The organism is Comamonas flocculans (assembly GCF_007954405.1).
GTDB classification, from domain to species: domain Bacteria; phylum Pseudomonadota; class Gammaproteobacteria; order Burkholderiales; family Burkholderiaceae_C; genus Comamonas_C; species Comamonas_C flocculans.
In genome coordinates this window covers 494120-549658 of sequence record NZ_CP042344.1, presented here as the reverse complement: position 1 = coordinate 549658, position 55539 = coordinate 494120, and the positions used below count along the sequence as shown (strand labels likewise).

The 55539-nt window shown below is 69.6% G+C and carries 50 protein-coding genes (2 of these 50 only partly in view); 26 read left to right on the top strand and 24 right to left on the bottom strand.

The genetic code is table 11. The features are described 5' to 3' along the window. From FOZ74_RS02790 to rpmB, 5 genes are all read right to left on the bottom strand, one after another. Positions 1 to 316, bottom strand: partial view of a prepilin peptidase gene (locus tag FOZ74_RS02790; RefSeq protein WP_146911644.1) — the 5' portion only. It extends 578 nt beyond the left edge of the window; 316 of the gene's 894 nt are visible here — the first part of the coding sequence; its start codon is at positions 314 to 316; the stop codon falls past the left edge of the window. 3 nt (positions 317 to 319) lie between these two features. After that, on the bottom strand, positions 320 to 1537 hold the full coding sequence (locus FOZ74_RS02785) for a type II secretion system F family protein (RefSeq protein ID WP_146911643.1): 1218 nt from the start codon (positions 1535 to 1537) through the stop codon (positions 320 to 322). A 26-nt stretch (positions 1538 to 1563) separates the two neighbouring features. After that, complete coding sequence (gene pilB, locus FOZ74_RS02780) at positions 1564 to 3297, bottom strand: type IV-A pilus assembly ATPase PilB (protein WP_146911642.1); 1734 nt, start codon at positions 3295 to 3297, stop codon at positions 1564 to 1566. Positions 3298 to 3485: 188 nt separating this feature from the next. Then, complete coding sequence (gene rpmG, locus FOZ74_RS02775; RefSeq protein ID WP_146911641.1) at positions 3486 to 3656, bottom strand: 50S ribosomal protein L33; 171 nt, start codon at positions 3654 to 3656, stop codon at positions 3486 to 3488. Positions 3657 to 3675: 19 nt separating this feature from the next. Further along, positions 3676 to 3909 (bottom strand): 50S ribosomal protein L28, encoded by a 234-nt coding sequence (rpmB, locus tag FOZ74_RS02770; RefSeq protein ID WP_146911640.1) that lies wholly within the window; start codon positions 3907 to 3909, stop codon positions 3676 to 3678. Between the two features lie 271 nt (positions 3910 to 4180). Between rpmB and FOZ74_RS02765 the strand changes: the two genes are divergently transcribed. Beyond that, a complete protein-coding gene (locus tag FOZ74_RS02765; RefSeq protein ID WP_146911639.1) occupies positions 4181 to 5944 on the top strand; it encodes a methyl-accepting chemotaxis protein in 1764 nt (587 codons plus the stop codon). A 90-nt stretch (positions 5945 to 6034) separates the two neighbouring features. Further along, positions 6035 to 6397 (top strand): DsrE/DsrF/TusD sulfur relay family protein, encoded by a 363-nt coding sequence (locus FOZ74_RS02760; protein ID WP_146911638.1) that lies wholly within the window; start codon positions 6035 to 6037, stop codon positions 6395 to 6397. Positions 6398 to 6421: 24 nt separating this feature from the next. Here FOZ74_RS02760 and FOZ74_RS02755 read toward each other — a convergent pair whose 3' ends face one another. Beyond that, the gene (locus FOZ74_RS02755) at positions 6422 to 6880 is read right to left on the bottom strand and encodes a RidA family protein (RefSeq protein ID WP_146911637.1); all 459 of its coding nucleotides are present in this window, start codon (positions 6878 to 6880) and stop codon (positions 6422 to 6424) included. Between the two features lie 54 nt (positions 6881 to 6934). On the opposite strand from FOZ74_RS02755, the gene FOZ74_RS02750 reads away from it, so the two are divergent. Then, the gene (locus tag FOZ74_RS02750; protein WP_146911636.1) at positions 6935 to 9433 is read left to right on the top strand and encodes a DNA internalization-related competence protein ComEC/Rec2; all 2499 of its coding nucleotides are present in this window, start codon (positions 6935 to 6937) and stop codon (positions 9431 to 9433) included. A gap of 4 nt (positions 9434 to 9437) precedes the next feature. Here FOZ74_RS02750 and FOZ74_RS02745 read toward each other — a convergent pair whose 3' ends face one another. From FOZ74_RS02745 to FOZ74_RS02735, 3 genes are read right to left on the bottom strand one after another with little or no spacing between them, the layout of a single operon-like run. Continuing rightward, positions 9438 to 10295 (bottom strand): sulfurtransferase, encoded by an 858-nt coding sequence (locus FOZ74_RS02745; protein WP_146911635.1) that lies wholly within the window; start codon positions 10293 to 10295, stop codon positions 9438 to 9440. Then, the gene (locus tag FOZ74_RS02740) at positions 10292 to 11197 is read right to left on the bottom strand and encodes a DMT family transporter (protein WP_146911634.1); all 906 of its coding nucleotides are present in this window, start codon (positions 11195 to 11197) and stop codon (positions 10292 to 10294) included. Before FOZ74_RS02740 ends, FOZ74_RS02745 begins: the two co-directional genes overlap by 4 nt. Positions 11198 to 11256: 59 nt before the next feature. Then, positions 11257 to 12396, bottom strand: a complete 1140-nt coding sequence (locus FOZ74_RS02735; RefSeq protein WP_146911633.1) for an aromatic ring-hydroxylating oxygenase subunit alpha — start codon at positions 12394 to 12396, stop codon at positions 11257 to 11259. Between the two features lie 231 nt (positions 12397 to 12627). Between FOZ74_RS02735 and FOZ74_RS02730 the strand changes: the two genes are divergently transcribed. From FOZ74_RS02730 to FOZ74_RS02715, 4 genes are all read left to right on the top strand, one after another. After that, positions 12628 to 12867: an exodeoxyribonuclease VII small subunit gene (locus FOZ74_RS02730; RefSeq protein WP_146911632.1), complete on the top strand. Its 240-nt coding sequence runs from the start codon at positions 12628 to 12630 to the stop codon at positions 12865 to 12867. Beyond that, complete coding sequence (locus FOZ74_RS02725) at positions 12852 to 13766, top strand: polyprenyl synthetase family protein (RefSeq protein WP_146911631.1); 915 nt, start codon at positions 12852 to 12854, stop codon at positions 13764 to 13766. Before FOZ74_RS02730 ends, FOZ74_RS02725 begins: the two co-directional genes overlap by 16 nt. 79 nt (positions 13767 to 13845) lie before the next feature. Then, entirely contained in the window at positions 13846 to 15747 is a 1902-nt protein-coding gene (gene dxs / locus FOZ74_RS02720; RefSeq protein ID WP_146911630.1) for a 1-deoxy-D-xylulose-5-phosphate synthase, read from the top strand. 149 nt (positions 15748 to 15896) lie between these two features. Beyond that, positions 15897 to 16979, top strand: a complete 1083-nt coding sequence (locus tag FOZ74_RS02715) for a TRAP transporter substrate-binding protein (RefSeq protein WP_146911629.1) — start codon at positions 15897 to 15899, stop codon at positions 16977 to 16979. A gap of 129 nt (positions 16980 to 17108) precedes the next feature. On the opposite strand, the gene FOZ74_RS02710 is transcribed toward FOZ74_RS02715, so the two are convergent. The 5 genes from FOZ74_RS02710 to modA form a co-directional block, all read right to left on the bottom strand. Next, on the bottom strand, positions 17109 to 18959 hold the full coding sequence (locus FOZ74_RS02710; RefSeq protein ID WP_146911628.1) for a TRAP transporter large permease: 1851 nt from the start codon (positions 18957 to 18959) through the stop codon (positions 17109 to 17111). 19 nt (positions 18960 to 18978) lie between these two features. Further along, positions 18979 to 19602, bottom strand: coding sequence for a TRAP transporter small permease subunit (locus tag FOZ74_RS02705; RefSeq protein WP_146911627.1), 624 nt, complete (start codon positions 19600 to 19602; stop codon positions 18979 to 18981). A gap of 146 nt (positions 19603 to 19748) precedes the next feature. After that, entirely contained in the window at positions 19749 to 20834 is a 1086-nt protein-coding gene (modC, locus tag FOZ74_RS02700; RefSeq protein ID WP_146911626.1) for a molybdenum ABC transporter ATP-binding protein, read from the bottom strand. Further along, on the bottom strand, positions 20824 to 21513 hold the full coding sequence (modB, locus tag FOZ74_RS02695) for a molybdate ABC transporter permease subunit (protein ID WP_146911625.1): 690 nt from the start codon (positions 21511 to 21513) through the stop codon (positions 20824 to 20826). Before modB ends, modC begins: the two co-directional genes overlap by 11 nt. 88 nt (positions 21514 to 21601) lie before the next feature. After that, a complete protein-coding gene (gene modA / locus FOZ74_RS02690) occupies positions 21602 to 22378 on the bottom strand; it encodes a molybdate ABC transporter substrate-binding protein (RefSeq protein WP_146911624.1) in 777 nt (258 codons plus the stop codon). Positions 22379 to 22492: 114 nt separating this feature from the next. Between modA and FOZ74_RS02685 the strand changes: the two genes are divergently transcribed. Then, entirely contained in the window at positions 22493 to 23269 is a 777-nt protein-coding gene (locus FOZ74_RS02685; protein ID WP_432417478.1) for a TOBE domain-containing protein, read from the top strand. Here the strand turns inward: FOZ74_RS02685 and FOZ74_RS02680 are convergent. Further along, entirely contained in the window at positions 23266 to 24534 is a 1269-nt protein-coding gene (locus tag FOZ74_RS02680) for a M20 aminoacylase family protein (RefSeq protein ID WP_146911623.1), read from the bottom strand. The two genes, FOZ74_RS02685 and FOZ74_RS02680, sit on opposite strands and share 4 nt — an antisense overlap. 106 nt (positions 24535 to 24640) lie before the next feature. Between FOZ74_RS02680 and FOZ74_RS02675 the strand changes: the two genes are divergently transcribed. The 6 genes from FOZ74_RS02675 to FOZ74_RS02650 all read left to right on the top strand — a co-directional run bounded on the left by FOZ74_RS02675 (position 24641) and on the right by FOZ74_RS02650 (position 31138). After that, the gene (locus FOZ74_RS02675) at positions 24641 to 26158 is read left to right on the top strand and encodes a sigma-54 interaction domain-containing protein (protein WP_146911622.1); all 1518 of its coding nucleotides are present in this window, start codon (positions 24641 to 24643) and stop codon (positions 26156 to 26158) included. A 315-nt stretch (positions 26159 to 26473) separates the two neighbouring features. After that, a complete protein-coding gene (locus FOZ74_RS02670) occupies positions 26474 to 27247 on the top strand; it encodes an ABC transporter ATP-binding protein (protein WP_146911621.1) in 774 nt (257 codons plus the stop codon). Positions 27248 to 27260: 13 nt separating this feature from the next. After that, positions 27261 to 27974 carry an ABC transporter ATP-binding protein gene (locus FOZ74_RS02665; RefSeq protein ID WP_146911620.1) on the top strand — a complete coding sequence of 238 codons (714 nt, stop codon included), beginning with the start codon at positions 27261 to 27263 and terminating at the stop codon, positions 27972 to 27974. Between the two features lie 36 nt (positions 27975 to 28010). After that, positions 28011 to 29228 carry an ABC transporter substrate-binding protein gene (locus FOZ74_RS02660; protein ID WP_146911619.1) on the top strand — a complete coding sequence of 406 codons (1218 nt, stop codon included), beginning with the start codon at positions 28011 to 28013 and terminating at the stop codon, positions 29226 to 29228. 37 nt (positions 29229 to 29265) lie between these two features. Continuing rightward, positions 29266 to 30150: a branched-chain amino acid ABC transporter permease gene (locus tag FOZ74_RS02655; RefSeq protein ID WP_146911618.1), complete on the top strand. Its 885-nt coding sequence runs from the start codon at positions 29266 to 29268 to the stop codon at positions 30148 to 30150. A gap of 94 nt (positions 30151 to 30244) precedes the next feature. Further along, complete coding sequence (locus tag FOZ74_RS02650) at positions 30245 to 31138, top strand: branched-chain amino acid ABC transporter permease (RefSeq protein ID WP_255437829.1); 894 nt, start codon at positions 30245 to 30247, stop codon at positions 31136 to 31138. 30 nt (positions 31139 to 31168) lie between these two features. Here FOZ74_RS02650 and FOZ74_RS02645 read toward each other — a convergent pair whose 3' ends face one another. Genes FOZ74_RS02645 through FOZ74_RS02635 form a run of 3 tightly spaced genes read right to left on the bottom strand, consistent with a single transcriptional unit; the run spans position 31169 to position 35930 of the window. Further along, the gene (locus tag FOZ74_RS02645; protein ID WP_146911616.1) at positions 31169 to 32269 is read right to left on the bottom strand and encodes a lipocalin-like domain-containing protein; all 1101 of its coding nucleotides are present in this window, start codon (positions 32267 to 32269) and stop codon (positions 31169 to 31171) included. Continuing rightward, positions 32269 to 33336 (bottom strand): PLP-dependent cysteine synthase family protein, encoded by a 1068-nt coding sequence (locus FOZ74_RS02640; protein WP_146911615.1) that lies wholly within the window; start codon positions 33334 to 33336, stop codon positions 32269 to 32271. The genes FOZ74_RS02645 and FOZ74_RS02640 overlap by 1 nt, the downstream gene beginning before the upstream one ends. Positions 33337 to 33356: 20 nt before the next feature. Continuing rightward, positions 33357 to 35930 carry an FtsX-like permease family protein gene (locus FOZ74_RS02635; RefSeq protein ID WP_146911614.1) on the bottom strand — a complete coding sequence of 858 codons (2574 nt, stop codon included), beginning with the start codon at positions 35928 to 35930 and terminating at the stop codon, positions 33357 to 33359. Between the two features lie 110 nt (positions 35931 to 36040). On the opposite strand from FOZ74_RS02635, the gene FOZ74_RS02630 reads away from it, so the two are divergent. Further along, positions 36041 to 36469, top strand: coding sequence for an Hsp20/alpha crystallin family protein (locus FOZ74_RS02630; protein WP_146911613.1), 429 nt, complete (start codon positions 36041 to 36043; stop codon positions 36467 to 36469). A gap of 87 nt (positions 36470 to 36556) precedes the next feature. Here FOZ74_RS02630 and FOZ74_RS02625 read toward each other — a convergent pair whose 3' ends face one another. Genes FOZ74_RS02625 through FOZ74_RS02615 form a run of 3 tightly spaced genes read right to left on the bottom strand, consistent with a single transcriptional unit; the run spans position 36557 to position 38674 of the window. After that, a complete protein-coding gene (locus tag FOZ74_RS02625) occupies positions 36557 to 37237 on the bottom strand; it encodes an ABC transporter ATP-binding protein (protein ID WP_146911612.1) in 681 nt (226 codons plus the stop codon). Beyond that, positions 37234 to 38193: a tRNA (adenosine(37)-N6)-dimethylallyltransferase MiaA gene (miaA, locus tag FOZ74_RS02620; RefSeq protein WP_146911611.1), complete on the bottom strand. Its 960-nt coding sequence runs from the start codon at positions 38191 to 38193 to the stop codon at positions 37234 to 37236. Before miaA ends, FOZ74_RS02625 begins: the two co-directional genes overlap by 4 nt. Before the next feature lie 16 nt (positions 38194 to 38209). Continuing rightward, complete coding sequence (locus tag FOZ74_RS02615; RefSeq protein ID WP_146911610.1) at positions 38210 to 38674, bottom strand: HIT family protein; 465 nt, start codon at positions 38672 to 38674, stop codon at positions 38210 to 38212. Positions 38675 to 39066: 392 nt separating this feature from the next. Here FOZ74_RS02615 and FOZ74_RS02610 point away from each other — a divergent pair, with 392 nt between their 5' ends. From FOZ74_RS02610 to FOZ74_RS02590, 5 genes are all read left to right on the top strand, one after another. Then, the gene (locus FOZ74_RS02610; protein WP_146911609.1) at positions 39067 to 41154 is read left to right on the top strand and encodes a sensor domain-containing diguanylate cyclase; all 2088 of its coding nucleotides are present in this window, start codon (positions 39067 to 39069) and stop codon (positions 41152 to 41154) included. A gap of 185 nt (positions 41155 to 41339) precedes the next feature. After that, a complete protein-coding gene (locus FOZ74_RS02605) occupies positions 41340 to 42917 on the top strand; it encodes an ABC transporter ATP-binding protein (protein ID WP_146911608.1) in 1578 nt (525 codons plus the stop codon). Beyond that, positions 42904 to 43977: an ABC transporter permease gene (locus FOZ74_RS02600; protein ID WP_146911607.1), complete on the top strand. Its 1074-nt coding sequence runs from the start codon at positions 42904 to 42906 to the stop codon at positions 43975 to 43977. The genes FOZ74_RS02605 and FOZ74_RS02600 overlap by 14 nt, the downstream gene beginning before the upstream one ends. After that, entirely contained in the window at positions 43977 to 44897 is a 921-nt protein-coding gene (locus FOZ74_RS02595) for an ABC transporter permease (protein WP_146911606.1), read from the top strand. Before FOZ74_RS02600 ends, FOZ74_RS02595 begins: the two co-directional genes overlap by 1 nt. Positions 44898 to 44938: 41 nt before the next feature. Next, positions 44939 to 46114, top strand: a complete 1176-nt coding sequence (locus tag FOZ74_RS02590; protein ID WP_146911605.1) for a BMP family ABC transporter substrate-binding protein — start codon at positions 44939 to 44941, stop codon at positions 46112 to 46114. Between the two features lie 45 nt (positions 46115 to 46159). On the opposite strand, the gene FOZ74_RS02585 is transcribed toward FOZ74_RS02590, so the two are convergent. Next, positions 46160 to 46843: a phage tail tape measure protein gene (locus tag FOZ74_RS02585; RefSeq protein WP_146911604.1), complete on the bottom strand. Its 684-nt coding sequence runs from the start codon at positions 46841 to 46843 to the stop codon at positions 46160 to 46162. A gap of 389 nt (positions 46844 to 47232) precedes the next feature. Here FOZ74_RS02585 and FOZ74_RS02580 point away from each other — a divergent pair, with 389 nt between their 5' ends. The 4 genes from FOZ74_RS02580 to FOZ74_RS02565 all read left to right on the top strand — a co-directional run bounded on the left by FOZ74_RS02580 (position 47233) and on the right by FOZ74_RS02565 (position 52134). Next, positions 47233 to 48231 carry a helix-turn-helix domain-containing protein gene (locus tag FOZ74_RS02580; protein ID WP_146911603.1) on the top strand — a complete coding sequence of 333 codons (999 nt, stop codon included), beginning with the start codon at positions 47233 to 47235 and terminating at the stop codon, positions 48229 to 48231. A 126-nt stretch (positions 48232 to 48357) separates the two neighbouring features. Further along, complete coding sequence (locus FOZ74_RS02575; protein WP_146911602.1) at positions 48358 to 49341, top strand: helix-turn-helix transcriptional regulator; 984 nt, start codon at positions 48358 to 48360, stop codon at positions 49339 to 49341. An 11-nt stretch (positions 49342 to 49352) separates the two neighbouring features. Next, complete coding sequence (locus FOZ74_RS02570; RefSeq protein ID WP_255437745.1) at positions 49353 to 50699, top strand: alpha/beta hydrolase family protein; 1347 nt, start codon at positions 49353 to 49355, stop codon at positions 50697 to 50699. A gap of 187 nt (positions 50700 to 50886) precedes the next feature. Then, a complete protein-coding gene (locus tag FOZ74_RS02565) occupies positions 50887 to 52134 on the top strand; it encodes a glycoside hydrolase 5 family protein (RefSeq protein WP_146911601.1) in 1248 nt (415 codons plus the stop codon). A 35-nt stretch (positions 52135 to 52169) separates the two neighbouring features. On the opposite strand, the gene FOZ74_RS02560 is transcribed toward FOZ74_RS02565, so the two are convergent. Then, positions 52170 to 53555 (bottom strand): MFS transporter, encoded by a 1386-nt coding sequence (locus tag FOZ74_RS02560; protein WP_146911600.1) that lies wholly within the window; start codon positions 53553 to 53555, stop codon positions 52170 to 52172. Then, on the bottom strand, positions 53552 to 54754 hold the full coding sequence (locus FOZ74_RS02555; RefSeq protein ID WP_146914046.1) for a multidrug effflux MFS transporter: 1203 nt from the start codon (positions 54752 to 54754) through the stop codon (positions 53552 to 53554). The genes FOZ74_RS02560 and FOZ74_RS02555 overlap by 4 nt, the downstream gene beginning before the upstream one ends. Positions 54755 to 54870: 116 nt before the next feature. Between FOZ74_RS02555 and FOZ74_RS02550 the strand changes: the two genes are divergently transcribed. Together FOZ74_RS02550 and FOZ74_RS02545 are read left to right on the top strand one after the other, a co-directional pair. After that, complete coding sequence (locus FOZ74_RS02550; RefSeq protein WP_146911599.1) at positions 54871 to 55467, top strand: Lcl C-terminal domain-containing protein; 597 nt, start codon at positions 54871 to 54873, stop codon at positions 55465 to 55467. 40 nt (positions 55468 to 55507) lie between these two features. Then, on the top strand, positions 55508 to 55539 hold the start of the coding sequence (locus tag FOZ74_RS02545; RefSeq protein WP_146914045.1) for a DNA-deoxyinosine glycosylase. 484 nt of this gene lie beyond the right edge of the window; only the first 32 of its 516 coding nucleotides appear in the window; it begins with the start codon at positions 55508 to 55510; the stop codon falls past the right edge of the window.

Sequence of the window (55539 nt, the reverse complement as noted above, 5' to 3'; positions counted from 1 at the left end):
TGCCGCAGCCCGCGCAGCGCCCGCGCAGCGCCAGATAGCTGAAGACGGGAATATTCTCGAACCAGCGTATCGGGTGCGCGCAATGCGGACACTGCGAGCGCGGCACCAGCAGGTTGTAGGGAGCGGGTTCGCCCGTTGGTGCGGACTCCGGGCCGGAGCCGCCGCCGTTCTGCTCCGCGGCCCAGGCCGCGCACTCCTGCGCCCACTGGTGGTGCATCATGCGCGGCAGGCGGTGGATCACCACGTTCAGAAAGCTGCCGATCAGCAGCCCCAGGACGCCGAGCAGCGCGGCGTCCGTCCAGACCGACGCCGTCATGCCTCAGACCACCTGGCCGAGCTTGAAGATGGGCAGGTACATGGACACCACGATGCCGCCGATGATGGTGCCCAGGAAGACGATGATGATGGGCTCGAGCAGGCTGGACAGGCCCTTGACCATTTCGTCGACCTCGTCCTCGTAGAAATCCGCCGCCTTGCCCAGCATGTGGTCGATCGAGCCCGATTCCTCACCGATGGCGCACATCTGCAGCACCATGGAAGGGAAGACGTTGGCATTGGTCATGGCGGCGGTGAGGCTGGTGCCGGTGGAGACTTCCTGCTGGATCTTGTCGGTGGCCACCGCATAGACCGCGTTGCCTGCGGCGCCGCCGACCGAATCGAGCGCTTCCACCAGCGGCACGCCGGCGGCGAACATGGTCGAGAGCGTGCGCGTCCAGCGCGCCACCGCCGACTTGTTGATCAGGTCGCCGAAGATCGGGATCTTGAGCAGGAAGCGGTCCATCGCCATCTGCATCTTCTCGCTGCGCCGCCAGGCCTGCATGAAGAAGTAGAAGCCCCCGCCCAGCACGCCGAAGATCAGCCACCAGTACTGCACGAAGAATTCGCTCATGCCCATCACGATGAGCGTGGGCGCGGGCAGGTCGGCGCCGAAGGAGGTGAACACCTCCTTGAAGGCAGGGATGACGAAGATCATGATCACCGTGACCACGACGAAGGCGACGATGATCACCGAGATCGGGTACATCAGCGCCGACTTGATCTTGCTCTTGATGGCCTCGGTCTTTTCCATGTAGGTGGCCAGCCGGTCGAGCAGCGCCTCCAGGATGCCGGCAGCCTCGCCGGCCTCCACCAGGTTGCAGTACAGGCTGTCGAAATACATCGGGTACTTGCGAAAAGCCGCGTTCAGCGAGGTGCCGGTTTCGACGTCGTTGCGGATGTCGTTGAGCAGCTTGGTCACGCTCGGATTGGTGTTGCCGCGCCCGACGATGTCGAAGGCCTGCAGCAGCGGCACGCCGGCCTTCATCATGGTGGCCATCTGGCGCGTGAACAGGGCGATGTCCTTGGGCTTGATCTTCTTGCCCGAGCGCATGCGCCGCTTCTTGATCTTGGTGGGCATGACCCCCTGGCGGCGCAGGCTGGCCTGGACCTGGTTCTCGCCACCGGCACGCAGCTCGCCGCGCACGATCTTTCCGTTGCGGTCCTTGCCCTCCCATTCGAATACGAAGTCCTTGATGCCTTTGGCCGCAGCGGTTGCCATGGTTCGCGCTCTCCCGATACTGGTATTTATTCGTTGGTGACTGCCAGCACCTCTTCGAGCGAGGTGAAGCCCATCCTGGCCTTGTGCAGGCCCGATTGGCGCAGCGAGCGCACGCCTTCGGCGCGTGCCTGGGCGGCAATCTCCAGCGCGCTGCCGTCGGCCAGGATGATGCGCTGCAGCTCCTCGGAGATCGGCATCACTTCATAGATGCCGACCCGCCCCTTGTAGCCGTTGTTGCAGGCGGCGCAGCCCACGGGCTTGTAGGTGACCCAGCTGCCGTCGATGTCTTCTTCCCGGTAGCCTGCCTCGACCAGGCTTTCATGCGGGATGTCGGCCGGCTGCTTGCACTGCGGGCACAGGCGCCGCGCCAGGCGCTGGGCGGTGATCAGGATCACGCTGGAGGCGATGTTGAACGGCGCGATGCCCATGTTGCGCATGCGCGTGAGCGTGGTCGGCGCGTCGTTGGTGTGCAGCGTCGAGAGCACCAGGTGGCCGGTCTGCGCGGCCTTGATGGCGATGTCGGCGGTTTCCAGGTCGCGGATTTCGCCCACCATGATGATGTCCGGGTCCTGGCGCAGGAAGGCCTTGAGTGCCACCGCGAAGGTCAGCCCCGCCTTTTCGTTGACGTTGACCTGGTTGACGCCCGGCATGTTGATTTCCGAGGGGTCTTCGGCGGTGGAGATGTTCACGCCCGGCTTGTTCAGCAGATTCAGGCAGGTGTAGAGCGAGACCGTCTTGCCCGAGCCCGTGGGGCCGGTCACCAGGATCATGCCGTAGGGGCGGTTGATCGCGGCCAGCAGCCGCTCCTTCTCCTCGGGCTCGTAGCCCAGCGCGTCGATGCCCATGCGCGCGCTGCTCGGGTCCAGGATGCGGATGACGATCTTTTCGCCGAACAGCGTCGGCAGCGTGCTGACGCGAAAGTCGATGACGCGGTCCGGCCCGACCTTGAGCTTCATGCGCCCGTCCTGGGGCACGCGCTTTTCCGAGATATCGAGGCGCGAGATCACCTTGATGCGCGACGCGAGCTTGTCCTTGATGGCCACCGGCGGGGAGGTGATCTCCTGCAACTCGCCGTCGACGCGAAAACGCACCCGGTAGTTGTGCTCGTAGGGCTCGAAGTGCAGGTCGGAGGCGCGCATGTTGAACGCGTCCAGCAGCATCTTGTGCAGGAAGCGCACGACCGGCGCGTCCTCGACGTCGGCGCCCGCGGTGTCCGGGCCTTCGGTTTCTTCCTCGACCGGGGCGTCGTCGAACTCGAAGTCGCCGCCGGTGATGCTGTCCAGGCTCTCGGAGACGCTCTTGGTCGTCGCCTCGACCAGCCGCAGCAGCTTGTCGTATTCGCCCACCACCCAGTCCACGCCGAGCTGGGTGGTGAACTTGATCTTCTCTGCCGCCTCCTGGTTGGTCGGGTCGGCGGTGAGCGCGATCAGCCGGTTGCTGCGCTTGGCCAGGGCCACGACCTTGTAGGCCTGGCACAGCTTGGTGTCGAGCAGGTCCCGGGGCAGGTGGGCGGCGTCCAGCGCATCCACGTCCAGCAGGGGCGCACCAAAGGTGTTGGACAGCGTCTGCGCCAGCTCGCCGGCGCTCAGGGACTTGGCTGCGAGCAGCTCCGCAATGAAGCTGTTGCGGCTTGCCTGTGCCTTGCGCGAGATGTCTTCGGCGCTGTTCTGCGCCAGCTTGCCTGCCGACATGAGCGCGCGCGCCAGGCTGGGCAATGCCACGGCTGCTGCTTCCTTTGGTGCGGTACCGGCGGTGGCCATTTCTGTCTTTGCTGCGATGGGGAGATGCCGAAAGTCATCCTATCATCGTTGAACGTTTCCCCGATGTACAGGAAAGCGGCCTGCGCCACGCTCCAAGTGCCGCTGCAGTGTTTGGAATTTGCCGCAGACAAGAAAAAACCGCCAGGCCCGCAAGGGCGGTGGCGGTGGGTGCCGAGGGAAAACCAGGCTTACTTGAGCTTGGTTTCCTTGTATTCGACGTGCTTGCGCGCCTTGGGGTCGAACTTCATGATCGACATCTTCTCGGGCATCGTCTTCTTGTTCTTGGTGGTGGTGTAGAAGTGGCCGGTGCCGGCCGTGGATTCCAGCTTGATCTTTTCGCGTCCGCCTTTGGCAGCCATGGTCTTTCCTTTCAGTGAATCAGGCCTGGCCGCGTGCGCGCATGTCCGCGAGCACGGCGTCGATGCCGTTCTTGTCGATCAGGCGCAGCGCGGCGCTGGACACGCGCAGGCGCACCCAGCGGTTTTCGCTTTCCACCCAGAAGCGCTTGTACTGCAGATTGGGCAGAAAACGGCGCTTGGTCTTGATGTTGGAGTGGGAGACCTTGTGTCCCACCTGGGGCTTCTTGCCCGTGACTTCACATACGCGTGCCATGCGGACACTCCGTTCTTTTCAACGATGGCGGGCGGCGGATCCTTGCACTGAAGGCGCGCCTGCCATCTCACCTCGCCAGACAATTCCGGGTGGCGGTGGCCCGGTGCCGCGCCATGGCTCCCCCGATCAAGAAGAGCGCCCTTCGCGGCAAAGCCGGGCATTATAGTCCGGGAGTCCTCCGTTGCCCAGCCGCATTCGGCTCGATATGGACAAGGGCGGCGCGAGCGCGCTGTAATGGCGCGAACGAAAAATGGCGACAAGGGGGTATGCAATGAAGGGATTGAGTCTGGCTGCCAAGCTCTGGCTGGCGGTGGCCGTGATCGTGCTGGGCTTCAGCGCCGTGGTCGTGGGGGCCGGCTGGCGTTCGGGCCAGGCTTCGGCGGCCTCCAGCGCCCTCAATGGGGAGATGATGCAGCGCGTGAGCACCGCCACGCGCTGGATGGGGCTGACCGAAACCAATGCCGCGCGTACGCTGGCGCTGGCCCTGAGCAGCGAGCCGGCCGTGGCCAGCGCCTTCAAGGAGGCCATGGCCGCCACTTCGGCCGAGATATCCGAGATGCAAAAGCGCCTTCTGGCGCTGAACCTCTCGACCGCCGACCGCGCGGCGATGGAGCGCGTGGCCGAAGCCCGCAAGGCGATGCTGGCTGCGCGCGAGCGGGTCAACCAGCTCAAGGCGGCAGGGGATGCGGACGTCGCCACCCAGGTGCTGCAAAACTACGTGCCGGCATCGGATGCCTACCTCAAGACGCTGGCCGAATTCGTCCAGCTGCAGCAGGTGGCGGTGCAGCAAGCCCGTGACCAGGCCGCCCGGACCAGCATGGATACCGTCAGGATGGCGGCCGTGGTGGTGGCCGTCTTGCTGCTGGCGATCGTGGTGGGCGCCTATTTTCTCATCCGCAACATTCGCGCGCCCCTGGCCCAGGCCAACGGCATGGCGGCGCGCATCGCCACGGGCGACCTGAGCGCACGCGATGGTGCCAACCTGCGCAGCGACGAATTCGGCCAGCTGCTGCAGTCGCTGGAGAGCATGCGCGCCTCCCTGGCGCGCATGGTGCATGACGTGCGCCAGAGCGCGGACAGCATCGCGGTGGCCAGCTCGCAGATCGCCAGCGGCAACCAGGACCTGTCGGCGCGCACCGAGGCCGCCTCCAGCAGCCTGGAGCAGACTGCGGCGGCGATGGAGGAGTTCACCAGCACCATCGCGCAAAGCGACGCCACCGCGCGTCAGGCCAGCCAGATGGCGGGCAGCGCCAGCTCGGTGGCAGAGCGTGGCGGCTCGGTCGTCTCCGAGGTGATTTCCACCATGGGTGAAATCCAGAGCAGCAGTCGCAAGATTGCCGACATCATCGGCGTGATCGACTCCATCGCCTTCCAGACCAACATCCTCGCGCTCAACGCCGCGGTGGAGGCGGCACGTGCGGGCGAGCAGGGGCGCGGCTTTGCCGTGGTGGCCAGCGAGGTGCGCGCGCTGGCCGGGCGTTCGGCCCAGGCGGCCAAGGAAATCAAGGAGCTGATCGGCTCGTCGGTGGAGCGCGTGGAGGATGGCTCGCGCCGGGTGCAAGGTGCGGGCGAAACCATGCAGGAAGTGGTGCAGGCGGTGCAGCGCGTGACCGAGATGATGGGCGAGATCACCGCCGCCTCGGCGCAGCAGAGCGCCGGCGTCTCCGAGGTCAACCAGGCGGTGGGCCAGCTCGACCAGATGACGCAGCAGAACGCCGCGCTGGTGGAGGAGAGCGCGGCAGCGGCGCAAAGCCTCAACGAGCAGGCCCAGCATCTGATGCAGGTGGTGGCGGTGTTCAGGGTGAACGACGGGCCAGCGCGCCCCGCGCCTGCGGCGCCGCCGCAATCCGGGGCGGCGAAAACGATTGCGGCGCCCGTGCGCGCCGCCGCTCCCGCCGCGCGCAAACTAGCCGCGGCGCCAGCCCAGGGCCGCCCGCTGCCGGCGCAGCGCAAGATCGCCGCGCCCGCGCCCGTGCCGGCGCCCGCGCCCGCCAAGGCGCCCGATCACGAAGAGGGCGAGTGGGAGAGTTTCTGAGCCGCGGCCCGCGGCAAAGCCCCGTTCAGGACAGGAAGGCGGCCCGCGTCCTACCATGTGCGCCCCTGCATCCCATGAAGGAAACGGACCGTGAGCGAACAGAAGATCGTCGTCATCATCAACTCCGCGCCCCACGGCAATGAAGCCTGCCTCTCGGGCCTGCGCGTGGCCGGGGCCCTGGCCGCGCGCGCCGAGGTGGTGGATCTGCGCCTGCTGTTGATGTCCGATGCCACGGTGGCCGCCCTGCCGCACCAGCAGGACAACGCCGGCAACATGATAGAGGCGCTGGTGAGCGAGCTGGCCGGCGCCGCCAACGCCAGCGTGCACCTGTGCCGCACCTGCGCCCAGGCGCGCGGTCTGGTCGATCTGGCGCACATCGAAGGTGTGCGCATCGCCACCCTGTCCGACCTGTCCGAATGGGTGGTGCAGGCCGACAAGGTGCTCACCTTCTAGGCGCGGGCGCGCCCGGCGGGGCGCTCAGGCGAGCTCGGCGATCAGCTCGATTTCCACGCAGGCGCCCAGCGGTATCTGGGCCACGCCAAAGGCGCTGCGCGCGTGCTTGCCGGCGTCGCCAAAGACTTCGCCCAGCAGTTCGCTCGCGCCGTTGGTCACCAGGTGCTGCTCGGTGAAGTCGCTGCTGGAGTTGACCAGGCTCATCACCTTGACGATGCGCTTGACGCGGCCCAGGTCGCCGCCGCAGGCGGCCTGCAAGGTGGCCATCAGTTCGATGGCGATGCCGCGTGCGGCCGCCTTGCCTTCCTCGGTGCCCATGTCCTTGCCGAGCTGGCCGACCCAGGGTTTGCCGTCCTTGCGCGCGAGATGTCCGCTCAGGAAGACCAGCTTGCCGCTCTGCACGAAGGGCACATAGGCGGCTGCGGGCACGGCCACGGCCGGCAGGGTGATGTTCAGGGCCTTGAGTTTGTCGTAGACGCTCATCCTTGTTTTCCTCGGAGCAAAAGGGCAAGTGTTGCACAGTAGCATGGCGCCTCCATGCCCGACGCCCACGCCAGTCCCGACCGTCCAGCCACCGCCGGGCCTGCGGCGCGGCGGTCCTGGCATCTGCCGGCGCTGCTCGGCGGGGGGCTGCTTGGCACGGCGCTGCAGCTGCAGCAGCCTGCGCTCTGGCCGATGGCCTGGTATGCGGGTCTGTGGACGCTTGCCCTGGCGGGCTGGCTCTGGAGCCTGCGCGCCGGCCGGATGGGGCCGCGCTGGACGGCGCTGGCCTGGCTGGTCGGGGCGCTGCTGGCCTTTGGTGTCTGCGGGGCGCGCTCGGTGGCGTTTTCCGCGCAGGCACTGGCCGATGAGCTGGAGGGCGTGGATCTGCGCCTGACCGGCGTGGTTGCCGCGATGCCGCAGCGCACGGACAGCGGCGACGTGCGCTTTCGTCTGGCGCTGGAATCGGGCGAGCGCGAGGGGCAGCCCGTGGCCCTGCCGGCGCTGATCGAGCTCACCTGGTATGCCAGCAACCATGGGCGCGACGCGCGCCCCGTGCCCGCGCTGCACGCGGGTGAGCGCTGGCGGCTCTTTGCGCGCCTGAAGGCGCCGCACGGCACGCTCAACCCGCACGGCTTCGACGTCGAGCTGTGGATGTGGCAGCAGGGCGTGCAGGCCAGCGGCTACGTACGCACGAGCGAGCGGCTGGACGCCCGCCTGGGCGCGCCCGAGCGCCTGGCCGCTACCTGGCAGTTCCCCGTCGAGCAACTGCGCCAGCGCGTGCGCGATCGCATCACCGGGTATCTGACGCAGGGCGTGCAAGACCCGGCGCGGCTGCGCGCGGCCGGCGTGGTGGCGGCGCTGGTGACGGGTGACCAGCGCGCGATCGAGCGCAGCGACTGGGACCTGTTTCGCGTCACCGGCGTGGCGCACCTCATGAGCATCTCGGGTTTGCACATCACGATGTTCGCCTGGCTGGCGGGACTGCTGGTGGGCATGCTGTGGCGCCGTTCGGCTTGGCTGTGCCTGCGCTATCCCGCGCCTTCGGCGGCGCTGCTGGGCGGCGTGGGGCTGGCTGGGGCCTACGCGCTCTTCAGCGGCTGGGGCGTGCCGGCCGAGCGCACGCTCCTGATGCTTGCCAGCGTCGCGCTGCTGCGCCTGTCGGGGCGCGAATGGCCCTGGCCGCAGGTCTGGCTGCTGGCGTGCGCGGTGGTGCTGGCCTTTGACCCGTGGGCAATGTTGCAGCCCGGGTTCTGGTTGAGCTTCGTCGCGGTGGGGGTGCTGTTTGCTACCGACATGAGAGCGGTGGACGCATGCAGGACAAGCGCCAGAGCACGATTTTCCTTGATGTTGCGGGAGCAGGCGGTGGTGACGGTGGCGCTGGCGCCTCTCACGCTGGCGCTGTTTGGCCAGGTCTCCGTGGTGGCGCTGGTGGCCAATCTGCTGGCGATCCCGTGGGTCACGGTGGTGGTCACGCCGCTGGCCATGCTGGGCGTGGTTCTCGCGCCTGCGTGGCAGCTGGCTGCATGGTGCGTGCAACTGCTCTCGCTGTGGCTGACCTGGCTGGCCGGCTGGCCGCTGGCGCAGCTCACGCTGGCGCAGGCACCTTTGTGGGCAGGCGCGGCGGCGGTGCTTGGCGCCATCGTGCTGGTGCTGCGCCTGCCCTGGCCGCTGCGCCTGCTCGGGCTGCCGCTGATGTTGCCGGCCTTCTGGTGGCAGCCCTTGCGGCCCGCGCCGGGGCAGTTCGAGGTGCTGGCGGTGGACGTGGGCCAGGGCCAGGCGGTGCTGGTGCGCACCGCCGGCCACAGCCTGCTGTACGACGCCGGTCCGCGTTATGGCGCGCTCAGCGACGCGGGCCAGCGCGTGCTGGTGCCGCTGCTGCAGGCGCTTGGTGAGCGGCCGGACCGCGTGCTGCTGAGCCATTCGGACAGCGACCACGTGGGCGGCGCGGCGCCGGTGCTGGCCCATCTGCCGCGCGCTCAGGTGCTGGGCTCGATTCCCGCGGACCATCCGCTGCAGGCCTTGCGCGCGATAGCGCCCTGCGCCGCCGGGCAGCAATGGCGCCGGGATGGCGTGCGCTTTGTCATGCTGCATCCGCCGGCCGGTGATGAAACTCCGGCGCGGGGCAAATCAAGCACCAACGCGCGCAGCTGCGTGCTGCGCATCGAGGCCCAGGGCGGCGCCAGCGCTGTGCTTGCGGGCGACATCGAGCGCGCGCAGGAGCTCGCTCTGGTGCATGCCGCAGCGCCGCTCGCCGCCGACCTGCTGCTGGTGCCACACCACGGCAGCAAGACCTCGTCGAGCGCGGCCTTTCTCGACGCGGTGCAGCCCGCTCTCGCACTGGTGCAGGCGGGCTACCGCAACCGCTTCGGCCATCCGGCGGCGCAGGTGGTGCAGCGCTACCGCGAGCGCGGCATCACGCTGGTGGCCAGCCCGCGCTGCGGCGCGGCGCGCTGGTCGTCCGCGGACGGCGAGCTGCACTGCGAGCGCGAACGCGCTCGGCGCTACTGGCACCACCGGCTGCCGGACGATGCGCCGGAAGAAGAAGGCGAGTGATCTTTCAGCCCTTGGCCACGGGCCGCGTGCGGTCGGCGCACCACTCGCTCCAGCTGCCCGCGTAGAGCGCGGCAGGAGCGTATCCGGCCAGCTCCATCGCCAGCAGGTTGTGGATGGCGCTCACGCCGCTGCCGCACTGGTGCACGACGCTGGCGGCGTCGCGCCCCTGCAGTACGGCGTCGAATTCGGCGCGCAGCTCGGCCGCGCTCTTGAAGCGGCCATCGGCTGCGAGGTTGTCCATCCATGGGCGGTTGAGCGCACCGGGGATGTGCCCCGCCACCGGGTCCAGCGGCTCCACCTCGCCGCGGTAGCGCTCGCCCGCGCGCGCATCGATGAGGGTTTGCCCCGGCTGCCCCAGCTGCGCGAGCACGCGGGCGGTATCGACGAGCGGGCGCAGCGGCGCCCGCGCGCTGAAGTCCCCCGGCGTGCGCGGCGTCTCCTCTTGCGCGGCCGTGGCGCCGCCCGCCGCAAGCCAGGCGGCGAGGCCGCCGTCGAGCACCGCTGCCGCATCGTGCCCCAGCCACTTGAACAGCCACCACAGGCGCATGCCGGGCATGGCGCCGTTGCGGTCGTAGACGACGGCCTGCATGCCGTGGGAAAAGCCGACGCTGGCCAGCCACGCGGCAAAGCGCTCGCGGGTGGGCAGCGGGTGGCGCCCGCCGCTCGCGCCCGGGCCGCCGGCGGCGCTCAGGTCGCGGTCCAGGTGGGCATAGATGGCGCCCGGAATGTGCGCCGCGTGGTAGTCGGCGATGCCGCGTTCGGGGTCGGCCAGGTCGAAGCTGCAGTCGAAGACCATCAGCGGGGCGCCCGCTTGCATCAGGCGCTGCAGTTCGGGGGCGGAAATTAGATGGGTATGGCTCATGTTTGTCTCGAGGTGGCGGCGGCGCGCGAGCGCAGCAGGCCTGCGGCGATCGCGCTCAGCACGATCAGCGCCATGCCCAGCCAGGCGATGAGCGGCAGGTATTCACCGAACACCAGCATGCTGTAGAGGCTGGCGAAGATCAGGCCCGAGTATTGCAGGTTGGCCACCAGCAGCGTGCCGCGCGAGCTGGATGCGCGCGAGAACGCCATGGTCATGCACAACTGCCCGCCGGCCGCGAACAGGCCCAGCGGCACGAGCCACAGCGCGGGCCAGCCGGGGAAGGGCGAAACGCCGGTGAACGCCATCGCGCCCAGGCCGGCGACGCTGCAGCCCAGCGCGAAGTAGAAGACGGTGCGCGTCTCCGGCTCGCCCAGGCGCGACAGCGCCACCACCTGCATGTAGGCGAGCGCCGCGCACATGCCGCCCAGCAGCCCGACGACGGCGGCAAAGCCCTGGTTGCCGTCCACCGTGGGCCTGAGCATCATCACCACGCCGACGAAGCCCAGCAGCACGCAGGCCACGAGCGACAGCGGCACCGGCGGTCGCGGCTGCGCGCCGGACGGGCGCCACACCAGCATCCCTGCCCCGACGATGAAGGCGGCAATCCAGACGCTGCTCATGTAGCCGAAGGTCATCGCGGTGGGCAGAGGCAGCCAGATGATGGCGTAGAACGACGCGGCCAGCGCGGTCACGCCGATGAAGCTGCGCCAGGCGTGCATGCCGGGGTAGCGTGTCTTGAGTGAAATGCCCTGGCGCCGCGCCAGCCACCAGAGCATGGCCATGCTGATCAGGCCGCGCCAGAACACCATCTCGAAGGCCGTGAACGAGGGTGCGGCGAACTTCACGCACACCCCCATGCTGGCGAAGAAGAAGGCCGCCAGAACCATCCACAGCGCTTGCATGGGGTTTTGAATGAAATGTGGCTCAAACGCTTGTCTGGCAAGCGCTGACAGCTATGGTTTCAGGGGTTTTGCAACGCCTCGCCCATCCTGGCGCGGTACCACTCGTGAAAGTGCTGCATGCCGTCTTCCAGCGGACTCTGGTAGGGGCCGACCTCGTTCACGCCGCGCTCCAGCAGCGCGCGCCGGCCCTGGTCCTCGCGCTCGCCGATCTCGTCGTCCTCGATGGCGGTTTCCATGTAGGCCGCCTGCTGCGCCTCGATGAACTCGCGCTCGAAGGCGGCAATTTCCTCGGGGTAGTAGAACTCCACCAAGTTCAGCGTCTTCTGCGGCCCCATCGGGTGCACGGTGGAGACGGTGAGCACGTGCGGATACCACTCCACCATGATGTGCGGGTAGTAGGTGAGCCAGATCGCGCCGCGATCGGGCCGCTCGCCGCCGCGGTAGCGCAGCAGCACCTCGTGCCAGAGCTTGTAGGCGTCGGTGCCGGGCTTGCCGAAGGTAGGCGCCACGCCCACCGTCTGCACCGAGTATTCGCGCTCGAACTGCCAGTGCAGGTCATCGACGGTGACGAAGTTTCCCAGGCCCGGGTGGAAGGGGCCGACGTGGTAGTCCTCCAGGTAGATCTCGATGAAGGTCTTCCAGTTGTAGTTGCACTCGTGCACCTCGGCGCGATCGAACACGTAGCCCTCGAAGGACAGGTCGCGGGCCACGCCCATGCTGGCCAGGTCGGCGGCGATGTCGCGCCCGTTGTCCTCGAACAGCAGGCCGTTCCATTCGCGCAGCGGCCAGCGCTGCAGGTTCAGCCCGGGGTTGCTGGCGAAGTGCGGCGCGCCCAGCAGCTTGCCGCCGCCGTCATAGGTCCAGCGGTGGATGGGGCAGACGATGTTGCCGCCCGCGTGGCCCTTGCCTTCGGTGTTCAGGTTGCCCTGGCCGCTGAGCATCAGCGCCTGGCGGTGGCGGCAGCAGTTGGAGATGAGCTGGATCTGCCCCTCGCGGCTGCGCACCAGCGCCCGTCCGCCCTTTTCCTGCGCCAGCACGTAGTAGTCGCCCGGTTCGGGCACGTTCAGGCTGTGGCCGACGTAGCGCGGTCCGGGGGCGAAGAGCAGCGCGCGCTCGCGCCGGCACAGGGCCTCGTCGAAATAGCTGGAAACCGGGAGTTGGCTTGCGGCCTGCTGCAGTTGAAGACTTAAATCAGACATGGATGTCGTGACCTGAAGCCCCCCCACAGGGAGGTGGCGCGTGCATGCACGGGCCCGAGAAAACGAAACCGGCAAGGGCACGGCATGCCGAAGCCGGTCTGGGCGAAAGCGTTGATTATAAAGGTGGGGCCCGGTGCGCCGGGGCGGCGCGCGCCATCGCGGGGGCTTGTCCAGCGTCGCCCTAAAATGTCCCGTTCGCCAGCCGATGGCGCGTTTGCGTTGGATCTGCCCATGCCCAAGGCCCTTGCCAAGACCCCCCCCGCCGAACCCGAAAGCTACGAGGCAGCGCTGCAGGAGCTCGAGGCTCTGGTCGCGCGGATCGAAGCGGGGCAGTTGCCACTCGAACAGATGCTGGCGGGCTACCAGCGCGGCGCGCAGTTGCTGCAGTTCTGCCGCGACCGGCTGGATGCGGTGCAGGAGCAGATCAAGCTGCTCGACGGCGGGGCGCTCAAGCCATGGACTCCCGAGTGACGCCGGGCAGCGCCAACGCCTTCGTGGCCGCCGACTGGGTGCGCGAGGCGCAGCAGCGCGTGGAGCAGGCACTCTCGGACTGGGTGCCCGCCGTCACCCCGGCCGACCTGGGCGAGGCCATGCGCTATGCGGTCGTGGGCGGCGGCAAGCGATTGCGCCCGCTGCTGGTGCTTGCCGCCTGCATGGCGGTGCGCGGCAACCACGACGCGGCGCTGCGCGCGGCCTGCGCGGTGGAGCTGATCCATGCCTATTCGCTGGTGCACGACGACCTGCCCTGCATGGACAACGACGTGCTGCGCCGCGGCAAGCCCACGGCGCACGTGCAGTTCGGCGAGGCGCGCGCGCTGCTGGCGGGCGATGCCCTGCAGGCCCTGGCCTTCGAGTTGCTGACCCCGCCCGAGGGCGTGCCGCCGGCCATGCAGGCCGAGCTGTGCCGCCTGCTGGCGCGCGCCGCCGGCGCCCATGGCATGGCTGGCGGCCAGGCGATAGACCTGGCCAGCGTCGGCCTGGCGCTCGGTCAGGGGCAGCTCAGCGAGATGCACCGGCTCAAGACCGGGGCGCTGCTGCAGGCCAGCGTGCTCATGGGCGCGGCCTGCGGTGCGGTGGACGCGCGTGCACGCCAGGCGCTGGCGCAGTATGGTGCGGCTCTGGGGCTGGCCTTCCAGGTGGTGGACGACGTGCTCGACTGCACCCAGGATTCGGCCACGCTGGGCAAGACGGCGGGCAAGGACGCGGCCTGCGGCAAACCCACCTTCGTCTCGCTCATGGGGCTGGCCGGCGCGCGCGCGCATGCACGGCAGCTGCTGGACGAAGCGCGCCAGGTGCTGCGCACCAGCGGCCTGGCCGAAACCCAGGCCCTGGTGGCGCTGGCGGAGATGGTGGTGGAGCGCCAGCACTGAGCGGGCCCTCCGCAGAATTTTTAGCGAAATCGGGATTTAACGCTTGCCAGTCAAGCGCTGACAGCTATCAAATCAGGATATGGCGACTACCGAATACCCCTTGCTCGAACACGTGAATGACCCGGCCGACCTGCGCAGCTTGACGCGCGCGCAGCTCAAGCAACTGGCCGACGAGCTGCGCGCCTTCGTGCTCGAAAGCGTGGCGAAGACCGGCGGGCATCTGTCGTCCAACCTCGGCGTGGTCGAGCTCACGATCGCGCTGCATGCGGTGTTCAACACGCCCGAAGACCGGCTGGTCTGGGACGTGGGCCACCAGTCCTATCCGCACAAGGTCCTCACCGGCCGGCGCGCTCGCATGGGCACGCTGCGCCAGCTCGGCGGCCTGTCGGGCTTTCCGATGCGCTCGGAGAGTCCCTACGACACCTTCGGCACGGCGCATTCGTCCACCAGCATCTCCGCGGCCCTGGGCATGGCGGTGGCCGCGCGGCAAAAGGGCGAGGAGCGCCATGCGATTGCGGTCATCGGCGACGGCGCGATGACCGCCGGCATGGCCTTCGAGGCGCTGAACAACGCCGGCGTGGCCGACGCCAATCTGCTCGTCATCCTGAACGACAACGACATGAGCATCAGCCCGCCGGTGGGCGCGCTCAACCGCTACCTGGCGCAGCTCATGAGCGGGCGCTTCTACGCCAGGGCGCGCGACGTGGGCAAGAGCGTGCTGCGCGGCGTGCCGCCGCTGCTGGAGCTGGCCAAGCGCCTGGAGCAGCAGGCCAAGGGCATGGTGGTGCCGGCGACGCTGTTCGAGAACTTCGGCTTCAACTACATCGGCCCGATCGACGGACACGACCTCGATTCGCTGATCCCGACGCTGGAAAACCTCAAGGGGCTGAAGGGCCCGCAGTTCCTGCACGTGGTCACGAAGAAGGGCCAGGGCTACAAACTGGCCGAGCAGGACCCCGTGGCCTACCACGGCCCGGGCAAGTTCGACCCGCAGATTGGCCTGGTCAAGCCCGAGGCGCCCGCGCGCCAGACCTTCACCCAGGTCTTCGGCCAGTGGCTGTGCGACATGGCGGGCAAGGACGAGCGCCTCGTCGCCATCACGCCGGCGATGCGCGAGGGCTCGGGGCTCGTCGAGTTCGAGCGGCGCTTTCCCGAGCGCTACCACGACGTGGGCATCGCCGAGCAGCATGCGGTGACCTTCGCCGCCGGCCTGGCCTGCGAAGGGCTCAAACCCGTGCTTGCGATCTATTCCACCTTTTTGCAGCGCGGCTACGACCAGCTGATCCATGACGTGGCGCTGCAAAAGCTCCCGGTGGTCTTCGCGCTCGACCGCGCCGGCATCGTCGGCGCCGACGGCGCCACGCACTGCGGGGCCTTTGACATCGCCTATGCGCGCTGCATCCCGAACATGGCCGTGGCCTGCCCGGCCGACGAGCGCGAATGCCGCCAGCTGCTGAGCAGCGCCTTCGCGCAGGACCACCCGGTCACCGTGCGCTACCCGCGCGGCGCCGGGGTGGGCGTGGCGCCACTGCCCGCGCTCGACGGCCTGCCCTACGGCAAGGGCGAACTGCGCCGCCAGGGCCAGCAGGTGGCCATTCTGGCGTTCGGCACGCTGCTGTACCCGGCGCTCAAGGCTGCCGAGCGCCTGGACGCCACGGTGGTCAACATGCGCTGGGCCAAGCCGCTGGACGCCGGGCTGCTGGCGCGCATGGCGGCCACGCACGAGGCGCTGGTGACGGTGGAAGAGGGCGTGGTCACGGGCGGCGCGGGCAGCGCCGTGGCCGAATGGCTGGCGCAGGAGGGCATTGCGCTGCCGCTGCTGCAACTGGGCCTGCCCGACGCCTTCGTCGAGCATGGCGACCCGGTCCGGCTGCTGTCGCTGCTGGGGCTGGACGCGGCCGGCATGGAGCGCAGCATCCGCCGGCGCTACCCGGCGCTGGTGGCGCCGGCACCGGCCTTGCGGGCCGTTGGCGAGCATTGATCGTGTGGATGTTGTTTTTGTGCCTGGTTACTTGCGATAACATGGCGCGTTGAGTGGCCCGGGAGCGCCGCCCGCGCAGGTGCTGCGCGGCTGCGCACGTCCATTCGGCCGTATTTGGCAATTCATTTTTTCAACAAGGAGTCAAGCCCATGGATCGTCGTTCCCTCATCAAGAATGCCGGCATTGCCGGCGTGCTGGCCACCGGCATCGCACCCGCGGTGCACGCCCAGGAGACTGTGCGCTGGCGTCTGGCCACGAGCTTTCCGAAGGCGCTGGAGACGCTGCACGGCTGCGCCGTGAAGTTCTCCGAAACCGTCAAGGCCATGTCGGGTGGCAAGTTCGAAGTCTCGGTGCACGCCGCGGGCGAGCTGATCCCGGCTTTCGGCATCGTCGATGCGCTGGCGGACGATTCGATCGAAATGGGCGAGACCGCTGCCTACTACTACACCGGCAAGGATCCGTCCTTTGCCTTCAGCTGCGCCATTCCCTTCGGTTTCACCGCGCAGCAGAACCAGGCCTGGAAGCTGCACGGCAACGGCCACAAGCTGCTCGACGCCTTGTTCGAGAAGTACAACTTCCACGCACGCAGCGCGCTCAACACCGGCACCCAGATGGGTGGCTGGTACCGCAAGGAGATGAACAAGCCCGAGGACTTCAAGGGCCTGAAGATGCGCCTGGGCGGCGGCGTGTTCGGTGAATCCATGGCCAAGCTGGGCGTGGTGTCGCAGAACATGCCCGGTGGCGACGTCTACCAGGCGCTGGAAAAGGGCACGCTCGACGCGGCCGAGTTCGTCGGCCCCTACGACGACGCCAAGATGGGCTGGAACAAGGTCGCCAAGTACTACTACTACGGCGGCTGGTGGGAAGGCGGCGCGGACCTGGAGTTCTTCATCAACAACAAGGCCTACGCCAAGCTCTCGCCCGAATACAAGGCCATGGTCAATGCGGCCATGGACGTGGCCTACAACGACGGCACCTCCAAGTACCTGTACCTGAACCCGATCGCGCTCAAGCAGCTGGTGGCCAGCGGCACCCAGCTCAAGCGCTTCAACAAGGAGATCGTGCAGGCGGGCTTCAAGGCGGCGCAGGAGGTCTACGAAGAGCACAGCGCCAAGGACCCGCAGTTCAAGAAGATCTACGACGACATCCGCACCTTCCAGCGCGACCAGATCCTCTGGAACCGCATTTCGGAGCTGGTGTTCACCCAGGACATGGCTTCGCTCAAGATCTGAGCCCGGCCTGCGCCCCGCGGGGGGCGCACCCGCAAAAAGAGACCGCAGCCATGAAGGCTGCGGTCTCTTTTTGTTTGCCCTGCCGCCGCTGGACGGCGGCGGGGCGGGCGCCTCGGCGGCGCCCGCGTGCTACTTGCCCAGGGATTCCTGGATGGCCTTCATCGGGTCTTCCGGCTCGCCCCCCACCGGGCCGAAGGCGCCGTCCTGCGTCGCCCCTGGCAGGCCGCCGGCATCGCCCGGCGCGGCGCTGCTGCCGGCATTGCCGCCGGGCGCCGGCGCGGCCTGCTCGAACAGCCCGGGCAGGCTGTTGAAGTCCGAACTGCGTTCGGTCTCGTTCAGGTCCTGCAGCATCTGCTGCTGCACCGCGTTCATGTCCACCTGCACCGGCTTGTCCAGACCGCCGGTGACCAGCGCCGGGAAGGCGATCATCAGGGCCACCATGGACAGCTGCAGCAGCAGGAAGGGGATGGCGCCCTTGTAGATCTGCATCGTGGTCACGGGCTCCATGGTCTTGCCGGTGTGCGTGTCCACATAGGGTTTTTCCGGCGCGACCGAACGCAGATAGAACAGCGCGAAGCCGAACGGCGGATGCAGGAAGGAGGTCTGCATGTTCACCGCCAGCAGCACGCCGAACCAGATCAGGTCTATGCCCATCTTGTCGGCGATCGGGGCCAGCACCGGCACGACGATGAACGACAGTTCAAAGAAGTCCAGGAAGAAGGCCAGGAAGAACACCATGATGTTCACGAAGATCAGGAAGCCGAGCTGCCCGCCGGGCAGCTTGGCCAGCAGGTGCTCGACCCAGACCGGGCCGTCGGCCGCCTGGAACACCATGCTGAAGATCGTCGCGCCCACCAGGATGAACATCACGAAGGAGGCGAGCTTGGTGGTGGTGTCCAGCGCCTGGCGCAGCAGCTTCCAGGACAGGCGCCCGCGCATCGTCGCCATGATGAGCGCGCCCATCGCGCCCATGGCGCCGCCTTCGGTGGGCGTGGCCACGCCCAGGAAGATGGTGCCCAGCACCAGGAAGATGAGCAGCAGCGGCGGGATGAGCACGAAGGTGACGCGTTCGGCCAGCTTGGACAGCAGGCCCATGCGCGTGACGCGGTTGATCACCGCGATCAGCCAGCCGACGAAGCTGCCGCCGCACATGGCCACGACGATCTTTTCGTCGGTGGGCACGAACTCGACCACTTCGCCTTGCCACCAGCTGTGGATGGCGGTCATTTCATGCGCCAGCAACACGCCGACGGCCAGGCAGAAGACGAACAGCACGGTCAGCGAGGTGTAGCCGTGGCTGCCGCTGGGTTCGACGAAGGTGCGCGCCTCGGGCGGCAGGGCCGGCACCGTCTTGGGCTTGAAGATGGCCAGGCCCACCACCCACAGGATGTACAGGCCCATCATCGTGAAACCGGGGATGAAGGCGCCCTTGTACATGTCGCCCACGCTCTTGCCCATCTGGTCGGCCAGCACGATGAGCACCAGCGATGGCGGGATGATCTGCGCCAGCGTGCCTGAGGCCGCGATCACCCCGCTGGCCAGGCTGCGGCTGTAGCCGTAGCGCAGCATGATGGGCATGGAGATCAGGCCCATGGAAATCACCGAGGCCGCGACCACGCCGGTGGTGGCGGCCAGCATCGCGCCCACCAGCACCACGGCCAGCGCCAGGCCGCCGCGCATCGGCCCGAAGACCTGGCCGACGGAGTCCAGCAGGTCCTCGGCCATGCCGCTGCGCTCAAGAATCAGGCCCATGAGCGTGAAGAAGGGCACGGCCAGCAGCGTCTCGTTGGCCATGATGCCGATCAGGCGCAGCGGCAGCACCGAGAGGATGGCGGTGGGGAAGATGTCCAGGTAGACCCCGAGCGCGCCGAAGGCCAGGCCCGCCGCGCCGAGCGAAAACGCCACCGGGAAGCCGAGGATCAGAAAGCAGATCAGCCCGATGAACATGATCGGGGCGAAGTTGGAAGCAATGAATGCCATGGGTGCGTGCTCCGGCGGGTCAGACGGCCTGGGCCGGGGGCGGCGCCGGCTGGGCGGCCTTGGCGGCGGTTTCCTGGCGCAGCGCCTCGATCAGCGCCTCTTCGTCGGATTTCTCGTTGGGCTTGATGGTCGGGTCAGGCCCCTTGCCCAGCGCGAAGGCGATGCACTTGATCAGTTCCGACCAGCCCTGCAGCAGCAGCAGCGTGAAGCCCACGGGCAGGGCCAGCCACACCGGCCAGCGGATCAGGCCGCCGGGGTTGTTCGACATCTCGCCGCTCTGATACATCTGCAGGGTCAGCGGCGTGACGTAGTACAGCACCATCAGGCAGACCGGCGTGAGGAAGAACACCAGGCCGAACATCTCGATGGCCAGCTGCACCTTCTTGGGGAAATGGCTGTTGAGCACGTCGATGCGCACGTGCTCGCGTTTGAGCAGGGTGTAGCCGGCGGCGATCAGGAAAGACCAGGCAAACAGGTACCACTGCACCTCCAGAAAGCCGTTGGAGCTGTAGTTGAAGATCTTGCGGATGACGGCATTGACGGCGCTGATGACGGTGGCGCCAAAAATCAGCCAGATGGCGTATTTGCCGATGAAAGTATTGAGTCTGTCTATGGCTCGCGAGAGCGACAGTAGTGCCTGCATGGTGTCTCCGTTAGGGCAGCCCCGGGGCGGATGGCCGCGGGGCCGGCGGCGGGCTGAGGATGTTCAGCCCGTCAAGCCAGGGCGGTGGGCGGTACGCGCGGCATTCTAAGGGCGCGGCATGACTCCATGCGAATTTGTGCATGCCTTCAGTCCGCCAGCGCCACCCCCTTGACATGGGCGTGCAGGGTCTGCCCGGGCGCGAGGGCCAGCGCCGCGCACGAATGCGCGGTGATGCGCGCCAGCAGCGCGCTGCCCGCGCAGTCCAGCGCCACCAGCACCTGCCCGGCGCCGTCGGGCACCAGCCGGGTGATGCGCACCGGCAGGATGTTCAGGATGGTGCTGCCCTCGGCCGGCACGCGCGCCAGGCTCACGTCGCGCGCGGGGATGCGCAGGCGCACCGCCTCGCCCACGGCGTGCTGGCGGCTGCTCACCAGGCGCAGCGTGCAGCCGGCCAGCCGCACGCTGAGCAAATGCTCGTGCGGGTCGTGGTGGCTGACCGTGCCGCTCACCAGCGCGCCCGCGTTGTCCGCATGGGCCAGCGGCAGGTCAGCGCGCGCCAGCAGCTCGGCCGTGGGGCCGTGGGCCAGCACGCGGCCCTGGTGCAGCAGCACCAGGTGGCTGGCCAGGCGCGCCACCTCGTCGATGGCGTGGCTCACATAGAGCACGGGAATGTCCAGCTGGTGCTGCAGGCGCTCCAGGTAGGGCAGCACCTCGGCCTTGCGCGCGGCGTCCAGCGCGGCCAGCGGCTCGTCCATCAGCAGCAGGCGGGGGCTGGCGGCCAGCGCGCGGGCGATGGCCACGCGCTGGCGCTCGCCGCCCGAGAGGGTGTGCGGCAGGCGCTCCAGCAGCGTGGCCAGGCCCAGCAGCTGCACCGCCTGATCCAGCGAAATGCGCCGCCGCCCGGCCGCCAGGCGGCGCTGGCCGTATTCGATGTTGCGCCGCACCGTGAGGTGGGGAAACAGGCTGGCCTCCTGGAACACGTAGCCCAGCTGGCGCCGGTGCGTGGGCAGCCAGGTGCGGGTGGCGTCGTCCTGCCAGATGGCTCCCTTGACCTGCACCCGCCCCGCCGCGCGCTCCAGCCCGGCCAGTGCGCGCAGGCAGGTGGTCTTGCCGCAGCCCGAGGGGCCGAACAGCGCCGTCACACCCTGGCCGGGCAGCGCCAGGTCTACGTCCAGCGTGAAATCGGCGCGCGCCAGATGCAGCCTGGCGGCTATCGTCTGCTCAGGCGACATGGCCCGCCTTGCCCGGCTGCAGCCAGTGCAGCAGCACCAGCACGATGAAGGCAAACGCCAGCATGCCGCCCGAGAGCCAGTGCGCCTGGCTGTAGGCCATGGCCTCCACGTGGTCGTAGATCTGCACCGAGACCACGCGCGTCTTGCCGGCGATGTTGCCGCCTATCATCAAGACCACGCCGAATTCCCCCACCGTGTGCGCAAAGCTGAGCACCGCCGCGGTGACGAAGCCGGGCCGCGCCAGCGGCAGCGCCACGGTGAAGAAGCGGTCCAGCGGCCCCGCGCCCAGCGACGCGGCCACCTCCAGCGGGCGCGCGCCCATGGCCTCGAAGGCGCGCTGCAGCGGCTGCACCGCAAACGGCAGCGAATACACCATGGAGCCCACCAGCAGCCCGCCGAAGGTGAAGGGCAGGCGGCCCAGCCCCAGCGCCTCGGTGAACTGCCCCAGCGGGCTGTGCGGCCCCAGCGCCACCAGCAGGTAAAAGCCGATCACCGTGGGCGGCAGCACCAGCGGTAGCGCCACCACCGCGCCGATCGGCGCGCGCCAGCGCGAGTCCGTGCGCGCCAGCCACCAGGCCAGCGGCGTGCACACCAGCAGCAGCAGCGCGGTGGTCAGGCTGGCCAGCTCCAGCGTGAGCCGGATGGCGGACCAGTCGTCGGCGGAGAGGGAAGGGAGCACTATCTATAGGTGAGCTGCCAGCGCTTGTCCAGTCTTGGTTTCAGATACAAAAATATCTGAAATCGTTGGTTGGCGCGCGCAAACAGCTTCAATAAGCATAGCCATAGGAGGTGATGATGGCGCGCGCCTTCTCGCCCCGCAGATACTGCATCAGCGCCGCCGCCGCCGCATTGTCCCTGCCGGGCTGCAGCACGATGGCGTCCTGGCGGATGGGTGCGTGCAGGCTGGCGGGCACCACCCAGCCCGAGCCCTCGCGCAGCCGGCCGCTGTCGTAAACCTGCGAGAGCGCGACGAACCCCAGCTCGGCATTGCCCGAGGCGACGAACTGGTAGGCCTGGGCAATGCTCTCGCCCTGCACGATGCGCCCGGCCACCTGGTCCGCAAGCCCGAGCTGGCCGAGCGTCTGCATCGCCGCCGCGCCATAGGGCGCCAACCGCGGGTTGGCGATGGCAAGGTGGCGCCAGCCGCCCGTGGCCAGCACCTTGCCCTCGGCGTCCACGTAGCCCGCCTGCCGGCTCCAGAGCACCAGCTGGCCGATGGCGTAGGTGAAGCGCGAGGCGGACACGCCCAGGCCCTCGTCGGCCAGCTTTTGCGGCGTAGTGGTGTCGGCCGCCAGCAGGACGCCAAACGGCGCGCCATTGCGGATCTGCGCATGGAACTTGCCGGTGGAGCCGAAGGACAGCTGCGCCGTGTGGCCCGTGTCCTGCGCGAACTGCGCGGCGATCTTCTGCATGGGCGCGGTGAAGTTGGCGGCCACCGCCACCGCAACGGTGTCGGCCCGGGCGCCGGCGCACCAGGTCAGCGCCCCGGCCATGACGGCGAACAGCGCAAGAAGGGACCGGCGAAGCAGGGTCAGGCCATGCATGGACAATCTCGCTATTCCGTTGATGAATAGCGCTCAGTATAGGGCGCCCCGCGCGCGCCGGGCAAGAGGGCGCGCCGCCGCCCCGGCCCGCTGGTGGAGGTCGCTTGCGGCATGATGGCGCGCATGGCGCAAAAGACACTGGCGGTTTTCGATGCCCTGGGGCATGAGCGCGCCGATCGGCGCATCGCCATCCTGCGCCAGATCGGGGCGCTGGGCTCCATCTCGCAGGCGGCGCGCAGCGCGGGCGTGAGCTACAAGGCGGCGTGGCAGGCGATAGATACCCTGACCAACCTGGCCGGCGTGCCGCTGGTCGAGCGCGTGGTGGGCGGCGTGGGCGGTGGCGGCGCGCGCCTGACCGATGCGGCCCGCGAACTGCTGGCCGCGGCCGAGGCCATGCACCGGGCCCGCGGCGAAGTGGCCTTGGGCCTGGCCCGCCAGGGCAAGGGCCATGCGGCGCTGGCGCAGCTGGCCGTGCGCACCAGCATGCGCAACCAGTGGCCCTGCACCGTCTGCAGCGTGCAGCGGCAGGGGCCGCTGGCCCTGGTGGACCTGCAGGGGCCGGGCGGCGCACTCGCGCTGCAGGCGCGCCTGACGCGCGAGAGCGCCGAGCTGCTGGGGCTGGCGGCGGGCCTGGCGGTGCAGGTGCTGTGCAAGGCCACCGCGGTGCAGGTGTATCCGGCGGCGCAGGCGCAGCCCGGCGATCAGCCCAACCACTGGCCCGGCCGCGTGCGGCGCGTGGCGCGCGGCCCGCTGGGCGACGAGGTGGCGGTGCAGCTCGATGGCGGCCTGCAGCTGGTGGGCTTCGCACCCCCGGGCTCGGGCTTGCGCGCGCGCTCTGCGGTGGTGGCCAGCGCGCAGCCCAGCGCTCTGGCGCTGATGCTGGCCGACTAGAGGCCGCGATCAGGCGCCTGGAGACCTTGCACGGCCCCCCGGTCCCGCGGCGGCGGCGTGTGCGCGAGCCAGGCCTGCGCCAGCCGCACCCAGTAGCTGGCGCCCAGCGGAATCAGCGCGTCGTTGAAGTCGTAATGCGGGTTGTGCAGCGTGCAGGGGCCGGCGTCGTGCGTGCCGCCGGGGTAGTCGCCGCGGTGCGCGCCGTCGCCGTTGCCGATGAAGCAGTAGGCACCGGGGCGCTGCTGCAGCATGTAGGCAAAGTCTTCCGCGCCCAGACTGGGCTCCTGGGGCAGGGCCTTGGCCTCGCCGACGAGCTCGACGATCACGCGGCGGCAGAACTCGGCCTCGTAGGCGGTGTTGATGGTCGGCGGGTAGTTGCGCTGGAACTCGAAACGGTGGCTGGCGCCGAAGGCGGCGCACAGCCCTTCGGTGATTTCGCGCATGCGCCGCTCTATCAGGTCCAGCGTCTCGAAGCTGAAGGTGCGCACCGTGCCCTGCAGCTCGCAGGCATCGGGGATTACGTTGTTGGCCTCGCCCGCATGGATCATGGTGACCGAGATCACCCCCGCATCGACGGGCTTGCGGTTGCGCGAGACGATGGTCTGAAAGGCCTGCACCAGCTGGCAGGCGATGGGCACCGGGTCGGTGCCCATGTGGGGCATGGCCGCGTGCCCGCCCTTGCCGGTGATGGTGATGCGAAATTCGTTGCTTGAACCCATGACCGGGCCGCTGCTCACCGCCAGCACCCCGGCGGGCACGCCGGGCCAGTTGTGCATGCCGAACACCGCCTCCATCGGAAAGCGGGTGAACAGGCCGTCGCCGATCATCTCGCGCGCGCCGCCGCCGCCTTCCTCGGCCGGCTGAAAGATCAGGTACACGCTGCCGTCGAAGTCGCGCTCGGTGGCCAGGTACTGGCCCGCCGCCAGCAGCATCGCGGTGTGGCCGTCGTGGCCGCAGGCGTGCATCTTTCCGGGCAGCGTGCTGGCGTGGGCGAAGGTGTTGAACTCGGTCATCGGCAGCGCGTCCATGTCGGCGCGCAGGCCCAGCGCGCGCCCGCTCTTGCCGCCGTCGCGGCCATGCACCACGCCGACCACGCCGGTGCGGCCCAGGCCGGCATGGACCTCGGCACCCCAATGGCGCAGCCGCTCGGCCACCAGTGCGGCGGTACGCTCCTCTTCGAAACACAGCTCCGGATGCGCATGGATGTCACGCCGCAGTTCGGTCAGCGCCGCAGCTTGCGCGAGTATCGGTTCGATCAGCTTCATGCTGGCAGTCTAGCGGCCCGACCGGCCCCGCGTAAGTCCCCGCCGGCCAGTGCGCACCCGCCCGCATGCAGGCCGGCGCAGCTGCGCGAGCCGCTACCATCGCGCCATGCCTGCCGACGTGACGCACACCGCGCAACTGCCCCTGGAGCCGCAAGGCATTCTTGACCTTGCGGTGCGCTCGATGTTCCAGTTGCTCTCCAGCCTGAGCCAGGGCATGTTCATCATCGACGTGCATGCGCGCATCGTCTGGGTCAACGAGGGGTATCGGCGCTTTCTGCCGGCGCTGGGGCTGAACTCGATCGACGATTTTCTCGGTCACCTGGTCGAGGAGGTGATACCCAACACCCAGATGCGCCGCGTGCTGGAAACCGGCAAACCGGTGCTGATCGATCTGCTGACCAACCGCGCGGGCACCTTCGTCGTCAGCCGCCTGCCGCTGCTGGGCGAGGGCGGGGCGGTGATAGGCGCCATCGGCATGGTGCTGTTCGACCAGCCGGAGACGACCTTGCAGCCGCTGATCGCCAAGTTCGCGCGGCTGCAGCAGGACCTGGAAGATGCGCGGCGCGAGCTCGCGGCCCAGCGCAGCGCGCAGGCAGTGGGCGGGCGGCGCGCCAAGTACACCCTGGCGGGCTTCATCGGCGCGAGCAGCGCGGCGGTCGAGGTCAAGCGCCGCGCCCGCAGGGCGGCGGTCTCCAGCAGCCCGGTGCTGCTGCTCGGAGAAACCGGCACGGGCAAAGAGCTGCTGGCCCACGGCATCCACGCCGCCTCGGCGCGCGCTGCCCGGCCCTTCGTGAGCGTGAACATCGCGGCCGTGCCCGATACCCTGCTCGAAGCGGAATTCTTCGGCTATGTCGCGGGCTCGTTCACCGGCGCGGACCGGCGCGGGCGCGAGGGCAAGTTCAAGCTGGCCGACGGCGGCACGCTGTTCCTCGACGAGATCGGCGACATGCCGCTGGCCCTGCAGTCCAAGCTGCTGCGCGTGCTGCAGGAGGCGGAAATCGAGCCGCTGGGCAGCAACCAGCTGGTGGCGGTGGACGTGCGCATCGTCGCCGCCACCAGCCGCGACCTGCCGGCGCTGGTGCGTGAGGGAAAGTTTCGCGAGGATCTCTATTACCGGCTCAACGTGCTGCCGATCCGCGTGCCGCCGCTGCGCGAGCGGCGCGAGGACATTCCCGCCCTGGTGGAGGTGCTGGGCGAAGACCTGGCCCAGCGCAGCGGCGCGGTGCAGCCGGAATTGCTGCCCGAGGCCATGGCCTTGCTGCGCGCGCAGGCCTGGCGCGGCAACATCCGCGAACTGCGCAACGTGCTCGAGCAGGCGGTGCTGAGGAGCGATTCGCTGGCCATCGATGCGGGGCAGCTCGAAGCGGTGCTGCGTGAATCCGGCCAGGAGCCGAGCGTCCCGCCCACCGCCGCACCGGCCCCCGCCATGCCCGCGCCCCGGAACGCCGAGATGCTGCTGCGGCCACTGGCCGAGCAGGTGCAGGAGCTCGAATGCCGCGCGATCGCCGCGGCGCTGCAGGCCTGCCGCGGCAACAAGGCGCTGGCAGCGCGCCAACTGGGGATTTCACGCGCCACCCTCTACGACCGGCTCGGCACAATGTCGGAAAACACGACGCCTGCCTGAAATAAAGACAAAAAATGCTGGTATTTCAGACAAACTGTCCGGGCTACTTGACGGGTCCCACACGCGGGGCCTGGCATGCTTCGTGCGTCTCAACCTGGGGCCAGGGCGCTTGCACGCGGGCGGCCGGCGACCTTCCGCGGAGGCCTTGCGGACTGCAGGAAGGGGCGATGACAAGGGTTAACCCTTCTGTTTTTCAGAACCATAGGCGTTTATCCCGAGGTGAACGCCATTCAACAGGGTTTACGATGCGACGCGGCAAGACAAGGGAGGCACACGGCGGTTCCGCACTGGTTTGGCGGCATGCGCTGTCCGGCAATGGGTGAATACATACTCGAAACCTCGCACCTGACCAAGGAGTTCAAGGGCTTCACTGCGGTCAGTGACGTCAAGCTTTCGGTCAGAAAGGGCGCGATCCATGCGCTCATCGGCCCCAACGGCGCAGGCAAGACGACCTGCTTCAACCTGCTCACCAAGTTTCTCGAACCCACGCGCGGCAAGATCCTGTTCGAGGGCGTGGACATCACCAGCGAGAAGCCGGCCCAGGTGGCGCGCCGCGGCATGGTGCGCTCGTTCCAGATCTCGTCCACCTTCCCCTACATGACGGTGCTGGAAAACGTGCGCGTCGGCCTGCAGCCGACCCTGGGCACGAGCTACAACTTCTGGCGCTCGTCGCGCACCCTGGACCAGCTCAATGGCCGGTGCATGGAGTTGCTGGAGCACGTCGGCCTGGCGGAGTTCGCCCATCTCAAGGCCATGGAGCTGCCCTATGGCCGCAAGCGGGCGCTGGAGATCGCCACGACGCTCGCGGTCGACCCCAAACTGCTGCTGCTCGACGAGCCCACGCAGGGCATGGGGCACGAGGACGTGGAGATGATCACCGAGCTGATCAAGAAGGTGGCCGCCAACCGCACGGTGCTGATGGTGGAACACAACATGGGCGTGGTCGGGCGCATTGCCGACACGATCACCGTGCTGCAGTTCGGCCAGGTGATCGCCGAGGGCCCGTATTCGGAGGTATCGCGCAATCCCCAGGTGCTCGAGGCCTACATGGGCAGCAGCGACGAGGCGCTCGCCGGCATCGGTGAATGAAGGCAGGCAGACGATGAACGCATCCCAAACGACGGCCATCCGCTTCAAGGACGTGCAGGCCTGGTACGGAGAGTCCCACATCCTGCATGGCGTCAACTTCCACGTGCAAGGCGGCGAGGTGGTAAGCCTGCTGGGGCGCAACGGCGCGGGCCGCACGACCAGCCTGCGCGCGCTCATGGGCCTGGTGGGCAGGCGCACCGGCAGCATCGAGATCAACGGCGTGGACACGGTGAGCATGGCGCCGCACCAGATTGCGCGCCTGGGCGTGGGCTATTGCCCGGAAGAGCGCGGCATCCTCACCTCGCTGAGCTGCGAAGAGAACCTGCTGCTGCCGCCCAAGGTGGCCGAAGGCGGCATGGGCGTGGACGAGATCTACGCCATGTTTCCCAACCTGCAGGCGCGCCGCGCCAGCCCGGGCGGGCGCCTGTCGGGCGGTGAGCAGCAGATGCTGGCGGTGGCGCGCATCCTGCGCACCGGCGCCAAGATACTGCTGCTCGACGAAATTTCCGAAGGTCTGGCGCCCGTCATCGTGCAGGCGCTGGCGCGCATGATCCGCGAGCTGCGCACCCGGGGCTTCACCGTGCTCATGGTCGAGCAGAATTTCCACTTCGCCGCGCCGCTGGCCGACCGCTTCTACATCATGGAGCGTGGCCAGATCCTGCGCGAACTCAGTGCCGCGGAGCTGCAGGGCAACATGCAGACCCTGCACCAGTACCTGAGTGTCTGATTTCCCAACCCTGCATCACCTACGAGGAGATATCTGATGAAACGCAAATTGCTGTGTTCCCTGATTGCCGGCATCGGCCTGGCTGCCGGCGGCCTGGCGCACGCCGAGGTGAGCGGTGGCGTGGTGAAGATCGGGGTGCTCTCGGACATGTCCGGTCCCTATGCGGATCTCTCCGGCCCGGGCTCGGTCGTTGCGGCCAAGATGGCGGCCGAGGACTACGTCAAGCAGACCGGCTCCAAGCTCAAGATCGAGATCGTCTCGGGCGACCACCAGAACAAGCCGGACGTCGGCTCCAGCATCACGCGCAAGTGGATCGACTCCGAAGGCGTGGACATGATCCTGGACGTGCCGACCTCCTCGGTGATGTTCGCCGTCGCCGAGGTGGTCAAGGAAAAGAACAAGGTGCTCGTCGACTCCACCGGCGGCTCCTCGGACATGACCGGCAAGTCCTGCAACGCCAACACCGTGCACTGGACCTATGACACCTGGATGCTGGCCCACGGCACGGGTTCGGCCGTGGTCAAGAGCGGTGGTGACAGCTGGTTCTTCCTGACCGCCGACTACGCCTTCGGCCACGCGCTCGAGAAGGACACCTCCGAGGTCGTCAAGGCCAACGGCGGCAAGGTGCTGGGCAGCGTCAAGGTGCCGCTGGGCACGACGGACTTCTCGTCCTTCCTGCTGCAGGCCCAGGGCTCCAAGGCCAAGATCGTCGGCCTGGCCAACGCCGGCAACGACACCATCAACTCGATCAAGCAGGCGGCCGAGTTCGGCATCGTCAAGGGCGGCCAGAAGATGGCCGGTCTGCTGGTGTTCATCAGCGACGTGCACGGCCTGGGCCTGCAGACCGCCCAGGGCCTGCAGCTGACCGAGACCTTCTACTGGAACCAGGACGACGGCGCGCGCGCATGGTCCAAGCGCTTTGGCGAGCGCCATGGCGGCAAGATGCCCACCTCGGCCCAGGCAGGCGTGTACGCCGGCATGCTGCACTATCTGAAGGCGGTGGACGCGCTGCAGGAGGATGCCGACGGCGCCAAGGTGGTGGCCGAGATGAAGAAGCTGCCCACGGACGACCCGCTGTTCGGCAAGGGCGTGGTGCGTGAGGACGGTCGCAAGATCCACCCCGCCTACCTGTTCGAGGTGAAGACGCCGGCCGAGTCCAAGGCGCCCTGGGACTACTACAAGCTGGTGCAGACCATCCCGGCAGACCAGGCATTCCGTCCGCTCAAGGACGGCAATTGCCCGCTGGTGAAGTAACAACGGCGGACATCGAAGAGAAGCGGGGCGTTACCCAATGGACATATTCGGCATTCCCGTGCAGGCCTTGATGGGGCAACTGCTCATCGGGCTGATCAATGGCTCCTTCTACGCCCTGCTCTCGCTCGGGCTGGCCGTGATATTCGGCCTGCTCAACATCATCAACTTCGCCCACGGCGCGTTCTACATGATGGGCGCGTTCGGGGCCTATCTGCTGCTCAACAAGCTGGGCCTCAATTACTGGTGGGCCCTGCTGCTGTCCCCGATCATCGTCGGGGCCGTGGGCGTGGTGCTCGAGCGCACCATGCTCAAGCGCCTGTACCAGCTCGACCACCTCTACGGCCTCTTGCTCACCTTCGGGCTGGCGCTGATCATCCAGGGGCTGTTCCGCAATGAATTTGGCTCCAGCGGCCTGCCCTACGCGATACCCGCGCAGCTGTCGGGCGGGCAGAACCTGGGCTTCATGTTCCTGCCCAACTACCGCGCCTGGGTCATCGTCGCGTCGCTCATCGTCTGCCTGCTGACCTGGTACGTGATCGAGCACACGCGCCTGGGCGGCTATCTGCGCGCCGCGACCGAGAACCCGCAGCTGGTGCAGGCCTTCGGCATCAACGTGCCGCGCATGATCACGCTCACCTTCGGCTTCGGCGTGGGTCTGGCGGCGCTGGCCGGCGTCATGGCCGCGCCCATCTACCAGGTCGGTCCGCTCATGGGGGCCGATCTCATCATCGTCGTGTTTGCCGTGGTGGTCATAGGCGGCATGGGCTCGATCATGGGCGCCATCGTCACCGGCTTCGGTCTGGGGCTGGTCGAAGGCCTGACCAAGGTCTTCTACCCTGAAGCTTCCACCACCGTGATCTTCGTCATCATGACCATCGTGCTGCTGCTGCGACCGGCAGGGCTGTTTGGCGCAGAAAAGTAAATCCATGAACACAGCAGTGAGTACCCAGGTACACGCTTCCGCGGCCGAGCTGGAAAAGGCCGCGCGGCGCACCCATTTGACGGTGTTCGTCCTCATGATGGTGGTGCTGATCGCCGCGCCCTTCCTTGGCGTCTATCCGGTCTTCATGATGAAGGTGATGTGCTTTGCGCTCTTTGCGTGCGCCTTCAACCTCTTGCTGGGCTTTGGCGGCCTGTTGTCCTTCGGTCATGCGATGTTCCTCGGCGGCGCCGGTTATGCCGCAGCGCATTCGGCCAAGGTCTGGGGCTTCACGCCGGAGCTGGCCGTCCTCTTTGCCACCGCCTGCACCGCCGCTCTGGGTTGGGTGACGGGCCTGCTGGCGATCCGCCGCCAGGGCATCTATTTCGCGATGATCACGCTGGCGCTGGCTCAGATGGTGTTCTTCTTCAGCCTGCAGGCGCCGTTCACCCACGGCGAGGACGGCATCCAGGCGGTGCCGCGCGGCAAGCTCTTCGGCCTGATCGACCTGTCGCAGCCGAGCGCGATGTACATCTTCGTGCTGCTGATCTTCGTGATCGGGTTCGCGCTGATCTACCGCATCGTGCATTCGCCCTTCGGGCAGGTGCTGCAGGCGATACGCGAGAACGAGGCGCGGGCGATCTCGCTGGGCTACGACGCCGACAAGTTCAAGCACCGCGCCTACGTGCTGTCGGCCACGCTGTCGGGCCTGGCGGGCGCGACCAAGGCCATCCTGTTCCAGCTGGCTTCGCTCACCGACGTGCACTGGGGCATGTCGGGCGAGGTGGTGTTGATGACGCTGGTGGGCGGCATGGGCACGATCTTCGGGCCCGTCGTCGGCGCGGCGGTGATCGTCACCATGCAGAACTACCTGGCCGAGCTGGGCGCCTGGGTGACGGTGGTGCAGGGGGTCATCTTCGTCATCTGCGTGCTGCTGTTTCGCCGCGGCATCGTGGGCGAGATCGGCAACTGGCTCAAGAAGTCGCTCTGAGCGGCGCCTCAGGCGCGCGCAGCCCGCGCTTCAGCGCAGCTGCAGCGGCTGGGCGTAGCCGGTCATTTCAAGATAGCCGCGGCCCACTTCCCGGTGCGCGCCGTCGCGCAGCGCACTCAGGCCTTCCCAGTAGATCGCGCCGGTGGAAGCGCGGCTGTCGAGCTCCTGCTCGTCGAGCAGCGCCGTGATGCCATAGCTGCCGGCGGGCGTCTGCACCTGCCATTGCACCGGGTAGCGGGCGCCGCTCAGGGCGCTGCGCCAATGGCCTTGCGCCGTGAAGCGCACCTCCTCGCTGGTGAAGACCCGCACCGGCGCATCGCCCGAGGGGCGCAGCGAGCCGCCGGCCCACAGCGCGCTGCCGTCGGCGCGACGCAGCTGAAACGCGGTGAGCGCGCCGCCGTCGCGCAGGTTCATGCCTATCCAGTCCCAGCCGACGGCAGCGGGAGCGAGCAGGGTCTCGCTCCATTCGTGGTCCATCCAGGCGCGGTTGTCCCAGGGGTCGCCCGCGATGAGCGGCCTGCGCCGACCGGCGACGGTGAGCGCGCCGCTGAGCTGCAACTGCGGCTGGCTCACGTAGTAGCTGGCTTCATCCGGCTGGGGCCCCTTGCGCGAGAGGCCGGCGTCGCCCTGCAGCAGCGGCGGCTGGGTGCTGGTGGCGTCGATCTCGAGCGCGAAGCCGTCGGCGCGCGCGCGGATGGCGTAGCGGCTGCCGCCGGGGCCGGCATGCGGCGTGCGCGTGAGCGACCAGTCCTGCAGCTGGATGGCGCAATCGGTGGCGGAGGCCTCGGCCACGCCCCAGCCTGCGCGCGCCACGCGCTGGTCGTGCAGCAGCCGGCCCCGGCGCAGGTCGGTGACGGCGGCGTGGGCAAACAGCAGCTGGCGCGCGGCAAAGCGCGAATGCAGCGTCTGCGCCGCATCCACGCGCGAGCGAAAGAAGGTGATCTGAAAGCCCCACAAGCCTTCGGCGGTGCGCGCCTGGCCGGTGATGTACCACCATTCGGTGCGCAGCTCGGGGTGGCTGCCGTGGTCGCGCGGAAACTGCAGCGCGCGCACGGGCAGGGCGCGGGCCGTGGCATCGAGGCCAGGCAGGCCCAGCGCGCCCAGGCCACGCAGCAGCTGGCGGCGCTGCATCAGGCCAGCAGCCCCTGCAAGTCTGCCTCGGCCGCGGCACAGTCGCCCATGGTGTTCTTCACCCACGCGTCATCGTGGTAGGTGTGCAGATAGCGCTCGCCCGCGTCGCACAGCAGCGAGAGGATGGAGCCCTGCTCGCCGCGGCGGCGCATCTCGCCGGCAATGGCCATCATCACCGCGAAGTTGGTGCCGGTCGACGGCCCGACGCGCCGCCCGAGGATGCGCGAGAGCGCGCGCATGCCGGCGATGGAATCCGCGTCCTGCACCACCTCCATGCGGTCCACCAGCGAGCGCACGAAGCTGGGTTCCACGCGCGGGCGCCCTATCCCTTCGATGCGCGAGCCGGGCGCGGTGAGCGCGGCGTCGCCCCTGGCCCAGTAGTCGGCAAACACCGAGCCGGCCGGGTCGGCCACGCACAGGCGCGTGGCGTGGCGCTGGTAGCGGGTGTAGCGGCCTATGGTGGCGCTGGTGCCGCCGGTGCCCGCGCCCACCACGATCCAGCTGGGGATGGGGTGGCGCTCGTGCTGCATCTGCTGGTACATGCTTTCGGCGATGTTGTTGTTGCCGCGCCAGTCGGTGGCGCGCTCGGCGTAGGTGAACTGGTCCATGTAGTGCCCGCCGGTCTCCTGCGCGATGGCGCGTGCAGCGTCGTACACCTGGGCGGCAGTGTCCACGAAATGGCAGCGCCCGCCGTGGAATTCGATCAGCGCCACCTTCTCGGCCGAGGTGTTGCGCGTCATCACCGCGACGAAGGGCAGGCCGAGCAGGCGGGCGAAGTAGGCCTCGCTCACCGCGGTGGAGCCGCTGGATGCTTCGACGATGGTGGAACCCTCGTGCACCCAGCCGTTGCACAGCGCGTACAGGAAGAGCGAGCGCGCCAGGCGGTGCTTGAGACTGCCCGTGGGGTGGGTGGATTCGTCCTTCAGGTACAGATCGATCCCCGCGCTGGCGTAACCGGGCAGCGGAATCGGGATGAGGTGGGTGTCGGCGCTGCGCTGGTAATCGGCCTCGATGCGGGCCACGGCCTGGTGCAGCCAGGTGCAGGTGAAGCAAGTCTTGGATGTCATGGCCGGATTGTGACGCGGCGCTACCAGTCTTCCTTGACCGCCAGCACCGCGTCGCGGCCGGCCGCGGCCCGTCCGGCCAGCCAGGCGGTGGCCGCGCCGGCCGCGACGACCGCCGCCGCCAGCAGCGCCAGGCGCGCCCAGGGCACGACCATGTCCATGCTCCAGTGAAAGCTTTGCGGGTTGACCACGCGCACCAGCACCAGCGCCGCCAGCAGCCCGAGCGCCGTGCCTGCGGCCGCGCCCACGGCCATCCAGGCCGTGCCTTCGCCGGTCACCACCGCGAGGATTTGCCAGCGCGTCAGGCCCAGGTGGGTGAGCAGTCCGAACTCCTTGCGCCGCGCCAGCACCTGCGCCGACAGGCTGGCCGCCACGCCGAACAAGCCTATGCCCACGGCCACCGCCTGCAGCCAGTAGGTGACGGCAAAGCTGCGGTCAAAGAGCCGCAGGGTGTGGGCGCGGATGGTGTCCGTGCGGCTGAACTCCAGCGCCTGCGGCGTGCCGCCGTGCGCGCGCACCTCGGCCATGACGGCGTCGTGCAGGGCCGGGATGGCGCTGCCCGGCGCAGGCCACAGCGCCAGCTCGCTGGCACGTTCGTCACCGCTCAGACGGACGAAGTCCGCGCGCGGCATGACGACCGCACCCGTCTGGCGCACGTAGTCGCGCCATACGCCGGCTATGAAAAACAGAGCTTCTTGCGCTTGATGGGACTGCGTTTGGGGCCGAAAAGCCTCTGAAAACGCGGGCCAGTCCTGGCCGGGGCGCACACCATAGAGGTCCACCACCGCCTCGCTCACGTACAGCGGGATGCGCCCGGCCGGCACCGGCACGGCGGGCTGGGCCAGTGGCAGCTTGCGCTCTGGCTGCGCGTCCAGCGGCCGCGCGAGGACAGCCAGCGGCGGCAGGCTGGCCGATAGGCGCACGCTGCTGGTGCGCAGCGCCTGCACCCGCTGCAGCTGCGGCAGGTGCTCCAGGGCCTGGACCAGCGCGGCGGAAAACACCGCGCCGTCGTCGCCCTGGGCCCCGCCGCCGGCACGCAGATAGGCCGGCGCGGGCAGCATCGCGTCGAGCCACTGCGTGACCGACTGGCGAAAGCTGGTGACCATCACCGTCAGCGCCACCGCCAGGCTGAGCGCGGCCACCACGCCGCCGACGGTGGCGGCGGTGGCGCCGCGCGTGCGCCGGGCGCGCTCCAGCGCCAGCAGCGCCAGCGCGCGCCGGCCGGCCCAGGGCGCCAGGGCCCCCAGCAGCCACTGCGTGAGCCAGGGCAGCAGCGCGATGCCGCCCACCAGCAGCAGCGCGACCGAGGCGTAGGCCCCCAGCGCCATGCCCGCCAGCGGCGGTGCCTGCGCCAGCAATGCGCTGGCCGCCAGCATGGCCAGGCCCGGCAGCGCCAGCCGGTGCACGCTGGCACCGGGCAGGGCCATGCCCAGGCCCTTGAGCGTCTGCGCCGGCGGCAGGCGCTGCGCGCTGCGCGCCGGCCACCAGGCGCCGGCCCAGGCGGCGGCCAGGCCCAGCAGCGCATAGGCGAGGGCGGTGGCGTTGCTCCAGTGCAGGCGGCTGGTGCCGGAAAAATAACCGCCGCCCAGGTCGCCGCCGGCCAGGCGCAAGGCCAGCGCGGCCAGCAGCGCACCCAGCAGCACGCCCAGCAGGCTGGCGGCCAGCCCCAGTGCGGTGGCTTCGCACAAGACCAGCCACAGCCGCTGGCGCGGCGTGGCGCCCAGCACCGCCAGCAGCGCGAACTGCGGCTGGCGCCGCGCCACCGCCAGCGCCTGCACCGAGAACACCAGATAGGCGCCGGTGAACAGCGCGATCAGCGCCAGCACCGTGAGATTGACCCGGTAGGCGCGCGAGAGCTGGTCCATTTGCAGACTCTCGGCCTGGGGCGCGCTCAGCAGCAGCGCGCCGGCCTGCCCCGGTGCGAGCTCGAGCGAGTGCAGCAGCGCCTCCTGCGTCACGCCGGGTGCAAGCTGCAGGTCCACGCGGCTGAGCCAGCCGCCCTGGCCCAGCAGGTCCTGTGCCGCGCCGATGTCCATCACCGCCAGCGGGGCGCCGCCGGCGGCCACGCTGCCGGCCACCGCGACCGGCAGGCGCTGCAGCCCCGCCTGCAGTTGCACGGTGGCGGGCGCGTGCGCCAGGCCCAGGGCCTGCAGCGCGCTGGCGTTCAGGAACACGGTGGCGGGGGCAAAGAGGCTGGTGCGCGCGCTCTCCGGCCAGGGCCGGGGCATGAGCGCCGGGGCCATGGCGGGCAGCGCCAGGGTGTCGGCCGCGACCAGGCGCAGCGTGCTCTGCCGGGCACCGGCGCCGGCCTGCACGCGCGCCTCCAGCACCGGGTTGGCGCGCGCCACCAGGGGGCTTTGCACCAGCGTGCCGAACAGCGCCTCGGGCAGCCGGCCCTGGCGCGCCCGCACCTGCAGGTCGCTCTGGCCGCTGGCGGCGCGCGTGGCCTGGGCGAATTCGGTGAACGCGCTGGCATTGATCAGCTGCACTGCCAGCGCCAGCGCCACCCCGAGCATGATGGCCAGCACCGCCGCGAGGGCCCGCCATGGGTGGCGGCGCAGGTCCTGCCAGGAAAAGGTGAGGAAGAGGCCGCGCATGGCCGCCGATTGTCCGCCGCTGCGCATGCCCCTTGAAACGCGGCCGGGGGCGCGCATCTTGGGTGCATGCCGCCAGACGCGCGGCCGGTTCACCCTCAAGGAGCTAAGACATGAATGCATTGATGACCCGTGGCAGCCTGTTCGACGACTTTTTCCGTGACATCGCGCCCGGTTTCTACGTGCGCCCGCTGCACGGCGACGCGCTGCCCCAACCCTCGCAGATCCGCATCGACGTCAAGGAAGACGACGGCGGCTACCGCGTGCAGGCCGAGCTGCCGGGCGTGCCCAAGGAGGACATCCAGGTGTCCATCGACGGCGCCGTCGTCACGCTGCGCGCCGAAGTGCAGCAGCACGACCAGAAGAAGGACGGCGAGAAGCTGCTGCGCAGCGAACGCTACTTCGGTTCGGTGGCGCGCAGCTTCCAGCTGCCCATGGAAGTCGATTCCACCAAGGCCAAGGCCAAGTACGACAACGGCGTGCTGACCCTGAGCCTGCCCAAGAAGCTCGAAGGCAAGGCCCAGCGCCTGGCGGTGGAATAAGTCGCAGCCGCCTGCGCGCGCCTTCGGCTGCGCCTTGGCGAGGCCAGACACAGGCCCTGCTGCCCCGGCAGCAGGGCCTGTCGTTTTTCAGCCTGCGGTCGGCGCAAGCACCTGCATGCCGGCGGTGGTCAGGCGCAGCGCGCGGTCGGCCCGCGTGGCCGCCGCGCGCGAGTGGGTGACAAGCACCAGCGCCGCCTGGTGCTCGCGCGTCTGGGCAATGAGCAAGTCCATGGTGCGCGCGGCCGTGTCCGGGTCCAGGTTGCCCGTCGGTTCGTCGGCCAGCAGCAGGGGCGGGCGGTGCACCAGCGCGCGTGCGATCGCCACGCGCTGCAGTTGTCCGCCGCTGAGCTGCTGCGGCAGGCGCTCGCCCAGGCCTTCCAACCCGACGGCGGCAAGCATCTGCCGCACGCGCGCCGCGTCCGGGCGCTTGAGCAAGAGCAGCGGCAGCGCCACGTTCTGCGCCACGCTCAGGTGCGGCAGCACGTGGAAGGCCTGAAACACGAAGCCCACATGGGCGCGGCGCCACAGCGCGCGGGCGCTGTCGTCCAGCGGCCCGAGATCGCTGCCATCGAACACCACCCGGCCTTCGTCCCAGGTGTCGAGTGCGGCCAGGCAGTTGAGCAGCGTGGACTTGCCCACGCCCGAATCGCCGACGATGGCGACGAACTCGCCGCGCTGCACCTGCAGGTTCACCCGCTCGAACACGGTCTGGCTGGTGTAGCGCCGTGCCAGGTTTTCGGCCGCGATCAGGGGCCGGGTGGTGTTCATGCGGGCAGCCGCCCGAGTGCGGCCTGCACCAGCTGCGCGCTGGCATCGGGCGCGTCGGCGGCAATGACCTGGCGTGCCGGCATGGCGCGCAGCCAGGTGAGCTGGCGGCGCGCGAGCTGGCGCGTGGCGGCCGCGCCGCGTTCGGGCAGCTCGGCCAGGGGAAAGACGCCATCCAGCGCTTGCCAGCACTGGCGGTAGCCCACGCAGCGCATGCTGGGCAGCTGCGCATGCAGCTCGGCGCGCGTGCGCAAGCCGCGCACCTCGTCCAGCAGGCCTTGCTGCAGCATGGCCGCAAAGCGCAGGCCTATGCGCTGGTGCAGCCAGGCGCGGTCGGCAGGTTCGAGAGAAAAAATGGCGTTTTCGCTGATGGGGCAATCGCTACAGGCTATGCTTTGAGTAGCTAAAAGCTCGGACAGCGGGCGTCCCGCCAGCTGCCAGACCTCCAGCGCGCGCTGGATGCGCTGGCCGTCCGCGGGCGCCAGGCGCGCGGCGGTGGGCGGGTCCACCTGCGCCAATTGCGCGTGCATCGCGGGCCAGCCGATGCGGGCCGCGCGCGCATCCAGTTCGGCGCGCACCGCGGCATTGGCGGGTGGCAGCTCGGCCATGCCCTGCATCAGGGCCTTGAAGTACAGCAGCGTGCCACCCACCAGCAGGGGCAGCGCGCCGCGCGCCTGGATGGCGGCGATCAGCCGGCGCGCGTCGCGCGCGAAGTCGGCGGCGCTGTAGCTCTGAGCCGGGTCGCGGATGTCGATCAGGTGGTGGGGCGCCTGCGCCCGCTCTTCGGCCGTGGGCTTGGCCGTGCCTATGTCCATGCCGCGGTACACCAGGGCCGAATCGACGCTGACGATCTCCACCGGCACTCCGCGCTCGGCCAGCGCGCGCACCAGCGCCAGGGCGGCGGCCGTCTTGCCGCTGGCCGTGGGGCCGCTCAGGGCCAGGGCGGGCAGTGCGGACATGGTGCGATGTCGGTGCTTACAGGCGCGCAGCGGGCGCCGCGGCCTGGAGCGCGGCCCTGAGCTGCCCGGCGTAGCCCGCGAGGACATCGGGCGGCGGGTCCTTGCGTGGCCAGGTGTAGGCGATGCCGTCGTGCGCATGGCGCGGCACCACATGCATGTGAAAGTGCCCCACCGTCTGGCCGGCCACGGCGCCGTTGGCCTGCAGCAGCATGAGGCCTTCGGGCTGGAAGGCGGCGCGCACCGCCGCAGCCACGCGGTGCACGGTGTGCATCACCGCGGCGGCCTGCTCGGGCGTGGTGTCCCAGAGCGTGGCGGCGTGCTGGCGCGTGGCCACCAGCACGTGCCCGGGGTTGACCTGGCCCAGATCCATGAAGGCGACGCTGTGCTCGTCCTCATACACCTTGGCGCTGGGGATCTCGCCGGCGATCAGGCGGCAGAAGATGCAGGAGCCGGGGGCGGAGGTATCGACGAAGTGGGGCATGGCTGTTCCGGTGCGTCAGGGGACGCGCCGATTGTCGCCCGAGCGCTCCGCCGCGCCGGCTGGCCGGGTGCGCAGTGCGATGGTGCGCAGGGGTATCAGGGTTTTCCTTGGCGGCTTTCAGGGTTGCACCCGAGCCGGCGTACCCCGGCCCGTGTCTATAGTCCAAGAGCAAGGCCGAACCGGCTTCTTGCGCGCGTTGCATGCCCCGCCGCGCGGCCTGCTGGCCGGCCGTGGCTTGTGGCTGGCCCGGGCCGCTGCCGTGGCCCTGCATGCGCGCCGGGGGCCGTGCGCGGCGTCGCAGCCGCCGCCGGCGTGGTGCCGGTGGCACACCACTTTTCCATGTCCTTCGTTTGCGCCCCGATGCCTGACGCCAAGCCCTTGCGGGAGTTGCCATGACGCCGCCGTCGCCCGAGCTTGCGCCGCCGCCGCAGGGCGAGTCCACGCACCTCTGGGGCCCGGGCCCGCTGGTGCGGGCGCTGGCCGTGCTGCTGGTGGCGGTGGCGCTGGTGGCCGGGGGGTTGTCGGCCTGGCTGGTCTCGCGCAGCAGCGAGCCGCAGGCGCTGCAGCGCATCCTCGACCAGGACGGCGGCGAGGTGGAGATGCTCGCGCGCATGCTCTCGAGCAAGATGGAGCTCAATTTCAAGATGCTCTCGGCGCTCGCCGACGGCCTCACGCCGCAGGTGCTGGGCTCCAGTGCGCGCCTGCGCGCCTGGCTGTTGCAGGCGCGCCCGGGCGGGCGGCTGTTCGAATCGGTGGCGGTGCTGCGCGCGCCCGAGGCCGACGGGCTGCGGCTGCAGGGGGGCGGCGTGACGGCGCTCGAGCAGATGGAGGACGCCGAGCAGGCGCTGCTGCGCCGCGCCTGGCAGGAAGGCAAGCCCATGGTCTCGGGCGTGCTGGGCGCGCGCACCGCGCAGGCCCGCCTGGTGCTGGCGCTGCCGGTGCTGGGCGAGGACGGCCGCACCCTGGCGCTGGTGGCGGGCAGCCTGCGCCTGCAGTCGCAGAACCTGCTGCCGCCTTCGCTCGCCCTGCCCGAGCGCGACAACACCCGTTTCATGGTGTTCACGCACGAGGGCGTGATCGTCTCGCATCCCGACCCGGCGCGGGTGCTCGGCCTGGTGCGCGACGAGCCTGAGCTGGCGGCGCTGTTCTCCGGCAAGGACAGCGCCGCCGCTTTGTCCCAGCCAGGGCGGGTGGTGCTGGGTGACGGCACCGTGGTCGGCTGGGCGGTGGTCGCTCTGCCGGGCTGGACGGTGGTGCGTGTCAACCATGCGCCCTCGCTGCTCAAGCCGCTGATGGCCGCCGAGCAGCGGCTGTGGTGGCTGGTGGCCGCCGGCATTGCGCTGGTGGCCGTGGCGGCGCTGCTGGTGCTGTGGTGGTTGATGCGCCCGCTCACGCTCTTGCGCCAGCGCGCCCGCGCGGTGCTTGCCGGCGAGCACCCGGCGAGCGTCCCCTGGGAGCGCCAGAACGCGGCGCGCCCGCGCGGCGAGGTGCAGGACGTGGTGCGCGTGTTCGCCCGCCTGGTGCAGCTGCGCCGCCAGCAGCAGCGCAGCGCGCTGGCGCTGGCGCGCCAGCTCGAGGCGGTGCTCGAGCATGTGCCGCTGGGCATCGTGCTCACGCATGCGCAGCGCATCGAACTGGCCAGCGGCCAGGCCTGCCGCCTGCTGGGCAGCACGCCCGCGCAGCTGGTCGGGCGTGATCTGCTGCAGCTCGTCGGCGATGCCCCGGACGGGCAGAGCGTGGCAGAGCGGGTGCGCGCGGACTTCGCCACGCACGGGCGCTTTCACGGCGAGCTGGCCCTGGCACGGCGCGACGGCAGCACTTTCTGGGCCCAGGTGCAGGGCGAGCCGGTGCACCTGGGCGACCTGAGCGCCGGCGTGATCTGGATGCTGGAAGACGGTTCGGCCGAGCGTGAGGCGCGCCTGCAGCACGACTGGGCGCGCTGGCACGACCCGCTGACCTTCCTGCCCAACCAGGCGGCGCTGGCGCGCAAGCTGCCGCTGCTGCTGTCCGACCAGGTGGCCCATGGCGCGGCGCCCGCGGGCGCGGCCACCCCCGAGGTGGTGGGCGTGTTGCTGCATGCCGACCTGGACCACTTCACCCTGATCAACGAGCTGGCCGGCCACGACGCAGGCGACGACGTGCTGCGCTACCTGGCGCGCATGCTGCAGTCGCTGGTGCGCCAGATGGGCTGGGTGGCGCGCCTGGGCGGTGACGAGTTCGCGGTCGTGCTGCCCGGCGCCGACCTGGCGCGCGGCAGCGCGCTGGCCGAGAAGCTGCGCGCCGCCGTGGCGCAGTGGGAGCCCACCTACCACGGCCGCAGCTTTTCGCTGAGCCTGAGCATGGGCCTGGTGCTGTTGCGTCCGGGCGACGCGGTGACCGAGGTGTTGGCCAGCGCCGACATGGCCTGCTATGGCGCCAAGCGCCAGGGACGCAACCGCGTGCAGCTGGCGCAGGCGGGAACACCGGCCGACGCCGCTTGAGCACCGAGGCCCATGGAAACCCCGATGTTCCCGCGTTGTGTATGCAATTATGGTGTACATCTATCGCATGCACTTTGCTGGCATGATGGCGCCAGCGCCCCTGCAGTGACCGAAAATGACACGCCCCGGCTCCGGCTTCGCACCTGCGGGCGCGGGGTCCATCCCTAGAAGAGAGGCTTTATCGCATGCCGCCCTTGCACGTCCCTGTCGTACCCGAGGCCGCCGCGGCGCGGCTGGAACTCAGCGGGATCACCAAGCGCTACCCCGGCGTGGTCGCCAACGATGGCGTGTCGCTGAAAGTGCAGCCCGGAGAGATCCATGCGGTGCTGGGCGAAAACGGCGCGGGCAAGAGCACCTTGATGAAGATCATCTACGGCGCCGTCAAGCCCGACGCCGGCGACATGCATGTCGATGGGCGCCTGGCGCTGGTGCGCAACCCGCAGGCCGCGCGCCAGCTCGGCATCGCGATGGTGTTTCAGCACTTCAGCCTCTTCGAGACCTTGTCGGTGGCCGAGAACGTCTGGCTCGGGCTGGACAAGACGCTGTCGCTGGCCGAAGTCTCGCGGCGCATCGCCGCCACCGCCGCCACCTACGGCCTGGAGGTGGACCCCGAGCGTCCGGTGCACACCCTGGGCGTGGGCGAGATGCAGCGCGTGGAGATCATCCGCGCGCTGCTCGCGGGCCCGCGCCTGCTGATCCTGGACGAGCCCACCTCGGTGCTCACGCCGCAGGCGGTGGAAAAGCTCTTCGTCACGCTCAGGCGCCTGTCCGATGAAGGCTGCTCCATCCTCTACATCAGCCACAAGCTGCACGAGATCCGCGCGCTGTGCAGCGCCTGCACGGTGATGCGCGCGGGCAAGGTCACGGGCGTGTGCGACCCGCGCCAGGAGACCAATGCTTCGCTCTCGCGCCTGATGATCGGCGCCGAGCCGCCGCCACTCACCCACGTGCCGCGCGAGCCGGGCGCGCCGGTGCTGACGGTGAGCGAGCTCAGCCTGACGCGCGAGTCGCCGTTCGGCGTGGACCTGCAAGGCATCTCGCTCACGGTGCGCGCGGGCGAGGTGGTGGGCATCGCCGGGGTGTCGGGCAATGGCCAGCGTGAACTGCTTTTCTCGCTCTCTGGCGAAGACAGGCGAGCGCCAGCAGCTTCTGTTTCGATAGCAAATCGGGCGGCGGGGCGGATGTCTCCCTCGGCGCGCCGGGCGCTGGGTCTGCACTTCGTGCCGGAAGAGCGCCTGGGCCGGGGCGCCGTGCCCGAGATGAGCCTGGCGCACAACCTGCTGCTCACGCGCAAGGAGGCCGTCGGGCGCCTGGGCTGGCTGCGCATGCGGGCGCTGCGCCGCCAGGCGGCGGACATCATCGAGCGCTTTCGGGTCAAGGCCGCGGGCACGCACGCGGCGGCCCGGTCGCTGTCGGGCGGCAACCTGCAGAAGTACATCATGGGGCGCGAGATCGACGCGCGTCCCAGGCTGCTCATCGTCTCGCAGCCCACCTGGGGCGTGGACGTGGGCGCCTCGGCGCAGATTCGCGGCGAGATCCTGGCGCTGCGCGACGCGGGCTGCGCGGTGCTGGTGGTGAGCGAGGAGCTCGATGAATTGTTCGAAATCTGTGACCGCCTACACGTCATTGCCAAGGGCCAGCTCTCCCCCAGCCTGGCGCGCAGGGACGCGAGCGTCGAGCAGATCGGGCTGTGGATGAGCGGCCTGTGGCCCGGCTCCGACGGCGCGCCGGCGCAGCAGGAGGTGGCCGATGCTGCGGCTTGAACTGCGCCCCACGCCCTCGCGCACCTGGGCCTGGGCCTCGCCGCTGCTGGCGCTGGCGATTACGGTGCTGCTCGGGGTGCTGCTGTTTTCGCTGCTCGGCAAGGACCCGGTCAAGGGCTTGATGGTGTTCTTCTGGGAGCCGATCAAGTCGCGCTACGCGCTCGGCGAGCTGGGCGTGAAGGCCACGCCGCTGCTGCTGATCGCGCTCGGTCTGGCGGTGTGCTTTCGCTCCAACATCTGGAACATCGGCGCCGAAGGGCAGTACGTGATCGGTGCCATCTTCGCCGGCGGCGTGGCGCTGCTCGCGGGTAAGGAGACGGGGCGCTGGATCGTCGTGGCGGTGCTCCTGGCCGGGGTGGTGGGCGGCATGCTCTGGGCGGGCATCGTCGCGCTGCTGCGCGACCGCTTCAACGCGGGCGAGATCCTGGTCAGCCTGATGCTGGTCTATGTGGCCATCCAGGTGCTCAACTACATGGTGTTCGGCCCCTGGAAGGACCCCATGGGCTACAACTTTCCGCAGACGCGCACCTTCGAGGCGGTGGCGCGCATCCCCAGGCTCATGACGGGCTCGCGCGTGAACATTGGCGCCCTGATCGCGCTGGCGGGCGCGGCGCTGCTGTGGCTGTATCTGTTTCGCACCCGGGCGGGCTATGCGTTGCAGGTCGGCGGCGTGGCGCCGGCGGCGGCACGCTACGCCGGGTTTTCCTCGCGCGCGGCGCTGTGGACGGCGCTGCTGCTTTCGGGCGCCACGGCGGGCCTGGCGGGCGCGCTGGAAGTCGCCGGTCCGGTGGGCCAGCTCACGCCCTACATCCCCGTGGGCTACGGATTCGCCGCGATCATCGTCGCCTTTGTCGGACGGCTGCATCCGCTGGGCATGGTGCTGGCGGCCATATTGATGAGCATGTTCTACATCGGCGGCGAACTCGCCCAGTCGCGCCTGGGCCTGCCCAAATCGCTCACCGACGTGTTCCAGGGCCTGCTGCTGTTCTCGCTCATGGCCTGCGACACCCTGGTCAACTACCGCGTGCGCCGCTCCGGCGCACTCAAGGGGGCACGGTGATGGATGCCTATCCCCTGCTTTTCGCTTCGACGCTGACGGCGGGCACGGTGCTGGCGCTGGCGGCGCTGGGCCTGCTCATCAATGAAAAATCCGGCGTCGTGAACCTGGGCGCCGAAGGCATGATGCTGTGCGCGGCCATCGCCGGCTTTGCCACCGTGGTGCATACCGGCAGCGACACGCTGGGTTTCCTGGCGGGCATGGCGGCCGGCGCGGTGCTGGCGGCGGCCTTCGGCTGGCTGGTGATCTGGCTCAATGCCAACCAGTACGCCACGGGTCTGGCGCTCACCCTGTTCGGCGCGGGCTTTTCCGCCTTCGTCGGCATCAACTACGTGCAGGCGCAGATGCCGCCGCGCCCGCGCTTCAACTGGCTGGGCCTGGGCGATCTGCCCGTCATCGGCCCGGCGCTGATGCGCCAGCATCCGCTGGTGTACTTCGGCATCGCGCTGACCGTCTTCCTCATCTGGATGCTCTACCGCACCCGCGTCGGCCTGGTGCTGCGCGCGGTGGGCGAGTCGCCCGAATCGGCGCATGCGCTGGGCTATCCGGTGCGCCGCATCCGCATGATCGCGGTGGTGGCCGGCGGCGCGCTGTGCGGCCTGGCGGGGGGCTTCCTGTCGATCATCTACACGCCGTTGTGGGTCGAGGGCATGGTCGCGGGCAAGGGCTGGATCGCGCTGGCGCTGACCACCTTCGGCACCTGGCGCCCGGCCCGCGTGCTGCTGGGCGCCTACCTGTTCGGCGGCGTGACCATGCTGCAGTTCTATCTGCAGAGCCAGGGCTCGCCCATCCCCAGCCAGCTGCTCACGGCGCTGCCCTATCTGGCCACGGTCGTTGTGCTGGCGCTGATTTCACGCAATCCGACCTGGATTCGTGTCAACATGCCGGCCTCGCTGGGCAAGCCGTTTCATCCCGGGTCTTGAATTTTCCAGTGGTTGCTTTTCATTTTCAGGAGGACAGTCTGATGATCAACATGAACAAACGCAGTGCCTTGCGCCTGGCCATGGTGTCCGCCGCGGCGCTCACCATGGTGGCCTGCGGGCAGAAGGACGAGCCGGCGCCGGCCCCTGCCGCCGCGCCGGCCGAAGCGCCTGCCGCCGCAGCGCCTGCGCCGGCGCCGGCCGAGCCGCTCAAGGCTGCGTGGATCTACGTCGGCCCCGTGGGCGACGGCGGCTGGAGCTTTGCGCACGACAACGCGCGCAAGGCGGTCGAGAAGGACTTCCCGGGCAAGGTGGTCACCAGCTTCGTCGAGAACGTGCCCGAGGGCGCGGACACCGAGCGCGTGGCGCGCGACCTCGTGGCTCAGGGCAACAAGCTGATCTTCGGCACCAGCTTCGGCTTCATGGAGCCCATGGCCAAGGTGGCCGAAGACAATCCGGACGTGAAGTTCGAGCATGCCACCGGCTACAAGAGCTCGGCCAACATGCGTACCTACGACAGCCGCACCTACGAAGGCGCCTTCCTCGCCGGCGTGGTGGCGGGCGCCATGACCAAGGCCAATGTGCTGGGCGTGGTGGGCACGGTGCCCATCCCCGAGGTGGTGCGCAACATCAACAGCTTCACGCTGGGCGCGCAGGTGAGCAACCCCGACATCAAGACCATGGTGGTCTGGATCAACGAGTGGCACAACCCGCCCAAGGAAACCGAGGCCGCCACCTCGCTGATCAACGGCGGCGCTGACGTGCTTTTCCAGAACACCGACTCGCCCGCCGTGCTCAAGACGGCCGAGTCCATGGGCAAGCGCGCCTTCGGCTGGGATTCGGACATGACCGCCTATGGCCCCAAGGCCCACCTGGCCTCGGCCATCATCAACTGGGAGCCCTACTACAAGAAGGCCGTCGGCGAGGCACTGGACGGCAGCTGGAAGACCGGCCCCAACCAGTGGTGGGGCGTGAAGGAAGGCGCGATCGATCTCGTTTCCATCGCCGAGGACGTGCCGGCCGAGGCCAAGGCCAAGGTGGACGAACTGAAGGCCGGCCTGAAGGACGGCAGCTACCACATCTGGAAGGGGCCGCTGGCGGACAACACCGGCAAGGAAGTGCTGGCCGAAGGCAAGGTGGCCGACGACGACTTCCTGCGCGCCATCAACTACTTCGTCAAGGGCGTGGAAGGCAAGGTGCCGGGCACCGACGGCAAGTAGACCCGGGCCTGCGCCGCAATCGGGGCCGCCGCGTGCGGCCCTTTTTCATGGGCGTTGGCGCGTGAAGCGGCGTGCCAGCCATGCCAGCAGGCCAGAGAGCAGCAGCGCCGCCCAGAGCGAGAGCGCGGGCACCGCGCGGGGCGAAGGCGGGACGGGCGGCGCGGGAGGCACGGCGCTTGCATCGCACGTACCGGCGAAGGGAAGCGGTGCGCTCCAGCGTCCGGGCAGCATCTGTATGCCCCCTGCGGGCGTGCCCGACCCGTCATCGAAGCTGCCTGCGCCGCCCCCGGTCATGATGCCCAGGACCTGCGCCATGCCGTCCGCTGCCCAGCCTATGGCCGAGCCCGGCGCAAGGCCGCTGGTGTCGAAGTCTGCCCAGGCCAGCGGGCCACCGGTGTCGAGCGACGAGAAGATGGCTGTCAGCGCCCCCGCCGCGTCGGTGCTCGCGCTGCCCGTGCCATGCGCGATGCCGCCCGCCATGTCCAGCGCCACCGCCACGCCGCGCGTGGCGTCCGCGTGCCAGCGCCAGAAGCCGCAGCGTACCTGGCCCGGGGCCCAGGTCTGTGCGTAGGCGCTCGCGCCGCCGTTGTCCAGTACCAGCGTCAGGGTGAAGACGGCCCCGTCGGGGGCGTCGGCCGGGATGTCCGAGTGCGAGATGACCCCGGTGTAGGTCGTGGCGAACGGCGCGCCCAGCGCCGGCGGGCCGCTGCACAGGGCGACCAGAAGCACCCAGACCCTCCGCAACCGGCCCGTGCGCCGCAACGCGCAGATTCTTGCTTTTGATAGCTGAAGGCGCATGCTGGACAAGCCTTGGATGCCTGTTTTTTTTCGAAGAAATGCCGCGGTGCCAGTCCCTGCCAGCCGTCGCGGACGCGGCAGCCGGCCCCAGGCGCCTGCCGCTGGCGGCGCCGGTGCGTACGCACCCGCTCGGAGCATTGGAGGGGTCATGGCGGGGTTTGCGGTCGTGGGTGTTGGGTTTGCCAAAAGTGTAGAAACCGGCGGGCCCTCCGGGGCCGGTGCACTTGAGGGAAAGCGTCCTGATCGCAGGACAGGCGTCCCGGATGCGCGGGATGCGCGCCGGCCTCGCATGCCGCACGCGCGAAAGTACACTGCGATCCATGCAAAACCCGCCCCCCTGCGTACTGGAACACTGGGCCTCCAGCGAGGTGGATCCCGCCGAACGCCTGCCTTACTGGCACGACGTGGCGCACAACTGGGTGGACGTGCAGCCGCTCACTGCGGGCGCGGACCTGGAGGCATCGTGGTCGCTGCTGCGCGGGCGGGATTGCTTTTTCGGCACCAAGCGCTCGACGGCCTACGAGATGCGCACCAGCGCGCGGCACGTGCCGCCGGGCGAGGACATGGTGGTGCTCTCCTTGCTGGAGGCGGGCCAGCTGGATTTCAACGCCGCGCCCGGCCAGGGGCATCACGCGGGCGGGGGCGCGCTGGGCATGTATGTGCCCTGGCAGGACGGCGCCTACCGCTGGGGCCATGGCGCGCGCCAGACCTACGTGGCGCTGGCGCGCCGCGCCGTCTGGCAGGCGCTGGGGCGGGAGCCGGGCAACGTGCTGATCGCGCCCGGGCAGTGTGCGCTGGCCCCGATGCTGGGCAGTCAGCTCGGCCACCTCGGCCAGCTGGTGCGTCGCCCGGGCGCCTTGACCCCGGACGATTTCGCGGGCTTGCTGGCGGCGACGCGTTCGCTGGCCTTGCTGCTGCTGCGCAACCTGGGGCGCCAGGGGCAGGGCTGTGATCTGCCCGACGTGCATGAGAGCCTGCATGCCGGACGCCACGCGGCGGCGCTGCGCTTCATGGAGCAGCACGCGCACCGCCCGGCGCTGGATGCCGCGGCCATCGCCCAGGCCGTGGGTTGCTCACGCACCCGGCTGTACGAAGCCTTCGCGCTGCAGGGACAGACGGTGATGGGAGCGCTGCGCGAGCTGCGCCTGCAGCGCGCGCGCCGCGCGATCGAGTCGGGCCCGCGCCTGCACGTGGGCACGCTCGCCTGGCGCTGCGGCTTTGTCCATGCGTCGGACTTCAGCAAGCTGTTTCGCGCGCGCTTCGGCCTCTCGCCCACCGACTGGCACCGGCGGGCCATGGACGCCGCGCCCGGGCGCTGAGCGCATCCACCCGGTGACGGGGCAGGCAACGGACCCCTGAAAAAGTTGCGGGAAGGCGTCCCGATCTGCGGGAATGCGTCCACCACCCGGCTCCGCAAGCGGGGCGGATTCCTAGAATCGTGCGGCATGTCGACGCCTACCGCCATGCCGCCCGCATGCACCTTCGAGCACTGCGTCTCATGGGCGCTGGAGCCCGCCGAGCGCCAGGAGGCGTGGCGCGAGATCGCGCACCGCTGGGTCGATTTCCAGCCGGCACCGGAGGTGGCGCTGCGGGCCGAGCTCACCATCCTGTCCCACGGCGGCTGCATGCTTGGCGCCACGCGCTCGTCGGCGTACGAGATGCGCACCGGCTCGCGGCGCGCCCAGCGCGACGACATGGTGGTCCTGACACTGTTGCAGGCCGGCGTCTTGCGGTCGCGCACGTTCGCGTGCAATGGGCCGGGCAGCCTGAGCCTGTGCGCCCCGCGTGAAGCCGGCATCTACCACTGGGGCCAGGATGCGCGCCAGGTCTTCCTGGTGCTGCCGCGCGAGGAGGTGCGAGCGGCGCTCGGGCATGAGCCCGCGACGCGCTTGCTCACCGCCCGCTGTGCGCTCGCCCCCTCGCTGTGCAGCCAGATGGGTCACGCGGCGCTGCTGCTGCGCCAGGGCCTGCTCGACGCCGCCGAAGGCGCGCAGCTGCTCGAGGCGACGCGCGCGCTGGCGCTGCTGCTGCTGCGCCACCTGGGGCGCCAGGGGCAGGGCGACGGCCTGCCCGATGCGCACGAGAGCCTGCGCGCCGGGCGCCACGCGGCCGCGCTGCGCTTCATGGAGCAGCACGCCCACCGCCCCGAGCTGGACGTGGCCGCCATCGCACGCGGCGCGGGCTGCTCGCGCACGCGGTTGTACGAGGCCTTCGCCGCGCGCGGCCAGACCGTGATGGGGGCGCTGCGCGACATGCGCCTGCAGCGTGCACAGGGTCTGCTCGCCCAAGGCCTGCGGCTGAACGTGGGGGCGCTTGCGTGGCGCTGCGGTTTTGCCGATGCCTCGGGCTTCAGCAAGCTGTTTCGTGCGCGCTTTGGCCTCTCGCCCACCGAGTGGCATGCGCGCGCGCATGCCCTCGCCCTTCCCTAGAAAGAAACACCATGGAATCTACCAATGCCACGAGCCTGCCCCGGCGTGGTTTCATCGCCCGTGCCGCCGCGGCGATGGCGGTCCCCGCGCTCGCGCACGGCGGCGCCTCGGCCGCCCGGCAGCCGGGCGCCGGCCTAGAGCGCGGACAGCTGCGCGTGGCCGGGTTCGCCGACGCCGAGATGGACTTTCAACTGATCCGCCAGCTGGGCACGGCCCGATACGGCGGTGCATCGGTGGGTGAATGCCTGGCGCTGGCACGGCGCATCGGCAACGCCGACCCGGCCGCCTGGGTGCGGGAGTTTTCCGCTGCCGCCGAGCGCCAGGAACGCGATGCCCGCGCACGCGCCGAGCGTGGCCATGGCATCAGTGCCGCAGAACAGTACCTGGTGGCTTGCAACAGCTACCGCGCCGCCGAGTACTACAGCGCCATCAACGACCCGGCGCATCGGCGCCTGGGGCTGCGCAGCCGTGCCTGTTTTGCCGCCGCCATGCAGGCACGCGGCATCGCCTTCGAAGTGGTCAACCTGCCCTGGGGACATGCGCCGCTGCCGGCCTACTGGTTTGGCGCGGCGCAGGGCCGGCGCGCGCGCCGGCGCAAGACGCTGATGTTCATCAGCGGCTACGACGGCACGCTGGAGGAAACCTGGCTCGCCTATGGCCGGGCCGCGCTCGAACGCGGCTACAACCTGTTGCTGCTGGCCGGCCCGGGGCAGATGGACACCTTGCGCTTCTATCCGGCGATGGCCTTCGTGCCCGAGTACGAGCAGGTGGGCAAGCTGGCGCTGGAGCACGTGCTGGCGCACCCCGGCGTCGATGCCGGGCGCGTGGCGCTGATGGGCATCAGCTACGGCGGCTACTTCGCCACGCGCATGGCGGCGCATGAGCCGCGCATCCGGGCGCTGATCGCCAATTCGCCCATCATCGATCTGCATGCCTACATGGTGTCCTTCGTCGGCTTCGACCCGGCCACGGCCCCCGACGAGCAGGACATCCGCCTGGCGGACATCGACCACATCCCGCCCTCGGCCATGCCCGCGCAGACCCGCGAGATGCTGCGCAACCTGATGCTGCGCATCGGCGAGCCGAGCTTCAAGGCGACCTACCGGCGCCTGCGCGACTACCGCGTGGAGGACGCGCTGCTCGCACGCATCCGCTGCCCGGCGCTGGCTCTGGTGGGCGAAGGCGAGGGCCAGGAGCCGCTGGCACAGCACAGGCACTTCCTGGACGCCGTGGCGGGGCCGAGCGCGAGCCATGTCTTCACGCTCGAAGAGGGCGCCGAGGGGCATTGCCAGACGGCCAATCTCGGCTATTCGGCGGCAGTGTCCATGGACTGGCTCGACGAGGTGTTCGCGGACTGAATGATGCCCTTGGCGCGTGGTCCGGGACGCCTGTACGCAGGTCGGGACGCCGGCACGCGACAGCGCCGCCGCAAGCCCGCCCGCCGTGCCTACAGTGCATGCACGGTTTGGGCTACGGCGTCCCGCGACACCGTGCGGCGGCCGCGCCGAAGCCCCCCCGACGATCAACCCCTGAAGGAGTGAGACCATGAAAATACTTCACAGCGCCTGCATCACGGCGGCCATCCTGCTCGCCGGCTGTGGTGGCGGCAACGACGCGCTCGACGGCGCACCCCCGGGCGCGAACCCGCCGCCGACGGGCGCGTCGCCCGACCTCTTCTCCAAGGCCTGGCGCGGCGTGGCCTATTCGGCGATTCCCGCGCAATTCACCAACGCGCCGAGCGGCGCCTTCTTCGATTCGGACACCACGGCGTCCGCCTTCCAGGCGCTGTGGGGCAGCAAGGATGGCTGCGGGCGCAACGACCTTCAGGCCATGGCCGCGCAGGGCGTGAACCTGGTGCGCCTGTACGACTACAACTACCAGCGCGGCTCCGACGTCTGGACCACCGCGGGCAATGGCCACATTCCCTTCCTCGACAAGGCCGAGGAGCTGGGCATCAAGGTCATCATCCCGATCTCCAACTACAACTTCAAGAACCAGGATGGCGCCAACCGCCCCTGGGACAACATCGAGCTCACCGTCACGCAGATCGTCAACAGCGTGAAGAAGAACGGCGTGATCCACCCGGCGGTGCATTCCTTCAGCATCGGCAACGAGCTGGACCTGCCCAAGGACGGCGAGACCGCCGACACGCTGATCCCCAAGGCGGTGAAGGTAGCGGGCCTGATCCACCAGCTGGCGCCCGATCACTACATGACGGTGCCGATCAGCAACGCCGACGAGAAGAAGTTCTACCAGCAGTTGCGCGATCAATTGCCCGCCGATATCTACCACGGGCATTTCTACAACTCGGTGCAGACCTTCAAGCTCAAGGATGGCGACGATCTGAAGAACAACATCCTCAAGGCCTACGACGAGCTGGACCTGGGCGTGCCGCTGGTGATCACCGAGCTGGGCACCAACAGCGTGGCGATCGGCTCGGTCAACGCCAAGGTGGATGCGGTGCTGGGCCAGGCTGGCGCGGTGCGCGAATACATGGACGCCAACCCCGATTCCATGGTCAAGGGTTTTGCGATCTTCGAATGGCAGAACGCCAACTGGAAGCGCGGCGGCACGGCCGACAACACCGAGAGCACCTTCGGCATCAACGCTTACGGCGGCACGCTGTGCCAGTCGAAGACCGGCGCCTTCGGCATGGGGCACATGGTGGACGGCAAGTACCAGTGGGCGCATTTCCACGACGATGTGACCTACAACGTGGACCAGCTGGTGCCGCTTGCGAGCAGCGCCCACCCCGAGGGTTTGCTGCCGGCGCTGTCGATCTACTTCAAGTAGCGCGCGGCCGCGGGCCGGACCGCCATGCCGGCGTCTCAGGCCTTCACGCGCAGGCAGCTGCATACCCCCGCGCACAGCGCGCAGCCCGCGGCCACCAGCAGCGCGAGGGTCTCGGCGCTGCCGTCGTGGCCCGGATGCAGCGTGAAGATCGCCGCCAGGATCACGGCGCCCAGCGTCTGCCCGGTCAGGCGCGCCGTGCCCAGCATGCCGCTGGCGCCCCCGCTGCGGTGCAGCGGGGCCGAACTGACGATGGTGTGGTTGTTGGGCGACTGAAACAGTGCAAAGCCCGCACCGGCCAGGGCCAGGCGCCAGGCGACGTCGGCATTGGCTGCATGCGCGGGCATGAAGGACAGCGCCGCCAGACCGCAGGCGAACACCGCCATGCCCAGGCCGCCGAGCAGGCCGCTGTGGTAGCGGCCGATCAGGCGCCCCGCGATGGGCGCGACGATGGCCGTCGCCAGCGGCCAGGCGGTAATGAGCAAACCGGCCTGCAAATGGCTGTGGCCATACGTCTGCAGCAATAGAAACGGAAGCGCCAGGAAGCTCAGCATCTGGGCGCAGAAGGCGCTGACGGACGATGCCATGGACAGTGCGAACACCGGTATGCGCAGCAGATCCACCGGAAACAGCGGCACCGTGCGGCGCCACTGGCGACTGAGGTGCAGCGCACCCACGACCAGCCCGCCGCCCAGCAGCCACCAGCCGGCCAGCGGGCCGGCGTGCGGGCCGCTGCCGCGCTGCGTGAGCTCCGAGCCGCCGAGAAACAGAAGCCCGAACATCGCCGCGTTGAGCAGCACGTCGAACACCGAAAAGCGTGCGGGCGGCGTGGGCGACGCCGGGTTGCGCGGCAGCACCCGCCCGGCCCGCTGCCAGGCCAGCACGCCCAGGGGCAGGTTCAGCGCGAACAGCCAGGGCCAGCTGGCTACCGAGAGGATGAGCGCGGAGACCGTCGGTCCGGCCATGGCAGAGACGGCCACCACCAGCGAATTGAGCGCCATGCCCCGCCCCAGCCGGCCCGCGGGATAGATCAGGCGCACCAGCGCCGAGTTGACCGCCATCACGCCCGAGGCGCCCAGCCCCTGCAGCGCGCGCGCCGCGATCAGCGTGCCCATGCTGGAGGCAGCCATCGCCGCGATCGACGCCAGCGCGAACAGCAGCATGCCCGCCCGGTACACCCGCCGGTAACCGATGCGCTCGCCCACGGCCGCCAGCGGCAGCAGCGACACCAGCACCGCGAGCTGGTAGGCGTTGACCACCCAGACGCTTTGCGCCGCGTTCATCTGCAGCTCGCGGGCAATGTCGGGCTGCGCCAGGTTGACGATGCTGGTGTCGAGCACCGCCAGCGTCAGGCCCAGCAGGATGACGCGCATCGCGCCCGAGCGTAGCGGCTCGGGCAGGCCGTCGCTGACGGGCGCGTTCATGGCGCGCGCGCCGGCCCCCGCCGGCGTCCGAAGGTGGCCCAGGTGAGCGCCACGCCGATCAACGCGCCCGTCGCCATGCCCGCCACCATGGGCAGCGGGCTGCCGCTGGAAAACAGCCCGGCCAGCGCCATCGCCACGGTGCCGACGAGCATCTGCAGCGTGCCCATCAGCGCGGAGGCGGTGCCGGCGATGGGTCCGTGGTCATCGAGCGCCAGCACCGCGGTGGTGGGTATCACCAGCCCCATGCAGCCGCTGGCAATGAAATACAGGATCACCAGCACCCACATGCCGTCGGCGCCCAGCAGGAAGCAGGCGAGCAGCAGCACCAGCGCCAGACCGGCGCCGCTGGCGGCCCAGACGGTGACGCGCTCGAGCCCGAAGCGCCGCCCCAGGCGGGCGGTGAACTGGGCGGTGACGAAGAAGGCGGCCGCGTTGGCCGAAAAGGCCAGGCTGTACTGCACCGGTGTGAGGCCGTAGTGGTTGATGAAGACGAAGGGCGAGCCCGCCAGGAAGACGAAGAACCCCGCCATGGTGAAGCTGCCTATGCCCACCAGCCCCAGGTAGCGCGCATCGCGCAGCAGCGTCCAATAAGCCTGGGTGGCGCCCGCCAGTGTGCCGCGGCGCCGCTGCGCGGGCGAAAGCGTCTCGGGCAGGGCGCGGTGCACCACCAGCACGCCCGCCACGCCGAGCAAGGCCACCGCCCAGAACACGCCGCGCCAGCCGACCAGCGCGATCACGCCGCTGCCGGCCAGCGGCGCGAGCAGCGGCGAGACGCTGAACACCAGCATCAGCAGCGCCATCAGGCGCGCGGCCTCGTTGCCGGTATGCAGATCGCGCACCACGGCGCGCGGAATCACCGTGCCGGCCGCCGCCCCCAGCCCCTGCAGGAAGCGCAGCAGCACCAGCGCCCCGATGTCGCTGGCCAGCGCGCAGGCCACGCTGGTGGCAACGAACAGCGCCAGCCCGAAGTACAGCGGCGGCTTGCGCCCGAACATGTCCGACAGCGGCCCGTACGCCACCTGCCCGATGCCGAGGGCGAGGAAGAAGGAGGTCAGACTCCATTGCACCGGGCCGACCCCGGCGTGCAGGCTCTGGCCTATGTCCGGCAGCGCCGGCAGGTACATGTCGATGGCGAACGGCCCTATGGCCGAGAGCAGGCCCAGCACCAGGGCCATGCGAAAGTAGGCGGAAAAGGGCATCATGGCGATTGTCCACGCCATGGCCGCGGCGCGCTGTCGCGGCCGGCGCGCCCATGCCGGGCCTGCCACGCTTGCCCCCGGCGGCGTGCGGGCGACAATCGGCGCGGAGGCTCCCCATGCAGATGCACACCCCCTTGCGCCGGCTGGCGGCGGCCGGCGCAGCCTTGCAGATGTCCCTCGCCCTGGCGCAGGGCGGCGCGCCCGCGCCCGCGCCGCCCGCGTCGCCCTGGGCGGTGTCCGCCGATGGCGCGCTGGTGGTGGACACGCGCTCGCACCTGGCGTGGGAGCGCTGCGTCGTCGGCATGCGCTGGGACGGGCGGGGCTGTCGCGGGCGCGCGCAGCTGCTGACCTTTTCCGAAGCCAAGGCGCTGGCGACCGAACGCTGGAAGGCCGAGGGCGTGCGCTGGCGCCTGCCGCGCGTGCCCGAGCTGCGCCGGCTGGTGCAGCGCGGCGGCGCGCAGCAGGGCGTGGACCCGAACTTGTTCCCCGATGCCCCCGGCGGCCTGCACTGGAGCGGCACGAGCAGCGTGAACGCCCGTGTCGTCAACCCCTACGCCTACGACAACGTGATGCGCGGCGGCCAGGGCGGCGACACCCTGCGGGTGCGCAGCGCCTGGGCGGTGGACATGGACAGTGCCCAGGGCCATGGCGATGTGCCGCATGCCAGCGCCCTGGTGGTGCGGCTGGTGCGGCCTGCGCCGCGGGAGCGCTGAGGCCGTGGTCCCTGCCGCCCACCCCGCCGCGCCCGGGCCCATGCTGCAAGGCCTGGCGCCGCTGGTCGCGGC

Bases quoted from the DNA above. Each gene is read 5' to 3' on its own strand.
- FOZ74_RS02590 (WP_146911605.1), top strand. From the start codon at position 44,939: ATGATCAACATGAACAAACGCAGTGCCTTGCGCCTGGCCATGGTGTCC.
- FOZ74_RS02740 (WP_146911634.1), bottom strand. From the start codon at position 11,197: ATGCAAGCGCTGTGGATGGTTCTGGCGGCCTTCTTCTTCGCCAGCATG.
- FOZ74_RS02555 (WP_146914046.1), bottom strand. From the start codon at position 54,754: ATGCCCTTTTCCGCCTACTTTCGCATGGCCCTGGTGCTGGGCCTGCTC.
- FOZ74_RS02710 (WP_146911628.1), bottom strand. From the start codon at position 18,959: ATGGCATTCATTGCTTCCAACTTCGCCCCGATCATGTTCATCGGGCTG.
- dxs (WP_146911630.1), top strand. From the start codon at position 13,846: ATGGCGACTACCGAATACCCCTTGCTCGAACACGTGAATGACCCGGCC.
- FOZ74_RS02550 (WP_146911599.1), top strand. From the start codon at position 54,871: ATGCAGATGCACACCCCCTTGCGCCGGCTGGCGGCGGCCGGCGCAGCC.
- FOZ74_RS02630 (WP_146911613.1), top strand. From the start codon at position 36,041: ATGAATGCATTGATGACCCGTGGCAGCCTGTTCGACGACTTTTTCCGT.
- FOZ74_RS02705 (WP_146911627.1), bottom strand. From the start codon at position 19,602: ATGCAGGCACTACTGTCGCTCTCGCGAGCCATAGACAGACTCAATACT.
- FOZ74_RS02610 (WP_146911609.1), top strand. From the start codon at position 39,067: ATGACGCCGCCGTCGCCCGAGCTTGCGCCGCCGCCGCAGGGCGAGTCC.
- rpmG (WP_146911641.1), bottom strand. From the start codon at position 3,656: ATGGCTGCCAAAGGCGGACGCGAAAAGATCAAGCTGGAATCCACGGCC.
- FOZ74_RS02650 (WP_255437829.1), top strand. From the start codon at position 30,245: ATGATGGTGGTGCTGATCGCCGCGCCCTTCCTTGGCGTCTATCCGGTC.
- modA (WP_146911624.1), bottom strand. From the start codon at position 22,378: ATGCATGGCCTGACCCTGCTTCGCCGGTCCCTTCTTGCGCTGTTCGCC.
- FOZ74_RS02660 (WP_146911619.1), top strand. From the start codon at position 28,011: ATGAAACGCAAATTGCTGTGTTCCCTGATTGCCGGCATCGGCCTGGCT.
- FOZ74_RS02595 (WP_146911606.1), top strand. From the start codon at position 43,977: ATGGATGCCTATCCCCTGCTTTTCGCTTCGACGCTGACGGCGGGCACG.
- FOZ74_RS02605 (WP_146911608.1), top strand. From the start codon at position 41,340: ATGCCGCCCTTGCACGTCCCTGTCGTACCCGAGGCCGCCGCGGCGCGG.
- FOZ74_RS02725 (WP_146911631.1), top strand. From the start codon at position 12,852: ATGGACTCCCGAGTGACGCCGGGCAGCGCCAACGCCTTCGTGGCCGCC.
- FOZ74_RS02600 (WP_146911607.1), top strand. From the start codon at position 42,904: ATGCTGCGGCTTGAACTGCGCCCCACGCCCTCGCGCACCTGGGCCTGG.
- FOZ74_RS02750 (WP_146911636.1), top strand. From the start codon at position 6,935: ATGCCCGACGCCCACGCCAGTCCCGACCGTCCAGCCACCGCCGGGCCT.
- modC (WP_146911626.1), bottom strand. From the start codon at position 20,834: ATGTCGCCTGAGCAGACGATAGCCGCCAGGCTGCATCTGGCGCGCGCC.
- FOZ74_RS02680 (WP_146911623.1), bottom strand. From the start codon at position 24,534: ATGAAGCTGATCGAACCGATACTCGCGCAAGCTGCGGCGCTGACCGAA.
- FOZ74_RS02635 (WP_146911614.1), bottom strand. From the start codon at position 35,930: ATGCGCGGCCTCTTCCTCACCTTTTCCTGGCAGGACCTGCGCCGCCAC.
- FOZ74_RS02785 (WP_146911643.1), bottom strand. From the start codon at position 1,537: ATGGCAACCGCTGCGGCCAAAGGCATCAAGGACTTCGTATTCGAATGG.
- FOZ74_RS02665 (WP_146911620.1), top strand. From the start codon at position 27,261: ATGAACGCATCCCAAACGACGGCCATCCGCTTCAAGGACGTGCAGGCC.
- FOZ74_RS02645 (WP_146911616.1), bottom strand. From the start codon at position 32,269: ATGCAGCGCCGCCAGCTGCTGCGTGGCCTGGGCGCGCTGGGCCTGCCT.
- FOZ74_RS02675 (WP_146911622.1), top strand. From the start codon at position 24,641: ATGCCTGCCGACGTGACGCACACCGCGCAACTGCCCCTGGAGCCGCAA.
- FOZ74_RS02625 (WP_146911612.1), bottom strand. From the start codon at position 37,237: ATGAACACCACCCGGCCCCTGATCGCGGCCGAAAACCTGGCACGGCGC.
- FOZ74_RS02715 (WP_146911629.1), top strand. From the start codon at position 15,897: ATGGATCGTCGTTCCCTCATCAAGAATGCCGGCATTGCCGGCGTGCTG.
- FOZ74_RS02640 (WP_146911615.1), bottom strand. From the start codon at position 33,336: ATGACATCCAAGACTTGCTTCACCTGCACCTGGCTGCACCAGGCCGTG.
- FOZ74_RS02615 (WP_146911610.1), bottom strand. From the start codon at position 38,674: ATGCCCCACTTCGTCGATACCTCCGCCCCCGGCTCCTGCATCTTCTGC.
- FOZ74_RS02730 (WP_146911632.1), top strand. From the start codon at position 12,628: ATGCCCAAGGCCCTTGCCAAGACCCCCCCCGCCGAACCCGAAAGCTAC.
- miaA (WP_146911611.1), bottom strand. From the start codon at position 38,193: ATGTCCGCACTGCCCGCCCTGGCCCTGAGCGGCCCCACGGCCAGCGGC.
- FOZ74_RS02580 (WP_146911603.1), top strand. From the start codon at position 47,233: ATGCAAAACCCGCCCCCCTGCGTACTGGAACACTGGGCCTCCAGCGAG.
- FOZ74_RS02735 (WP_146911633.1), bottom strand. From the start codon at position 12,396: ATGTCTGATTTAAGTCTTCAACTGCAGCAGGCCGCAAGCCAACTCCCG.
- rpmB (WP_146911640.1), bottom strand. From the start codon at position 3,909: ATGGCACGCGTATGTGAAGTCACGGGCAAGAAGCCCCAGGTGGGACAC.
- FOZ74_RS02655 (WP_146911618.1), top strand. From the start codon at position 29,266: ATGGACATATTCGGCATTCCCGTGCAGGCCTTGATGGGGCAACTGCTC.
- FOZ74_RS02765 (WP_146911639.1), top strand. From the start codon at position 4,181: ATGAAGGGATTGAGTCTGGCTGCCAAGCTCTGGCTGGCGGTGGCCGTG.
- FOZ74_RS02745 (WP_146911635.1), bottom strand. From the start codon at position 10,295: ATGAGCCATACCCATCTAATTTCCGCCCCCGAACTGCAGCGCCTGATG.
- FOZ74_RS02570 (WP_255437745.1), top strand. From the start codon at position 49,353: ATGGAATCTACCAATGCCACGAGCCTGCCCCGGCGTGGTTTCATCGCC.
- FOZ74_RS02565 (WP_146911601.1), top strand. From the start codon at position 50,887: ATGAAAATACTTCACAGCGCCTGCATCACGGCGGCCATCCTGCTCGCC.
- FOZ74_RS02755 (WP_146911637.1), bottom strand. From the start codon at position 6,880: ATGAGCGTCTACGACAAACTCAAGGCCCTGAACATCACCCTGCCGGCC.
- FOZ74_RS02575 (WP_146911602.1), top strand. From the start codon at position 48,358: ATGTCGACGCCTACCGCCATGCCGCCCGCATGCACCTTCGAGCACTGC.
- FOZ74_RS02685 (WP_432417478.1), top strand. From the start codon at position 22,493: ATGGCGCGCATGGCGCAAAAGACACTGGCGGTTTTCGATGCCCTGGGG.
- FOZ74_RS02560 (WP_146911600.1), bottom strand. From the start codon at position 53,555: ATGAACGCGCCCGTCAGCGACGGCCTGCCCGAGCCGCTACGCTCGGGC.
- FOZ74_RS02670 (WP_146911621.1), top strand. From the start codon at position 26,474: ATGGGTGAATACATACTCGAAACCTCGCACCTGACCAAGGAGTTCAAG.
- pilB (WP_146911642.1), bottom strand. From the start codon at position 3,297: ATGGCCACCGCCGGTACCGCACCAAAGGAAGCAGCAGCCGTGGCATTG.